This is a genomic window from Nitrosopumilus sp. Nsub (assembly GCF_001541925.1).
Lineage (GTDB): Archaea > Thermoproteota > Nitrososphaeria > Nitrososphaerales > Nitrosopumilaceae > Nitrosopumilus.
This window is the reverse complement of record NZ_LQMW01000002.1, coordinates 1-42,853: the sequence shown is the minus strand read 5'-3', so window position 1 is coordinate 42,853 and position 42,853 is coordinate 1. Positions and strand designations below refer to the sequence as shown.

General features: G+C 30.5%; 55 protein-coding genes. 26 read left to right on the top strand and 29 right to left on the bottom strand.

The features are described from left to right. Both AW732_RS00285 and AW732_RS08370 read right to left on the bottom strand, forming a co-directional pair. A partial coding sequence (locus AW732_RS00285) for a universal stress protein (protein ID WP_172790352.1) occupies nucleotides 1-238 on the bottom strand: 238 nt, incomplete at its 3' end. Nucleotides 239-305: 67 nt separating this feature from the next. Further along, the gene (locus AW732_RS08370) at nucleotides 306-470 is read right to left on the bottom strand and encodes a universal stress protein (protein ID WP_082697377.1); all 165 of its coding nucleotides are present in this window, start codon (nucleotides 468-470) and stop codon (nucleotides 306-308) included. 101 nt (nucleotides 471-571) lie between these two features. Here AW732_RS08370 and AW732_RS00280 point away from each other — a divergent pair, with 101 nt between their 5' ends. The 3 genes from AW732_RS00280 (at nucleotide 572) to AW732_RS00270 (ending at nucleotide 3,933) form a co-directional block, all read left to right on the top strand. Then, nucleotides 572-1,441 carry a cation diffusion facilitator family transporter gene (locus AW732_RS00280; protein ID WP_067956792.1) on the top strand — a complete coding sequence of 290 codons (870 nt, stop codon included), beginning with the start codon at nucleotides 572-574 and terminating at the stop codon, nucleotides 1,439-1,441. A 353-nt stretch (nucleotides 1,442-1,794) separates the two neighbouring features. Further along, nucleotides 1,795-3,468 carry a dihydroxy-acid dehydratase gene (gene ilvD, locus AW732_RS00275; protein ID WP_067956790.1) on the top strand — a complete coding sequence of 558 codons (1,674 nt, stop codon included), beginning with the start codon at nucleotides 1,795-1,797 and terminating at the stop codon, nucleotides 3,466-3,468. A 33-nt stretch (nucleotides 3,469-3,501) separates the two neighbouring features. Continuing rightward, the gene (locus AW732_RS00270) at nucleotides 3,502-3,933 is read left to right on the top strand and encodes a hypothetical protein (RefSeq protein WP_067956788.1); all 432 of its coding nucleotides are present in this window, start codon (nucleotides 3,502-3,504) and stop codon (nucleotides 3,931-3,933) included. A gap of 10 nt (nucleotides 3,934-3,943) precedes the next feature. Here the strand turns inward: AW732_RS00270 and AW732_RS00265 are convergent, their stop codons facing one another. Next, nucleotides 3,944-5,626, bottom strand: a complete 1,683-nt coding sequence (locus AW732_RS00265) for a helicase C-terminal domain-containing protein (protein WP_253805512.1) — start codon at nucleotides 5,624-5,626, stop codon at nucleotides 3,944-3,946. Between the two features lie 96 nt (nucleotides 5,627-5,722). Between AW732_RS00265 and AW732_RS00260 the strand changes: the two genes are divergently transcribed. The 3 genes from AW732_RS00260 to AW732_RS00250 all read left to right on the top strand — a co-directional run bounded on the left by AW732_RS00260 (nucleotide 5,723) and on the right by AW732_RS00250 (nucleotide 6,648). Then, complete coding sequence (locus AW732_RS00260; protein ID WP_067956786.1) at nucleotides 5,723-6,040, top strand: GIY-YIG nuclease family protein; 318 nt, start codon at nucleotides 5,723-5,725, stop codon at nucleotides 6,038-6,040. Nucleotides 6,041-6,161: 121 nt separating this feature from the next. Next, nucleotides 6,162-6,353 (top strand): hypothetical protein, encoded by a 192-nt coding sequence (locus AW732_RS00255; RefSeq protein WP_067956783.1) that lies wholly within the window; start codon nucleotides 6,162-6,164, stop codon nucleotides 6,351-6,353. A gap of 31 nt (nucleotides 6,354-6,384) precedes the next feature. Further along, nucleotides 6,385-6,648 (top strand): hypothetical protein, encoded by a 264-nt coding sequence (locus AW732_RS00250; RefSeq protein ID WP_067956780.1) that lies wholly within the window; start codon nucleotides 6,385-6,387, stop codon nucleotides 6,646-6,648. 4 nt (nucleotides 6,649-6,652) lie between these two features. On the opposite strand, the gene AW732_RS00245 is transcribed toward AW732_RS00250, so the two are convergent. After that, complete coding sequence (locus AW732_RS00245; RefSeq protein ID WP_348625405.1) at nucleotides 6,653-7,213, bottom strand: hypothetical protein; 561 nt, start codon at nucleotides 7,211-7,213, stop codon at nucleotides 6,653-6,655. A 432-nt stretch (nucleotides 7,214-7,645) separates the two neighbouring features. On the opposite strand from AW732_RS00245, the gene AW732_RS00240 reads away from it, so the two are divergent. The 3 genes from AW732_RS00240 (at nucleotide 7,646) to AW732_RS08625 (ending at nucleotide 8,707) form a co-directional block, all read left to right on the top strand. Beyond that, entirely contained in the window at nucleotides 7,646-7,828 is a 183-nt protein-coding gene (locus AW732_RS00240) for a hypothetical protein (RefSeq protein ID WP_253805513.1), read from the top strand. Nucleotides 7,829-7,865: 37 nt separating this feature from the next. Beyond that, on the top strand, nucleotides 7,866-8,459 hold the full coding sequence (locus AW732_RS00235; RefSeq protein ID WP_067956773.1) for a hypothetical protein: 594 nt from the start codon (nucleotides 7,866-7,868) through the stop codon (nucleotides 8,457-8,459). 101 nt (nucleotides 8,460-8,560) lie between these two features. Further along, nucleotides 8,561-8,707, top strand: a complete 147-nt coding sequence (locus AW732_RS08625; protein ID WP_172790351.1) for a hypothetical protein — start codon at nucleotides 8,561-8,563, stop codon at nucleotides 8,705-8,707. 48 nt (nucleotides 8,708-8,755) lie between these two features. On the opposite strand, the gene trpB is transcribed toward AW732_RS08625, so the two are convergent. Further along, complete coding sequence (trpB, locus tag AW732_RS00230) at nucleotides 8,756-9,958, bottom strand: tryptophan synthase subunit beta (RefSeq protein ID WP_172790350.1); 1,203 nt, start codon at nucleotides 9,956-9,958, stop codon at nucleotides 8,756-8,758. A 54-nt stretch (nucleotides 9,959-10,012) separates the two neighbouring features. Between trpB and AW732_RS00225 the strand changes: the two genes are divergently transcribed. Then, nucleotides 10,013-10,498 carry a hypothetical protein gene (locus AW732_RS00225; RefSeq protein ID WP_067956770.1) on the top strand — a complete coding sequence of 162 codons (486 nt, stop codon included), beginning with the start codon at nucleotides 10,013-10,015 and terminating at the stop codon, nucleotides 10,496-10,498. Here the strand turns inward: AW732_RS00225 and AW732_RS08480 are convergent. Beyond that, nucleotides 10,495-10,638 carry a hypothetical protein gene (locus tag AW732_RS08480; protein WP_156416033.1) on the bottom strand — a complete coding sequence of 48 codons (144 nt, stop codon included), beginning with the start codon at nucleotides 10,636-10,638 and terminating at the stop codon, nucleotides 10,495-10,497. The genes AW732_RS00225 and AW732_RS08480 overlap by 4 nt on opposite strands. A 644-nt stretch (nucleotides 10,639-11,282) precedes the next feature. On the opposite strand from AW732_RS08480, the gene AW732_RS00220 reads away from it, so the two are divergent. After that, nucleotides 11,283-11,624 carry a hypothetical protein gene (locus AW732_RS00220; protein ID WP_067956767.1) on the top strand — a complete coding sequence of 114 codons (342 nt, stop codon included), beginning with the start codon at nucleotides 11,283-11,285 and terminating at the stop codon, nucleotides 11,622-11,624. A 98-nt stretch (nucleotides 11,625-11,722) separates the two neighbouring features. Here the strand turns inward: AW732_RS00220 and AW732_RS00215 are convergent, their stop codons facing one another. Genes AW732_RS00215 through AW732_RS00200 form a run of 4 tightly spaced genes read right to left on the bottom strand, consistent with a single transcriptional unit; the run spans nucleotide 11,723 to nucleotide 15,471 of the window. Continuing rightward, nucleotides 11,723-12,499: an indole-3-glycerol-phosphate synthase gene (locus AW732_RS00215; RefSeq protein ID WP_067956765.1), complete on the bottom strand. Its 777-nt coding sequence runs from the start codon at nucleotides 12,497-12,499 to the stop codon at nucleotides 11,723-11,725. Then, nucleotides 12,492-13,538, bottom strand: coding sequence for an anthranilate phosphoribosyltransferase (gene trpD, locus AW732_RS00210; protein WP_067956762.1), 1,047 nt, complete (start codon nucleotides 13,536-13,538; stop codon nucleotides 12,492-12,494). The genes AW732_RS00215 and trpD overlap by 8 nt, the downstream gene beginning before the upstream one ends. After that, complete coding sequence (locus tag AW732_RS00205) at nucleotides 13,535-14,125, bottom strand: aminodeoxychorismate/anthranilate synthase component II (protein ID WP_067956759.1); 591 nt, start codon at nucleotides 14,123-14,125, stop codon at nucleotides 13,535-13,537. Before AW732_RS00205 ends, trpD begins: the two co-directional genes overlap by 4 nt. Next, nucleotides 14,122-15,471, bottom strand: a complete 1,350-nt coding sequence (locus tag AW732_RS00200) for an anthranilate synthase component I family protein (protein WP_067956757.1) — start codon at nucleotides 15,469-15,471, stop codon at nucleotides 14,122-14,124. The genes AW732_RS00205 and AW732_RS00200 overlap by 4 nt, the downstream gene beginning before the upstream one ends. 137 nt (nucleotides 15,472-15,608) lie before the next feature. On the opposite strand from AW732_RS00200, the gene AW732_RS00195 reads away from it, so the two are divergent. After that, nucleotides 15,609-15,794: a hypothetical protein gene (locus AW732_RS00195; protein ID WP_253805510.1), complete on the top strand. Its 186-nt coding sequence runs from the start codon at nucleotides 15,609-15,611 to the stop codon at nucleotides 15,792-15,794. 8 nt (nucleotides 15,795-15,802) lie between these two features. On the opposite strand, the gene AW732_RS00190 is transcribed toward AW732_RS00195, so the two are convergent. Continuing rightward, nucleotides 15,803-16,411, bottom strand: coding sequence for a hypothetical protein (locus AW732_RS00190; protein WP_067956751.1), 609 nt, complete (start codon nucleotides 16,409-16,411; stop codon nucleotides 15,803-15,805). Nucleotides 16,412-16,503: 92 nt separating this feature from the next. Between AW732_RS00190 and AW732_RS00185 the strand changes: the two genes are divergently transcribed. Further along, nucleotides 16,504-16,719, top strand: coding sequence for a hypothetical protein (locus tag AW732_RS00185; RefSeq protein ID WP_253805509.1), 216 nt, complete (start codon nucleotides 16,504-16,506; stop codon nucleotides 16,717-16,719). 88 nt (nucleotides 16,720-16,807) lie between these two features. Next, nucleotides 16,808-17,932, top strand: a complete 1,125-nt coding sequence (locus AW732_RS00180; RefSeq protein WP_067956748.1) for a hypothetical protein — start codon at nucleotides 16,808-16,810, stop codon at nucleotides 17,930-17,932. Here AW732_RS00180 and AW732_RS00175 read toward each other — a convergent pair. Continuing rightward, nucleotides 17,929-19,221 carry a hypothetical protein gene (locus tag AW732_RS00175; RefSeq protein ID WP_067956747.1) on the bottom strand — a complete coding sequence of 431 codons (1,293 nt, stop codon included), beginning with the start codon at nucleotides 19,219-19,221 and terminating at the stop codon, nucleotides 17,929-17,931. The two genes, AW732_RS00180 and AW732_RS00175, sit on opposite strands and share 4 nt — an antisense overlap. 232 nt (nucleotides 19,222-19,453) lie before the next feature. Between AW732_RS00175 and AW732_RS00170 the strand changes: the two genes are divergently transcribed. From AW732_RS00170 to AW732_RS00155, 4 genes are all read left to right on the top strand, one after another. Further along, the gene (locus AW732_RS00170) at nucleotides 19,454-20,374 is read left to right on the top strand and encodes a MoxR family ATPase (protein WP_348625406.1); all 921 of its coding nucleotides are present in this window, start codon (nucleotides 19,454-19,456) and stop codon (nucleotides 20,372-20,374) included. Nucleotides 20,375-20,376: 2 nt separating this feature from the next. Next, nucleotides 20,377-21,255: a DUF58 domain-containing protein gene (locus tag AW732_RS00165; RefSeq protein WP_067956741.1), complete on the top strand. Its 879-nt coding sequence runs from the start codon at nucleotides 20,377-20,379 to the stop codon at nucleotides 21,253-21,255. Beyond that, complete coding sequence (locus tag AW732_RS00160) at nucleotides 21,255-22,199, top strand: VWA domain-containing protein (RefSeq protein ID WP_172790349.1); 945 nt, start codon at nucleotides 21,255-21,257, stop codon at nucleotides 22,197-22,199. Before AW732_RS00165 ends, AW732_RS00160 begins: the two co-directional genes overlap by 1 nt. Nucleotides 22,200-22,479: 280 nt before the next feature. Next, nucleotides 22,480-22,896, top strand: a complete 417-nt coding sequence (locus AW732_RS00155) for a hypothetical protein (RefSeq protein WP_067956735.1) — start codon at nucleotides 22,480-22,482, stop codon at nucleotides 22,894-22,896. Here the strand turns inward: AW732_RS00155 and AW732_RS00150 are convergent. Then, nucleotides 22,893-23,420 (bottom strand): SHOCT domain-containing protein, encoded by a 528-nt coding sequence (locus tag AW732_RS00150; RefSeq protein WP_067956732.1) that lies wholly within the window; start codon nucleotides 23,418-23,420, stop codon nucleotides 22,893-22,895. The two genes, AW732_RS00155 and AW732_RS00150, sit on opposite strands and share 4 nt — an antisense overlap. Nucleotides 23,421-23,480: 60 nt before the next feature. Beyond that, a complete protein-coding gene (locus tag AW732_RS00145) occupies nucleotides 23,481-23,831 on the bottom strand; it encodes a hypothetical protein (RefSeq protein WP_067956729.1) in 351 nt (116 codons plus the stop codon). 70 nt (nucleotides 23,832-23,901) lie between these two features. On the opposite strand from AW732_RS00145, the gene AW732_RS00140 reads away from it, so the two are divergent. Continuing rightward, on the top strand, nucleotides 23,902-24,138 hold the full coding sequence (locus tag AW732_RS00140; protein WP_067956724.1) for a hypothetical protein: 237 nt from the start codon (nucleotides 23,902-23,904) through the stop codon (nucleotides 24,136-24,138). Nucleotides 24,139-24,600: 462 nt separating this feature from the next. On the opposite strand, the gene AW732_RS00135 is transcribed toward AW732_RS00140, so the two are convergent. After that, a complete protein-coding gene (locus AW732_RS00135) occupies nucleotides 24,601-25,080 on the bottom strand; it encodes a hypothetical protein (protein ID WP_067956722.1) in 480 nt (159 codons plus the stop codon). A gap of 316 nt (nucleotides 25,081-25,396) precedes the next feature. Further along, entirely contained in the window at nucleotides 25,397-25,894 is a 498-nt protein-coding gene (locus tag AW732_RS00130; protein WP_067956718.1) for a ferritin, read from the bottom strand. A 387-nt stretch (nucleotides 25,895-26,281) separates the two neighbouring features. On the opposite strand from AW732_RS00130, the gene AW732_RS00125 reads away from it, so the two are divergent. The 3 genes from AW732_RS00125 (at nucleotide 26,282) to AW732_RS00115 (ending at nucleotide 29,124) form a co-directional block, all read left to right on the top strand. Further along, nucleotides 26,282-26,602: a hypothetical protein gene (locus AW732_RS00125; protein WP_067956715.1), complete on the top strand. Its 321-nt coding sequence runs from the start codon at nucleotides 26,282-26,284 to the stop codon at nucleotides 26,600-26,602. A 65-nt stretch (nucleotides 26,603-26,667) separates the two neighbouring features. After that, on the top strand, nucleotides 26,668-27,468 hold the full coding sequence (trpA, locus tag AW732_RS00120; protein ID WP_067956712.1) for a tryptophan synthase subunit alpha: 801 nt from the start codon (nucleotides 26,668-26,670) through the stop codon (nucleotides 27,466-27,468). Between the two features lie 57 nt (nucleotides 27,469-27,525). Beyond that, nucleotides 27,526-29,124, top strand: a complete 1,599-nt coding sequence (locus tag AW732_RS00115) for a CTP synthase (protein ID WP_067956709.1) — start codon at nucleotides 27,526-27,528, stop codon at nucleotides 29,122-29,124. Nucleotides 29,125-29,179: 55 nt separating this feature from the next. On the opposite strand, the gene AW732_RS00110 is transcribed toward AW732_RS00115, so the two are convergent. The 4 genes from AW732_RS00110 to AW732_RS00095 all read right to left on the bottom strand — a co-directional run bounded on the left by AW732_RS00110 (nucleotide 29,180) and on the right by AW732_RS00095 (nucleotide 32,042). After that, nucleotides 29,180-29,491, bottom strand: a complete 312-nt coding sequence (locus AW732_RS00110) for a Fic family protein (RefSeq protein ID WP_082697375.1) — start codon at nucleotides 29,489-29,491, stop codon at nucleotides 29,180-29,182. After that, nucleotides 29,492-29,713, bottom strand: coding sequence for a hypothetical protein (locus AW732_RS00105; RefSeq protein ID WP_067956703.1), 222 nt, complete (start codon nucleotides 29,711-29,713; stop codon nucleotides 29,492-29,494). A gap of 231 nt (nucleotides 29,714-29,944) precedes the next feature. After that, complete coding sequence (locus AW732_RS00100; RefSeq protein WP_067956701.1) at nucleotides 29,945-31,663, bottom strand: hypothetical protein; 1,719 nt, start codon at nucleotides 31,661-31,663, stop codon at nucleotides 29,945-29,947. Then, on the bottom strand, nucleotides 31,656-32,042 hold the full coding sequence (locus AW732_RS00095; protein WP_156416031.1) for a hypothetical protein: 387 nt from the start codon (nucleotides 32,040-32,042) through the stop codon (nucleotides 31,656-31,658). Before AW732_RS00095 ends, AW732_RS00100 begins: the two co-directional genes overlap by 8 nt. 281 nt (nucleotides 32,043-32,323) lie before the next feature. Here AW732_RS00095 and AW732_RS00090 point away from each other — a divergent pair, with 281 nt between their 5' ends. After that, entirely contained in the window at nucleotides 32,324-32,923 is a 600-nt protein-coding gene (locus AW732_RS00090) for a helix-turn-helix domain-containing protein (RefSeq protein WP_067956695.1), read from the top strand. Nucleotides 32,924-33,251: 328 nt separating this feature from the next. On the opposite strand, the gene AW732_RS00085 is transcribed toward AW732_RS00090, so the two are convergent. Then, nucleotides 33,252-34,250: an NAD(+)/NADH kinase gene (locus AW732_RS00085; protein ID WP_067956692.1), complete on the bottom strand. Its 999-nt coding sequence runs from the start codon at nucleotides 34,248-34,250 to the stop codon at nucleotides 33,252-33,254. A gap of 40 nt (nucleotides 34,251-34,290) precedes the next feature. Then, complete coding sequence (locus tag AW732_RS00080) at nucleotides 34,291-35,163, bottom strand: PfkB family carbohydrate kinase (RefSeq protein ID WP_067956803.1); 873 nt, start codon at nucleotides 35,161-35,163, stop codon at nucleotides 34,291-34,293. A gap of 262 nt (nucleotides 35,164-35,425) precedes the next feature. On the opposite strand from AW732_RS00080, the gene AW732_RS00075 reads away from it, so the two are divergent. Beyond that, the gene (locus AW732_RS00075) at nucleotides 35,426-35,713 is read left to right on the top strand and encodes a 30S ribosomal protein S26e (RefSeq protein ID WP_067956689.1); all 288 of its coding nucleotides are present in this window, start codon (nucleotides 35,426-35,428) and stop codon (nucleotides 35,711-35,713) included. A gap of 81 nt (nucleotides 35,714-35,794) precedes the next feature. Here AW732_RS00075 and AW732_RS00070 read toward each other — a convergent pair whose 3' ends face one another. The 5 genes from AW732_RS00070 to AW732_RS00050 all read right to left on the bottom strand — a co-directional run bounded on the left by AW732_RS00070 (nucleotide 35,795) and on the right by AW732_RS00050 (nucleotide 40,387). Next, nucleotides 35,795-36,367 carry a CDP-alcohol phosphatidyltransferase family protein gene (locus tag AW732_RS00070; RefSeq protein WP_067956682.1) on the bottom strand — a complete coding sequence of 191 codons (573 nt, stop codon included), beginning with the start codon at nucleotides 36,365-36,367 and terminating at the stop codon, nucleotides 35,795-35,797. Between the two features lie 116 nt (nucleotides 36,368-36,483). Beyond that, nucleotides 36,484-36,933, bottom strand: a complete 450-nt coding sequence (locus tag AW732_RS08475) for a hypothetical protein (protein ID WP_067956680.1) — start codon at nucleotides 36,931-36,933, stop codon at nucleotides 36,484-36,486. Nucleotides 36,934-37,168: 235 nt separating this feature from the next. Beyond that, on the bottom strand, nucleotides 37,169-38,041 hold the full coding sequence (gene speB, locus AW732_RS00060; RefSeq protein WP_067956678.1) for an agmatinase: 873 nt from the start codon (nucleotides 38,039-38,041) through the stop codon (nucleotides 37,169-37,171). Nucleotides 38,042-38,046: 5 nt separating this feature from the next. Continuing rightward, on the bottom strand, nucleotides 38,047-39,915 hold the full coding sequence (locus tag AW732_RS00055) for a threonine--tRNA ligase (RefSeq protein ID WP_067956676.1): 1,869 nt from the start codon (nucleotides 39,913-39,915) through the stop codon (nucleotides 38,047-38,049). A 118-nt stretch (nucleotides 39,916-40,033) separates the two neighbouring features. Next, nucleotides 40,034-40,387, bottom strand: a complete 354-nt coding sequence (locus AW732_RS00050) for a hypothetical protein (RefSeq protein ID WP_253805507.1) — start codon at nucleotides 40,385-40,387, stop codon at nucleotides 40,034-40,036. Nucleotides 40,388-40,486: 99 nt separating this feature from the next. Here AW732_RS00050 and speY point away from each other — a divergent pair, with 99 nt between their 5' ends. Further along, a complete protein-coding gene (speY, locus tag AW732_RS00045) occupies nucleotides 40,487-41,557 on the top strand; it encodes a deoxyhypusine synthase (protein ID WP_067956799.1) in 1,071 nt (356 codons plus the stop codon). Here the strand turns inward: speY and AW732_RS00040 are convergent. Then, complete coding sequence (locus AW732_RS00040; protein ID WP_067956672.1) at nucleotides 41,554-41,766, bottom strand: hypothetical protein; 213 nt, start codon at nucleotides 41,764-41,766, stop codon at nucleotides 41,554-41,556. The two genes, speY and AW732_RS00040, sit on opposite strands and share 4 nt — an antisense overlap. A gap of 136 nt (nucleotides 41,767-41,902) precedes the next feature. On the opposite strand from AW732_RS00040, the gene AW732_RS00035 reads away from it, so the two are divergent. Further along, complete coding sequence (locus AW732_RS00035; protein ID WP_067956671.1) at nucleotides 41,903-42,190, top strand: 30S ribosomal protein S25; 288 nt, start codon at nucleotides 41,903-41,905, stop codon at nucleotides 42,188-42,190. On the opposite strand, the gene AW732_RS00030 is transcribed toward AW732_RS00035, so the two are convergent. Continuing rightward, nucleotides 42,172-42,522, bottom strand: a complete 351-nt coding sequence (locus tag AW732_RS00030) for a cyclophilin-like fold protein (RefSeq protein ID WP_067956795.1) — start codon at nucleotides 42,520-42,522, stop codon at nucleotides 42,172-42,174. The genes AW732_RS00035 and AW732_RS00030 overlap by 19 nt on opposite strands. Nucleotides 42,523-42,853: the final 331 nt, after the last annotated feature.

Sequence of the window (42,853 nt, the reverse complement as noted above, 5' to 3'; positions counted from 1 at the left end):
CTCTTACCAATAATATTGGGCATGGTGCAATTTCTGAGATTGCTCTTGCAATGCTTCCCAATGCTTGAATTTTAGTTAAACCTGTTAATCCATGACTTCCAATTATTATTAGATCATACTTACCTTTTTTAGAAAACTGAATGATTTTTTCGACTGTATTTCCCACTAAAATTCTGTATTCATCTGAAATGTTTTCATTTTTACATTTGTTTACCCTCACTGTGAGTGTTTTTTTCAAATCCCTTCTTATTCACAAAATATTTGGTGAGATCCTTTCTGATCTTTTTTATGATCAATTAAAATCCCTATGATTTTTGAAGGTGGTGGGTTTGAACCGCTTGGAACAACTGTGATGAATGAAATCTTTGCCCAAATTTTTCTGCCATTCTAATTGCTTTTGCAACTGCTTTTTTAGAAAATTTTGAACCATCAAATGGAACTAGAATTTTTTTAATATCGTCTTTTGACACAGTTTAGATTACAAATCATGCCTAATTAAAGAAATTTAGATTATCGTTTTTGAATATTATCACTTATTTTAGATAAATTTCATTAATCAAACAGGTAAAGATTGACTCGTACCAAAAAAATTCAGAAAAGACTTTCAATAGTGTTTATAGTTTCATTATCTACTTTTGGATTTCAAATTACTGGTGGTATTCTCAGTAACAGTCTTGCCCTAATTGCAGACTCTTTTCATCTTTTAATTGATTTTTCAGCAATTGCAATTGCACTTTTAGCATTTAAGATTGCACAAAGGCCCCATAACTTAAAAATGACTTTTGGTTTTCACAGAGCAGAGATTGTTGCAGCCTTTATCAACGGAATCTCTTTGTTAATCATGGCTGGATTCATTTTACATGAAGCATACGATAGAATTACAGCCCCCCAAGAAATTGAAACAAATTTTCTTTTAGTTTTTGCAAGTGTTGGTTTATTGGCAAATATTGTTATGGCATTAATACTCAAAGAAGACAGTCACACAAATCTTAATGTCAAAGGATCTTATCTTCATGTTTTAGGTGATCTTGTTTCTTCAGTTGGAGTTGTTGTAGGAACTTTGTTGATAATTTACTTTGATGCAATGGTTATTGATTCTATAATTAGTATTGGCATTGCAATATTGGTAGCTCATTCAGGAATACGACTAAGTAAAAAATGTCTCCATATCTTTATGGAGGGAACTCCTGAGAAAATTAATTTAGCAGACATTGAAAATGAATTAGAAAAATTAGATGAGATAATTAATGTGCATGATTTACACATTTGGACATTGACATCAAACATGCATGCAATGTCAGTTCATGTTAAAGTACGAGACTCTGCTGTTCATCACATAAATGAAATTTTAAAGAAAATCAATCAAATAATGCAAGAAAAATTTGGCATCACTCATTGTACAATTCAAATCGAAGATGATAATGATCTCATTAATCCGTAATTACCTTATTTTTACGTCTAAAACTGTAAGGGTCGATCTAATTTGATAGGATCTTTGAAAGATTAGATTATTTTACAGTAACTGAATCTTTTACCCAAGGATGAATCATGCAAAAATAAGAATACTGTCCCATCTCATCAAATCTATATGGAAAAGTATCTCCTGACATAATCAGGCCACTATCAAATAATCTGTCTGGGCCTGTTTTTTGACTAGATATTTTATCTCTAAAAGACTACTTTGTTTTTGAAACACTCAGAATTCCCAGTGTCCATAGGCACAACCTGATACTAAAACAAAACTATTGCAGTTTGAATAAAGTCTAAATTATACCAATTTAAAAAATTTCTAACATGGAAATATCTAGTAGAAATGTAGTTGAGGGTACTGCTAGATCACCACATAGAGCAATGTACAAGGCCATGGGATTAAACGATAATGATTTATCTAAACAATTCATAGGAGTATGTCATACAGGTAATGAAGCAACTCCTTGTAATATTCACCTGCCACAATTAGCTTTAGAAGCTAAGAGAGGAGTTGCAGATGGAGGCGCAACACCAAGAGAATTTTCAACAATTGCAGTTAGTGACGGAATTGCAATGGGACATGAAGGTATGAAGTCATCATTGGTATCTAGAGAGATTATTGCAGATTCAATTGAAGTAATGGTAAGAGCACATCAGTATGATGCTCTAGTGGGAATTGCAGGATGTGACAAAAGCTTACCTGGAACAATGATGGCAATGGCAAGATTAAACATCCCATCTGTGTTTGTTTATGGTGGAACAATTAAACCAGGAATGTTAGATGGAAAAGAGCTTACAGTTGTAGATGTTTATGAAGCTGTTGGAGCTTATGATGCAGGAAAGTTATCACTTGAAGATTTAAAGAATATTGAAAATGTAGCATGTCCCAATGCAGGATCTTGTGGAGGAATGTTTACAGCAAATACAATGGCATCAATTTCAGAAGCCATTGGTTTGGCATTGCCAGGAAGTGCCAGTCCGCCAGCAGAAGATGATAGACGAAACAAAATGGTCTATGAATCAGGAGTTGCATGTGCTAAACTATTGGAGATGAATATTAAACCTCGAGAAATCTTAACTTTTGAAGCATTTGAAAATGCAATAATGATGTTAAATTCTGTTGGAGGTTCAACAAATGGCATATTACATTTACTTGCACTTGCAAATGAAGTAAATATTGATTTGACATATGATGATTTTGAAAGAATTAGAAAGAAAACGCCGCATTTAGCAGATATGAAGCCTGGAGGAAATTATGTAATGGAATCATTAGATAGAATTGGAGGCATACCATTTGTATTAAAAAAATTATTAGATAAAGGATTACTAAATGAAAATTGCATTACTGCAACTGGTAAAACAATAAAAGAAAATCTTAACGCATTCAAATTACCAGAAGCAGAACAACACATTGTCAGATCAATTGAAAACCCACTTCACGAAGTAGGAACTGCAGTTGTTCTAAAAGGAACACTTGCACCAGAAGGAGCAGTAATTAAAACAGCAGGTGTTGAAATGACTAAATTTACAGGAACTGCCAAAGTATACGATAGAGAAGAACTAGCATTTGATTCAGTTTCCAAAGGAGAAATTGATGAAGGGGATGTAGTTGTAATAAGATATGAAGGGCCAAAAGGAGGTCCAGGAATGAGAGAAATGTTAGCAACAACTGCAGCATTAGTTGGTCAAGGATTAGGGAAAAAAGTAGCAATGGTAACTGACGGTAGATTTTCCGGAGGCACTCGTGGATTTATGGTTGGACATGTTGCACCTGAGGCATATGTTGGCGGTCCAATTGCACTAGTTAAAAATGGCGATAAAATTACAATAGATACAGAAACTAACATAATTGATCTTCATGTATCAAATGAAGAGTTAGAAAATAGGAAAAAAGACTGGAAAAAACCTGATGCAAATTACACTTCAGGTGCATTAGCAAAATTTGCAACACTTGTAGGTTCAGCTGCTAAAGGCGCTGTAACATATGCAAATCCCTAAAAAATAAAATACAAAGTATTTTTACTATAATTATTGAATGATTCAGATATTTATCAATGCAAACATGATAAAAAAATTATAAGAAAAATCAATTCAGAATATGCGATAAATGTTTGTGATAATTGTTTTGAGGAATTTAATGACATTAAGACTAGGCCATTGTTTTTGGCCAAACAAATTTTGATATCAAGTAATTTGATGATTGAAAAAATGCCTGAATTTCTTAATGATTCAGATAAATCGATGAAATTATGGCATGATTGTAATAATGACGTATTAGAACAATTAAACAAATTAAATCACCCAACAAACAATGATAATCAAAAAAAGAATGTAGTTAAAGATGAAACAGAATATAGTTTTGATGAAATTCTACATGAGACAGAATTAAATCAAAACGGACAAAATTTAGATGGAAAAAATCTTCATGATTTGTATAGACATTCTACAAAATTAATCAAATAATTTTTCTAAATTAATTTTCATCCATTCCTAAAACATCATAATATGCCTTGGGTATCATTTGTTGAGCCTTGAAAAAGACATTGTTTACTGCAGTATCCAAAACATATGTTTTTGCCCAATCTTTTTCGCTACGAATTGAACGTCCAAAACCTTGTAGTAATTTTGTTAATGTTTGAGAAGTATACCATAAAGGAAATTTGCTCATTTTTGCCTTTGTTCTTTTTTCAGTATAATTTGGATATGGAACTTTTGCTATTATTTGAAAACGAGATAAATCATCTTTAAGATCAACACCCTCCCACAAAGATGAAGATAACAATACGCCTGTAGGATCAGAAGAATGCTCAGAGATTACTTCATCTTGAGTTTTATCATCTTTATTTTTACTGTGACAGAGTCGAATTCTTTTGGTATTTTTTGGGGACAAATATCGAATAATTTTCTGACAACGAGGAATTGAAGATGTTAAAATCAAACCTCGTTCATTTGAATGTTCATCTAAAATCCGGTCAATTGTTTTGATAACTTCTAACTCATCTTCTTCAGTTGAACCATAACTTAATCTTCTAATATTTAGAAGATCAATTTTTCTGCTTTCTATGGGAAATGGAGATTTTGGAGTATCAACAAATGCAACATCATCTTTTTCTAATCCCATATTTTCACAAAATCCCAGTTTGTCAATTGTAGCAGACATGAAAATCTGATATTCAGTATCAAAAAATTGATTTGCAAATTTAGATACATCGATGGGTTTTACAGATATAGTTCTAAAATTTCCGTTAAGGTCCTTCACAGGATCATTTACTATGAAATTGTCTTTATCAGAAAGAATATCAATTTTAGCTTGTGCAGCTCTATCATAACGTCTTTCCAGGCCTGTAATTAACTCAAAATCAGGATTGTTTTGAAATACTGGGCTTTCTTTAATGTCTTTAATTTTTTTAGCATAAGAATATGCAATATCGTCAGTTAATTGTATCATTGAATCCAAATCAGTAAAATTGTATTTTTCAGGATTAAGATTACATTCATCTACCTGGCCTGCAAAAATATCAAACCCCACAAACTGAATAATTTGATCTTCAATTTTATGGGCCTCATCAAAAACAGTAACTTTTCTATCCAAATAATCTTCAAATAATTTTCTGTTAAATTTCATGATTGTGAAAAAAGCATGGTAATTCCACAAGGAGTGATTAGATACCAGTGCATCATATTTTTGCATATAGTAGTGGCAAGATAAAGAATCTGCAGTATTTTCTTCTACTTGTTTTATAGTGGGTTTAAAATCACAAACTTGAACAATTTCTTTGCCATTTTTATTTACTCGTTCTTGACATTGTCCTTTATCACAAGTTAGGCCCCAACGCATTGCACGCCTGTTATTTTCAACTTTTTCAGCAGACATTTGTTTAAGACACGGGAAATTTTGTTTTCCCTTTACAGGTTTTAAAAAAGGAATATCTTTGATGTATTGATCTTGCAAATGTTTTGATGCAGTAACAGTAAATGAACTATCAAAATAATTTGAGATAGTTGCGCCAACTAAAGATTTACCAACTCCTGTAGGGGCACAAAGAACAATTTTTTTGTATCCTGATTTTAAATTTGATTCAATTTCATCAAGAATTGTTTTTTGAATTTTTCTAGGAGTAAATTGATCGGGAAATTTTTCTATAAGAGACAGAATTAATCATCTCGGTTTTAGGTATTAAAAGCATGAAGGTTCTTATGATATACTAAATTTTTCATCAGCATTTTAATACCAATTGTAAATGGAGATGATATGGAATTACTTGATGATAAAATGAGAGTGTGGTTAGAAAGCGCAAAATTTGTTAAACCTGTTTCAGGAATTTATGTATTATACAATAGAAGTAAACAGCCAATTTTTGTTGGTCAGACAGGTAATTTAGAAAAAACATTTACAGAATTATTTGATACGGATTTTAATGAAAATGAATGTATGAAAAAGACAGCATTTTATCAAAGAGTTTTTACAGATAATCAAAAGGAAGAGCAAGTACAATTAATTGAAAAAATTAAAAATGAGACCGGAAATTACCCGCCATGTAATTCTGAAATAGAAATACAAACACAATAAAGAAATTATTTTAAAACAAAAATTAAATCGTTAAAACTAATTTTTGAAAGATAAAACATCAATTTAGATTATTATATAAAAATAATGAAACTGATAAAAACGATTATGGCGTATATCTGATATGCACCAATGTTACTATTGTGATCAAATATTTGATTCAAAAGAAGATTTGTATGAACATTCAGAAATTCACTCAGATAGTGAAAGAAACAACGAAATCAAAGATAGACAAAAAAAAATCAAATCAAAATTAGGCTCAAAAAAAAAATTACTGAAAAAAAATAGAGCAAGAGTCAGAATAAATCAAATTTAGATGAAGATATAAGAATTTAAAAATAAAAAACATGGATTGGGTGGAATTACTGTTGCAAAAATCATGTGACAGAACACTTCAAAAAGGCGAAGTGTTGCACAGTCTCTTTCATATGATTGAAGTAAATGAAAAAACATTACATCACATTGAAACAGATAAAAGAAATTTTGGTCCAGAGTTGGAAGAATTAAAACAAACTGAAATAAAAGATATAAATTTTCATCTGAAATATTATCGAAGTTTAGTAAATTACGTTAATTCAATTCCAGAAAGTAAAATGATTAAAAATCAATAATTTGTTATTCACGTAATTTATTAAAAATTTCATCATATTTTTTTTGTTCAGAAATATTTTTTCCATATTCTGTTTCTTCATCGTATTCATCTCGTTTTTTATTCAAATACAAATTTAATTTTTCAATTTCTGATGAGATCATTTTACCCGAATCCTCTTTAGCGAATTGTTTTCTCTGAGCATCATTTTGGCCTCTTGTAGGAAAATGCTTATTGTAAAATTCATTTTCAAATATTTTTTGATGTTGTCTTTTAATGATTTCAGCAAGATCAAAGTGACCTTGTTCATGTTTTAACAAGTCCTCATTAAATTCAGACATTCTAATCCAAGACAAAAGAGGATTAAATTCCACACTTAGTTGTATATTTTCAATTGAAAAAACTACTTTTTCACCTAGTTGTTCAGAATTTACAGTCCAAGTAAATCCATATTTTATAACACTGTGAGAATCCTCGTAAATACCAGGATTTGGTTCAGCCATAAAATTTGAGACATTTAACAGAGTCTCATCAGACCAATAAATTACTTCATGTTCAATCATACTAACAACTATTTGGATATCCAATAAATTATTTGATTTGAAAATAATTGAAAATTTATGCCTAAATTAAAAAATAGATAATTTTTTCAACCCATTTTGACCAAATAACACGACACATTTTATTTTATGAATTTGAAGAAATCTAAAGCAATAGATTCACGAGAACAGGGTTTGTGCGGGTTAAGTCAGAATGTAACTCCCAAAGAGTCGATGATAGTGGTTTAACTTGCCTGTTTTCATGATTCTAAACTATTAATTTTAGATACATTATAGAAAAACATGAATAAGAAATTTTATGCGTGGATGGGAATTTCATTAGCAGCTTCAGCAGTTGGATTATTTTTGCTATTTTCATAGTAATTTTGTGTTTTTTTTAAAAGAAATTTTTTAAATAAATATTATTAATTAGTACAAAAATATCAAAAATTGAAAATGACATTGTGTCCCACTTGTAAATTGTCAATGGAATCACATTCTACTTCAGAATTAATGGAATGTTGTATGAAACAAGTCGACGATGAATTAATAGATAATCAAAAAGGCATATGCCCAAATTGTAAACATGAAATTAAAAAACATTCAGATAAACAATTAGCAGAGTGTACTTTAGAATTTTTAAAATCGCCCAATGATCATTGAAGATAAGATTAAACAAGAGAGTGTAGCAGAATAAAACATGAATCAATTAACAAAAAAAATTATTGATGAATTTTCACCAATGTGGACAAATAAACAAGTATGGGAATTTGATCAAACTAATCCCGAGTTAACTTTCGATCTACTTTATGTAGAGCCTGGAAAATATGATGATAGTTTATGGAAATCAAAATCATCTCATCTAGATTCAGATGTTAGGGATGTAATTGTCAGAACATTTGAAAATTTACTAGATAATGACGAATTATGGATTGCAAACAAAGGCACAAAATCATTGAATAAAAATAACGTAGCATATCTAATGGCAGTAATTGTCGATACAATGATAGAAGAAGAAGTTTGTTTAAATTTTAGACTAGAAAAAGACTGTCTAGTTCTAGCCATAGATAGAGATGCAGACGTAATTGATTGTAAAGAATTTTTTGAAGAATTTTACCACTTGGCAACGGGTTTCAATTACGAAGCAGATACTGGAATTCCAGATGATGAAACTGAAGCAGAAATGTATCTAACAAGATTACAAGAAGAATTTGATGAAAAAATGAAGAATATTCTTGGAGATAATTATTTACAAGGAAACAATGATCCAGATACAATAAATGCAGAAGAATAAATAAAAACCAAAAATATGATCAGACATGGAAGATGAAAATTTACCTGTCCAATGTCATCCAATTATTAAATCAAAAAAGAAAAAATTAGAGGAAATAAAAAATGAAACAATGTAAATTATGTGGAAGTCCATTAGGAAAAGAACCAACTACAGAGGAATTAGAAAAACATTGGAAAAAGCACCATAATTGGCATTGGGAATCAAATAATAAAAAAACACCACAAGAAGCATTATTAAAAAATAATTGAATTAGGTATACTAATTTTCAATAATACAGATAAGTCAAAATAATAGTTTTAATTATTTTTAAGATTCAAGTATTTTTGGACTTCTTCAACGTCTTTGTCACCTCTACCTGAAAGAGTAACAACTACAGATTCAGAAGATTTGCCCTTTTTGGCAACTTTCATTGCTTCAGAAATTGCATGGGATGACTCCAGTGCGGGGATAATTCCTTCAGTTTGAGTTAGAGTCAAAAATGCATTTAGAACTTCTTTATCCGTTGCAGAGTGATATTTTACACGCTTTGTGTCTTTGTAGTATGCATGTTCGGGGCCAACACCAGGATAATCCAATCCTGCAGAAATACTGTGAGTTTCTGTAATTTGACCTTCACTGTCTTGAAGTAAATAAGTCATCATTCCATGTAAAACTCCTTTACTGCCAGCAGATAATGTTGCTGAGTGTAATTTTGATTTTAATCCCATTCCTGCTGCTTCAACACCAATAATTTCTGCACTTGTATCAACTAAAGGATAGAATGTTCCAATTGCGTTTGAACCACCACCAACACATGCAATAACAGTATCAGGTTCTTTGTTATTGATTTTTTTCATCTGAGATTTGATTTCATTTCCAATGACGCTTTGAAAATCTCTAACCATAACAGGGTATGGATGAGGGCCAACAGCAGAACCTAGTAGATAATATGTTGTTTCAACATTTGTAATCCAATCTCTAATTGCATCATTAATTGCATCTTTTAATGTCTTAGAACCAGATTTTACAGGATGAACTTTAGAACCTAACATATTCATTCTATACACATTTTGTTTTTGTCGGATTGTATCTTTGTATCCCATATACACTTCAGCTTTCATACCTAATGCAGCACAAGCCATTGCAGTTGCGACACCGTGTTGACCAGCACCAGTTTCTGCAATGATTCGTTTCTTGTTCATTTTTTTTGCTAAAAGTGCTTGACCTAAAGTATTGTTAATTTTATGAGCTCCACCATGCAAGAGATCCTCTCTTTTGAGATAGATTTTTGCACCTCCTAATTTTTCAGATAAATTTTTTGCATAGTATAATGGAGTAGGTCTTCCAGCATATACTTTCAAATAATAATCCAGTTCTTGTTTGAATTTTTTATCATTTTTGAATTTCAGATAATTTTCTTCCAATTCTTCTATCGCAGGAACAAGTGTTTCGGGGATATACTGACCACCAAATTCTCCAAATTTACCGTTTTTAGGATATTTCAATATTAAATCATTCATAAGTTTGGATTTCCGATATTAAATACTACTCATGCCCAATAGACTAGTGTTACAATGAGTTACTTATCTTCAAGAATTACTAGAGAAGAATTTATCAAAACCAGAGGAGCTGAAACCACTCAAAGTAATGCCAGAGTAGCCTTGAACATGTTTGATCATTTTTGTCTAGGCACATATGATAAATCAGGTGACCAAGTGGTTTTAGATTTAGAATCAATATGCAATAAAGATAGGAATTATGATAGAGTGTTCAATCTAGTCAATAGTTTCATTTTGTGGTTAGGTCAAGACCACCCAGAACTTAGAATCAATATGTGTAATAAAATAATGGAGAAACCAAAAAACCACGCTTCAAGTATAATCCGTTACGTATCATCAATTAGACAATTCTTAGAAGAATTTGGCCAAATAGAATTTTCTGATAAAGTATTACAACCAATTGTAGATGCTGAACAGGAATTAGATGAATCTCATTATCATGAAGTACAAAATGAACATCAACAAATAGATGAATCAGCTTTCAAAGAAATAAAAAATTAGATTTCTATTCTAGCTGCACCTGTTGATGATAAGAATTTTTTTGTTCCCTCATTAAGTAACTTAACAACCATGGCGATTTCATTTCCACTTACTTCAATAGATATCTGTTGTGCTATCTGAACTTTAATCGCATATGCCATTACTGTTATTTTGTAAGTAATAGCTATAAACTTTCAATTTGCAAATAATACTAGAGTAATACCGTTTTGGCAGGTTTTGAGCTACTTTAGCTCAATTTAGTCACAACATGTGAGCTCATTCTGGATTATAGTTCTCTAGAGTTGTTTGGGGGAATTCTTTGTTGAATTTCTCTCTATACTTTCTACGTCTTGTAATTCTCAACAAATTATCTTCAAAGGACATCGGGTTTGTTACGAACTGAGAACTTAAGATCTTTTGGTTATTTGTTAATAGACAATTTTATCTAATTCAAATTACAAATAGAAAATTTTTTATTGAATTTTAATTACAATGTTTTCTAGATTGATTCAACCTGAAAATAAGAAAAAAAGGAAACAGGTAACTCATTTTTGTAGATTATGTCGAAAGTATGACATAACAACTAGATTATCTCATCTGGAATTGTACCATAAGACAAGCAAGGAGATATCATCAAGCAAGAAATCTAATAAAGACATACTTGATGTATTATTCGTGGAGTGTAGAGCAGTTGGCTAACATATCATCAAAGATTACAGTTTGCTGCAAATCTTGAATGTAAAAAAGTCACGTCACGCTAGTTAATAGACAATTTTATCTAACTCCAATAATGATGGTTTTCTAGATGGTCAGTTTAGAATTAGATTTTCCAAAAGATTCCAAGGTTGACAGAGCCCTTATGGAAAAACTAATGGAAGATTTTCAAAAACTGTCTTTGAAAGTTGGAGAAATGTCATTTGATGACGTACCAACAAAAGAAGTCCGATACTTGATTGCAGTCTACATGGATTTTTACCAAAAGGCTAGCAACCTAACCACAGATGAAGAAGATACCATAGAGAAGACAGTAATTTACACCATGATTATGAAACTCAGAGAGGGAATAATGGCTATGGTTTCTTTAGTTACAAGTAAGTTGGTAGGAAAATTAGACAAAGAGATAGAGGAATTAAAGAAAACAAAATAACAAAAAAACTCACTCCGCCCTAAAATCACATATGACAATGTAATGCTCGTTTTTTAAAATAGAATTAATTTTGTGAAAACCTAACTTTAGTCAAGTTTTCAATATGAATTCACCAATTTTCTTACCTGTTCTACAATATTGTCACTTTTCATTATACTTGAACCTATCAAAAATGCATCAGCTCCACACTTTTTTAAGTATTGAATATCATTGGGCGTATTAATTCCACTTTCAGACAAAATTATTCTGGATTTTTCATATCCAGACAACACTAGTTCTGTAGTTTTAAGATCAATATCTAGAGTATCTAAATTTCTATTATTGATTCCAATTATATCTGCATCAGTTTTTAATGCATTTTGAAATTCTTCTTTAGTATGAACTTCTAGCAAAACGTTCAAACCTTGCTTATGTCCATATGCAATAAAATCATCAATATCATTAAGAAATTTTTGATCAAAAAGGGATTGAATTACCAACATGTAATCAGCTCCAATTTTTTTTGCAGCGTCAATTTGAACGTGATCAATCATAATATCTTTCATCAATAATGGGACATCGACTGATTTTCTTACTTGAATAAAATAATCAGGTGAACCATTAAACAAATGAGGCTGAGTTAAAACAGATAATGCTTTTGAACCGCCTTCAATCATTTGTTTGGCAATAGTGCTAGGATTGCCAATTGTTCTAATTTTTCCTAATGAAGGTGATGAAAATTTTACTTCAGTTAGTAAAGTTGCATGATGATTCGATTTAATGATTTGTTGAAAATCTTGATCAGATTTTTGTAAATTAACATCAACGTCATAAACTCCATCGTCAATTGCCAGTTGGGAATTGTTCACTAATTTTTTTAAAATATTTTCAGCCATCAGTAATCTCCTTTAATTTTTCAATGTCGCCTATTTCACGCACAAATTTCTCCAATAAATTCATGGCTTTTCCGTTTTCAAGTGTGTTTAATGCAAGTTCTATGCCTTCTTCAAAACTTTCTACAACATTTCCAACCAATAAACCGCCAGCAGCATTTAATGCAGTAGTTTCAATCATCGATTGATTAGCACTGTTATTCAAAACACCGACAAATGATTTAACGGCATCTTCTTTTGTTTGAATTTTAATATCGTTTAACGAAGATTTATGCAATCCAAGAAATTCAGGATCAATTGAATTTACAGTAACGACATTATTTTTTAAAATACATACAGAGTTTGTAGAACTAGTGGAAAACTCATCCATTCCATCATTTGATCTAACTGTCATTATATTTTCTACTCCTTTTCTTTTTAGAATTTGAGGTAATCGAGTAAGAAATTCATTTGAAAAGACACCTACTAATTGATTTTTTACATTTGCAGGATTAGATAACGGACCAAGTAAATTAAATGCAGTTCTAGTTCCTAGTTGTTTTCTAGCTGGCGAAACATTTTTCATTGCAGGATGAAATTTTTGTGCAAACATAAAACATATTTGATACTTTTCAAGAATTTTTGCAACCGTTGAAGGTTCAGCATTTAGATCATATCCAAAATATTCAAAAATATCGGCACTTCCAGAAATCCCTGAACTGGATCTATTTCCATGTTTTGCAACAATTCCGCCAGCAGCAGCAACCACAAAAGATGCAGTAGTAGAAATATTGAAAGTTTGTAAATTATCCCCGCCAGTTCCACACATGTCAATGATGGTTCCTTTGTTCTCAGGCGTGATTTTTAGGGATAATTCTTGCATTTTATCAAGCATTCCCAATAATTCATCATCAGTTTCACCTTTTTGGGATAAATTAGATAAAAAATTCATGTTTTGATCATCAGTAGTTTTTCCAGATAATACTTCAGACATTATTTCATTCATCTGATCATATGTAAGATCAATTTTTTGTTCTAATTTGGAAATATATTCTGAAATCATTTTTCTTTTACCTGTCTGATAAAATTACCTAGAATTTTTTTACCGTCTTCAGTCATAATAGATTCCGGATGAAATTGAACTCCTTGAATTAAAAATTCTTTATGTTTTATTGCCATTATCTCCCCATCATCATTTGCAGTTGCTGTAACTTCTAAAACATCAGGAATTATTGTTTTATCGCCAACTAAACTATGATATCTTGTAGCTCTGAAAGGATTTTTCACATCTTTGAATAATTCTGAATCAGTATGTTTAACTTGACTTGTTTTTCCATGTCTAACACAACCTGCATTAGTTACTTTTCCACCAAATGCATCAATGATTCCTTGATGACCAAGACATACGCCAAGGATAGGAGTTGTTGGACCGATATCTTTGATGACATCACTACATATTCCAAAGTATTTTTTATCTTCAGGAGTTCCAGGGCCAGGAGAAATAATTATGCCGTCATAATTAGAGTTTTGAATTTGGGAAATAGTTATTTTGTCATTTCTAAATACATCACACGCAACTCCCAATTCGCCCAGATATTGGGCAATATTGTAAACAAATGAATCATAATTATCAATGATTAAAAATTTCATTTTGAGGCCTCCTTTAATGCTTGAAGCATTGCACCTGCTTTGTGTTCTGTTTCTTTAAATTCATTTTCTGCAATAGAATCAGATACTATGCCTGCACCAGATTGTACAAATCCTTTGTTGTCCTTAATGAATATACTTCGTATTGCAATTGCAAAATCACAACATCCATTGTATGAGAAATAACCTACTGCACCTGCATAAGGGCCTCGCTCCTCACTTTCTAATTCATCAATTATCTGCATTGCTCTTACTTTTGGTGCACCTGATACAGTTCCAGCAGGAAATACTGCCTGAAATGCATCAAACATATCATTTTTGGAGTCCAAATTGCCAACTACATGACTTACAATATGTTGTACGTGACTAAATCGTTTGATTTGCATTAAGGATTCTGGATGGACTGAACCAAATTTACAGACTCTTCCAATATCATTACGTCCCAAATCAACAAGCATTGTATGTTCTGCTAATTCCTTTTCATCATGAATTAATTCTTCAGATAATGCTTGATTTTTTTCTTCATTATCTGTAATTTTTCTAGTTCCTGCAATTGGAAAAGTTTCTACCTTATCACCAGTTATTCGAACTAACATTTCAGGAGAGGCACCGATAATTGTTTTTGAATCTTGTTTTAGATGATACATGTAAGGAGAGGGATTTAATTTTCGTAATGTTTTGTATAATGTCAAATTATCTCCATTTGATTCAAATTCAAATTTACGTGATAATACAACTTGGAAAATATCACCATCATGAATGTATTGTTTTGCTTTGTTAACAATCTTGGAAAATTTTTCTTTATCCATATTGGGAGTCACATCACCAGAATAAAATTCATCAAAAGTATCCTCACTTACAATTAATTCATCAAATCTATTTTCATCATGGTAAAAATAAAATAATTTTTTTTCAACATTGTCATATAACAAACCATCATCATAAATTCCAAATTCCATGATAGGAACACTAGGGTCAATTTTATTTGAAATATTTTCTACTAATTTAATGGAATCATAATTTACAACTCCTACAGCACCACCAAGATAACGATATTTTTGATCATCAGATTTACCAAGTAGTTTTTTTAATTCAGTGAATGGATCACTTGTTTCTATTGTAGTTGTGTGATTGTTTTCAATTATCTCTACTTTATCATAATATCCCTTAAAGATAATCTTAGGATCAAAACCCATCACAGATGTTTCAGCTAAAACTTCAGGTCCTGATAATGACTCAAAGAGAAATGAATGAGAATAATTGCGTGAGATTTTATTATAAATTTGGAATTGATTTTCAGATAAATCTAGAGGTATTATTTTTGCTTGAGCATTTCCAAAGGTGTCCACCCATAAACAAATTTTTCACTGTTTAATATTTAAAGATAATTTTTGTCAATTCAAAGAAACATTTTCAAATCTTTTAGGCATAAATTAATTACGGTATAGTACGGTACCTTTATAGCATAGTTGATCGCATATAGAATATGATGAAAATGCAAAGTAGAACAATTTTAGAAAAAATTAACAATAATCATGAAATTCAATCTTCTGTTACAATAGTGGAGTGTTATGTTTGTGGCAAAGGTTTGGCAGATGGTCATAGTATTTCAGCTAAAACACTTTCAAACGGAATAGTGTTATTTTGTGACGTTCATTATTCAATGCAATAAAAAATTTTTTAAATTTTCAAACATCCTTGTTTTGGGATTTTATTGTTTAAAATTCGTTGTAAGACAATTCTTTCGTTTGATCCTCTAAATTTCATTAATGTTTCATTTGATTCATCTAAAAATTCTTTAATTTGTTTAAAGCATAATTTCAATTCTTTTTTCAAGTCAATATTTTCAGTATTTTCTATAGTTAGTAAAAGAGAAGAAGATAATTCTAGCATGTTAGTTACTCCTTTTATGAATAAATCATAATCTTTTAAAATCAATTTATTTAATTTTTGGGAATTAAGGTCCTTTGAAATTTCAATAAAAATTTTTTTACTGTCTAGTTTTTTTAGAGACTTTGCAATCAAAGATTCATTTGTAAAGATAATATCATTTATGAATCCAACATGATCTGCAGTATCGATGAATTCTATTTTTGTAAAAGTTATTTCAGTTTTATATCCTTGTTTTTTTAAATAACCAAGTTCTTCCATTTTTTTTAAAACTAAAGAAAATTTATTTCTGGGATATCTTTTTCTTTTTTCATCAACACATTTTTCCCACATATCAGTAAGATATGCAGTATCGCCATTCATTGAATCAAGAATGGCATTAATTGCAATATCTTTCATAAATTAATTGAAAAATAGCCCTATTTACGGTTTAATTGAACTTTTTTGTGCCTAAAGAATTAAAATATTATTCTAAAAATTAATTAAATTAATTGACAGATGTTGGAGATATGGACACACCAAAAGAGATAAACTCTGTATTTTGGGATAATGAGAAAAAATCCTGGGAATACAAAATTGTTCCAGTTGAAGAATATCATGGTTGGACAGAGTGTCAATATTGTAACAAACCAATGTCACATAACATCAAAACTGAAGGTGAATTCAAAGTCGTATATGTCAAATGTGGTTGTACAAGAACAAATTAGCTATTTTTGACATAGATGGCGTATTTGAATAGCCATATTCTATTGATGTACCAATTGGATATTAATAATTTCAAAATAACCCATAAGCATGAAAAAAATCTTAATTTTTACAATTTTTTTGACTTTTATTGCATTTTCAACATATCAGATTACATTTGCTGAAATTGAAGATGGAGAGCAAGCAGCAAAAGACGCAGCAAATTCTCTAAAAAGAGGAGAAGAAAATACAATAGAATCAGAATACAATACAAACAATGATTTTGAGAAAAAGGAAATTAAGAAAAAACTTAGTAAATTAAAGAAATTTCTTCCAACTGAAGAAGAATTAGATAAAATCACATTAAGAACAGTTTGGAGATACGTAGATAAACAATCAGACAAAAACGAGGAATTTGAAATTGAAAGAATTCAAGCCTTAATTAGAGATATTGGAAGAGTTTATGATCCTGTTGTAAATAAATACAAAGTTGCAACAATTCAAATTGAAATTATAAAATTCAATGATGATGAAAAAGTTAAGGATTTTTGGATGATTGATAAAAAATCGGACTTGGGAAATCTATACGATAACGCATATCTAATCGGAACACCTAGTGATGGAACAGAGTGCATTTTCAACTATTCAAATGTTGGAGCAATGACCATTTGTAAAACAGATGAATTTATCATTCAAAGTATAATTTTTGATAAATATCAAGAACATTACACATATTCAAAGCCACAAACAGGAATTAAGAAATTAACAATTAATCAAGATGAGATGACAACACAAGTTGTAGAAAACATACTTAAAAAAATTAAAAAAAGTGAAATAATTGAATTCAAAAATGAATTGTATAAAATTCTAGAATCAAATATAGAAATCAAACAAAAACAACAATTGGATGCAATTAAACAAAATGAAAAAAATAACGAAGTTAATAAAAAAAATAAATTGTTAGATGTTGAAAAAGACAAAAAATATGGAATTCAAAATTTTTCATGTTTAAAAGATGAATTTGGGTTGATTACAATTTCAGGACAATACAACAATGATCAAATTAAAAAAGATAAAGTGAATATGGAAATTTTATTTTTAGATTATGATGAAAAAGTTATTTTTAAAAATACAGCTCAATTGTTGGAAATTGACGAATTTGAAACTAAAAGATTCTTAGGAAATTTAAAAATAGATGAGAGATTTTCAACATGTACTATTAAAACCCGTAATTAAGAAATTAATTTTTTGAATGTCTCTAATGCATCACTAAACTCTTTTTGAGTAGAATGATGTCTAACAAATTCAACTTGACCACACAATTGAAGCCATTTTTGAATTTGTGGGTAGTTGGACACCTCAGATTTTTTTAGATTGTGCATCATTTCACTTTGGGTCATATCTAGATTGATTCCCAATTTATTAGAATAATAATACCTAATTGCCTGACTGAATTTTTCAAACGCATATTTGGTCATATTTTCATCAAATAACATCTTAGAGGATTGAATCATATCTAGAGTATTTTCAACATAATTAACTGAAGGAGTTACGGCAATAATTTCTTGTGGACGTTTACTAGCAGATTTTTTATACATAAAGTATCCAAAGATAGCAGATCCTAAAATAATTGGAATCAAAATCATCAAATTATAGTCATAATTTTTAGGTAATTCAAATGCAGTTTGTGATTGTTCAATAGTATCAATTACGTGTCTTGTATTTTCAAATTTAGTATTAACAAATTGGAAATCATCAAACAAATTAGAAGAAATTGAAGTTGTCAAATCAGGAGATTGTGTAATTGATATGTCTAATTGACGAGAAGAAATTGATTCATAAACATTAGAGGTTTCTTTTGTCAGTTGTCTTACCATGTCTTCTTTCATGGCTTGTGAATCAGGAGCAACATAATTTGGAAGTAATTCTCTCAAATCAATACTTTCTTTTCCTTCATTTGCCATTTGAGAAGCCTTTAGTCGAACATCATCATATTTTGTTGGAGAAAATGCTTCGTTAGGGATTGATTCCAAATCATTTAAGTCATATCCACGTTCAACTAAAAAATTTTCTAAATTCGAATCAACATAATAATCACGAGAAATTCCGGAAGAAAGATATTTTTGTTTTTTTACAGGATCAAGTAAGGCTTCTGCAAGTTCAACATAACCATCAGAATATCTATCCAGATATTTTATCATATGAAAAAAATTATCTTTATTGATTTGTCTTTGTTCAATTAACATCTTATTAAGAATTTGACCTTCTTCAGAATCAATTGTAATTAATCTATCGCCAATAGTGTAACCACTTCCAGTAATAAAATCCTCAAAGTCTTCTGTTTCAGTGGCAATTGTTATGGATTTTTTATTATTTTGAACATCAAATTGGGCAACATCATTATTTTGATCATCTTTAATTGATTCTGGCAGAGGAGGGTTAACAATAGCTGTTTGCCCTTCTATGATCCAATCAATTTCAACTTCAACAGGTTCAGCAAAAACAGGACTAATTGATAAAAACAACGATACAAATAACAAAATCCAGAAAGGGCGCAATATTTGATTTTTATATCAATAAAAGAGTAAAATAAAAATTGGTACAATCATCGAATATACCATATACTATTAATCAAGATTTTAGAAATGAGAACTAATGAATTTTATCAGTAATAATGAAAAATTTGCAACATCAGATAAAAAAATTCAAGAATTAACAGAAATTTCACAAAAGTACTCAAAAATCATTTCAGATATTATGTTGGAGACACAAAAAAACATCATAGGTCAGGAAGACATAATCAAAAAAATTCTAATTTCAATAATTTCAAATGGTCATGTATTACTTGAAAGTGTTCCAGGATTAGCTAAAACACTAATGATTAAAACAATGGCAGATATCTTTAGTGTAAATAATGTCAGAATACAATTTACGCCAGATTTGCTACCTGCAGATATTTTAGGAACAAAAATTTACAAAAATAATTCAAACTCATTTGAAATTCAAAAAGGCCCTATTTTTCATAATTTTGTATTAGCTGATGAAATAAATCGAGCACCGCCAAAAGTTCAATCAGCATTATTAGAATCAATGCAAGAAAGACAAGTAAGTATACACGGTGAAACTTTTCAATTAGAAAAACCATTTTTAGTCCTAGCAACACAGAACCCGATTGAAAACGAAGGCACATACAAACTTCCAGAGGCACAAGTCGATAGATTTGCATTAAAAATTTTAATTAATTATCCAACAAAGGAGGAAGAAATCAAAATTATCGAAAGAAATACGATGGAATCTGAAAAAAAATCTGAACCCATTTTAAAATCAAACGAAATATTGCAAATGCAAGAATTTAATTCAAAAATTTATGCAGACGATATAATTTTAAAATATGTAGCTAACATAGTTGACGCAACAAGAAATCCGGACAATTATGAATTAGATTTACAAAATACAATTGAATTTGGTGCATCACCAAGAGCTTCAATTTGGTTAATTAAAACAGCAAAAGCTAATGCAATGATTAACGGAAGAGGATATGTCATACCTGAAGATGTCAAAGAAGTTGCTCATGACGTATTACGTCATAGATTAATTTTGACATTTGAAGCAGAAGCAGATGAAATAAACACCGATAAAGTAATTGACATAATTCTAGACAAAGTACCATCACCATAAAAATGAGCAAAATTTCAGATTTACTTAGACAGATTAAAAATTTAGAAATCCAAACCAAGGATCTTGTAGAAGGGGTCGAATCTGGTGCCTATAATTCAAAATTTAGAGGTGGAGGGATAGAATTTTCAGAAGTTAGAGAGTATATTCCAGGCGATGATGTTAAAAGAATAGATTGGAACGTTTCAGCTAGGCACAATTCGCTATATGTTAAAGAATTTGTTGAAGAAAATGAATTGAATATTTACCTGATTTTAGATTTATCTGCTAGCACTAATTTTGGATTTAAAAAATCAAAACTTGATTTGAGTTTTGAGGTTGCAGCATCACTAATGTTTCTAGCATTAAAAAATAATGATAGATTAGGATTAGGCATATTTACAAATCAATTAGAAAAATTCATTCCTTCAAAAAAAGGCAAGCGTCAATTACTTAGAATAATTAAAGAGTTGATTGAATATGAACCAAAAAATAAAGATACGGATATTTTAAAATCATTATCCACATTAAAAAATAAATTAAAACGAAAAAGTGTCATATACATAATTTCAGATTTCCTTTCAGATAATTATGAAAAACCATTAAAATTTTTGAAATTACATCACGAAGTAATATTGATAAATATTTCAGATGTTAAAGAAAGAGAAATACCAAACATAGGTTATGCATACATTGAAGATGCAGAGACTGGGGAACAATTACTTGTAAACACATCAAGTAAAAGCTTTCAAAAACAGTATTCAGAAATAATGAAACAAAAAATTGAAGAGAATCAAAACAGCATGAAAAAAATTGGAATCGATATGATTAATTTGACTGATCAAGAATCATTTGACATCACAATAAACCGATATTTTAGAAACAAATGGAGAATGAAGAACTAATGGAATTCGGATTCATTAATGCATTATTTCTTTTTTTAATAATTCCAGTTTTAGTTTTTATTTATTACAAATACAATTCAAATAAAAAAGAATCAATTTTAAAATTCAGCACATTAAAAATTATTAAACAAACAAACACCAAAAATAATGTATTTAGAAAACACATTCCATTTGTACTAATTTTAGTTGTATTGTCATTGATAATAATTGCATTAGCTAATCCTCAAATTGTGACCATGGGAAATGAAAAAGGAGTCAATTTAGGCATAGTTTTAGATGGATCTGAGAGCATGGCTGCTTCAGATTATGAGCCTACAAGATTAGAAGCAGCAAAAAAGGCCATAACATCACTCATTACAAAAACTAGTAAAACAAACAATATTGGAGTAGTGCTCTTTGAAACTGGAGCAGGAACAATCTCATACCTAACACCAGTTAAAGAAAAAACACTAAACTCCATATCTTCCATACAACAAGGAACAGGCGCAACCGCGATTGGAGATGGATTATCATTAGGCGTAGATATGGTATCATCGATTTTAGATAAAAAAAGAGTGATTATTCTTCTCAGTGACGGAATACACAATTCAGGGTTAGTAACACCAGAACAAGCTACACAATATGCAGTTTTAAACAATGTACAAGTTCACACTATTGGAATTGGTTCAGAGAACCCTGTTTATCTTAGGGATGACATTTACGGCGAACCCCAGTATGCAGAATTAGACGAACAAACACTTCAAGAAATAGCAAGCAATACGGGAGGAAGTTATTTCAAATCATTAGATGAACAAACTTTAAACAAAATATTTTTGGAATTAAATACAAATCTAGAATATGAAACAGAATTATCTACAATCAGAGATTGGTTCATTGGTTCGGCGATTATTATTCTTTTAATAGATATTTACATCATTTATGGAAGATTCAGAATAGCAGCATAGAAAATAGTTTCAATTTTAAAAAATAACGATCAAATTAATGTGAAAAAATTAAACACTCATGTAATTTTTTTTAAATTTAATTTTTAACAAAAAGATAGTTCTATGAGTAACAGAGTCAGAGACATCTTGCGGCGTTAGCTGGATGAGCCCAATGCTCACATAAACTAGTTAATGCATTACAGAGTCTCCAAAATAAAGGAGACTGACTTTTTTTTTCAAAGAAGAATAGAAACAGGCACAAAAATGAAAACTAATTAATTAATTTTACAGACAATTGAATATGCCATTAGATAAGATTAAAGAAATTGAAGAGTATGCAGAGACTCACAAATCATCAGTCTTACACATTCAAGATAATCCAGTTGCATGTATTTTGGAGGAAAATTCTGAAAATAAATTAAAATTAAAATCAATGCAAAGTGAATTTGAAATCAAGGCAAGTTTAAGGGGATTTCTAAACAAACATGATGAGATAGGATTAATCATGGGGTGTAAATTTAAACTTCAGATAAATCAAGAATTGTTTGAATATACGATATACCCGACAATGGATTTTATCGATTCAATAATTTTTAATGAAATGATATTCATTATTGATAATGAAATGAATCAGATTTTTTCTTGTAAAATTTTAACTGATCAATTTGTTAAAACAAAATCAGAATTTGAAAAATTTAAAAAATTATCAAAAAATTAAATGGTAGAAAGTAGTTTCTTTTTTTTCTCTTGGAATTCTTTTGCAGTAATTACTCCTGCATCCTTTAATTTTGCCAAACTTTCTAAGAGTTCTAAATTTTCTTTTTTGGATGATTTTAGAGATTTACTAACATTAACTGTTTTTTGAATTTTTGATTTTGCAGTAGTCTTTAATTTAGAACTCAAAACATGGCGTTTATCAGAAATTTTTTCACTGATTTTAAACCCTTTTCGTTTAGCTTGTTCAACAATTTCTTGAGATTTTTGTTTAGTTACATCATCAATCAATTTATGTTTTTTAGCCATTTGGCTAATTTCCTGAGTCTTTTTTTTAGCTAAACGTGTTTGATATTTTAGATCTTTTAAAATTTCAGTTTTAGTTTTTTGTTCAAATCTTCGAGTATATTCTTGAATAACCAGTATGGGGAATGGAGAATACTCTACATCCGAATAATAGCGAATAATTGTATCGTCAGATAATTTCTTCAGATATTCTTTAAAAGATTGTTCTGATTTTAATGCCATATTTTGATTTCAATTAATCATCATAAAAAGATTATAGAAATAGGACAAAATAGGGGTTATCTAACTTGACCAAATAGGCTGTGTTTTTAACCATTTTATCAAATCAGTGTACAAACTGCTTTTTTGCATGTTTAAAACACCGATCTCCAAATTTGTAGAAGACTTTACGGTTTTAGAATAATTTTCAAATTTTGCAAAAATTACTTTGTCTAAAAACATTTCATTGTTCATTTCTTTTTTTGCTAATTCTTCGGATTCAGTCATTGCAAAGCTTGCAAATAATACCCCGTCCACCCAATAGGCATTAGCAGATTCCAATGAGGACATCATGCCAATAAGATCATCAAGGCTAAGTTGGATCATGTCCCGAACATAGATTTTATCGTATGGTTTATGAACAAATTCTGTCATGAAGTTATCTATTTTTAGAGATTAATGAATATTTGTAAATTTTATAACAGTAATTTTCTAAACAAGACATATGTCCGAATCAACAAACAAATCAACAGATCATGAGTTATTTGTAACAGAATTCCCCAAAGGAAATTTTGGAATTGTAGATTATTTACAAGGTCGTGTACATTTTGCATTGATGGACCAAATGAAATTAATGCATAAATCAGGAATGAGTCAAGAACAAATCAAAGAAGCAATTTTAAAAACAGTGTCAGAGATTGTGGAAAATTTTGAACCAAAAAAAGAATCAGAAAGTTCTTGATTCCAATTTAGTAGATTCCATCATCAAGACTTTATGACATTTACAATAACAATTTGTATGAGGTAAATCATTATCATTTCTATATTTACATTCTTTAGTATGTTCAATAATCAATTTTTACACCCCAGAGCAAATCTTTAAAATCAAATCTGTAAAATAAATCTACTAAAATAAATGAATTAATTCAGAAGAAGATAACTAAATTATGATAATTATTTCTAATTGTAGAAATAGCATATCAAAAGTAGTTTATCACTCTTCTGAAATTAACCATGAGGAGCCTATGGCATCTTCCCAATTGGTTGAGTCATTGTTATCATTCATAGTTAGACTAATTCAAATTTGCATTTAAAAGAGATGAATGATTAATCAGTAGGAATGTTATGAATGATTTGATAGTGATTCTTTATATGGATTTAAGACAATTGTAAAAGATTGTCCATAAGTAATGAATGAGAGATTTTATGTTTCATTATTTTTTTTGTTATGGGCAGTTCTTTCAAAATAATACTCTTGTTTTTTCAAATCCTTTTGAGAAATAATTCTACATTTTCTCATTGGGACAAGTCGAGATATTTGTTCATACGTAGTCATATCTCGAACATCTGCAGCATATGCAATTTGGAGTAAAGGCGGTTTTTCTTCAATCATAGGTTTTGCTTGCTCATAACCGCCACTTTGAATCATACCGGTACGAAATAGACCAATATGTTCAGAACTTTTAGAAATTTGTGGATCTTCATAACAACATATTGAAAATTCACCATTTTCCTTTTCAATGATTGTCAATCGAGTAAACTTGTCACTCCATTCTTCTATCTCTTGTGCAATAGTTGTTGCTTCTTTTTTGTCTTCAAAAACAGTAGAAACAACCAATCTATCTTTTTCATAAGCCCAGGATATGCCGTAAAAATTTTCATGCCAATCAATTTCAAAGGACATGAAATTGATCAAAAAAATCTCAAATTAATGCTTTGCATTGAAAATTATTTAAAATGAATAAAAGTGAATAAGCCTAAAGCAAAATCCCGTTTGGTTTCCTTTAGAGCATTACACTCATGGGGTAATGGCAGGCTTATCCCTAATGATTTATCTAAGAAGTTATCATAATTAAGTATAATTTTTTTTATGTAATTTTTACAGATCAATATGAAAAAATCATAATTCATGATAGAATAATTACAACTTTTAATCTGAATTTCATAGACAAGTTAAACTAAAAAATTATAGAAAAATTTTCAATTAGATAGAATCAAAATTATTTCTGAGATAATTTCTGTAAATGTTTATCAATTTCATGCAGGGCAAGTTTATCTCTGCCTATGACATCAAATTTTTGAAGAATAGATTCAAACAAATCTTCTTCTTCTATTTGTTCACGCACAAACCATTCTAAAAAGATACTAGTTCGATGATCATTTTCATTTTGAGCAACACCATAAATTTTATCAATAGATTTTGTAACTTTTTGTTCATTTGCTAATGAATTTTTAATCACCTGTTCAAGAGATTTCACATTTTGAGATGGTTTTGAGACAGATGGAATTACTGTGTTAATTTTGAGATCATTTAGATATTGAATAATTTTAAGCATATGTTCTCTTTCTTCAGAAGAATGGTTTTGGAAAAATGAAGAAGCACCCTCATAACCATTTACTTTACACCACGATGACAAGTACAAATAATAATTTGAAGCATTTGCTTCCATAGCTATTTGATCATGAAGTAAATTCAATATTTTTTTAGAAACTTTCATACAACATCTAAAATTTTATTGAATTTAAATAATTCGAAAAGAAAATAAAAAAATAAAATTAGTTTATAGAATAGACATGGAAATAATTGAAATTGCAGTGCCTGCATTGATTATTTCAGCAGTAGGGATTATGGTAGGAACAAGAATTTGGATGATGTTTAGAAAATAATTAAAATGCAAATTACCCCTAGGGTTTTTAAGAAAAACATCTAAAATACAAGATAAATTCAACCCTTGTGAGATTAATTGGATAATGCAAAAATTGCCTTAATAGCAGGATTTGTTACAGTAGTGACATTATCTATTGTATTACTATTTGTGTAATATTTCTACAAACTAATTTTGGGATTCCAGTACATTTGTTTACTAGTAATCATTTGAAGAATTATGAGAAAAACGTTAGGAGATTACAATATTGAAAAATCCTCATCTGCAGATGTAAATAACATCAATTGGTCACAAAAAAAAATTAATGATGATAAAAAACCTAAAAAGAAAAAAATTGTGAAAAAAACTCAAATTCCGCCAGGAACAAATATCATTTACAAAAGAAACGAAGAGGATAAAACAACATCCAAAAAAATAATAAAAATTACTAGAGAACAAAGTTCTGAAAAATCAAAAGAAATTACAGGTAAAAGATTTGAAAACAAAGCATCATCCTTAGGACAAGTAAAAGAAAGATCATATAAAAGGCCTGGAAGATAAAATCTAAAAATCATGTTGGAGTTGAAACAGTTTTAATTAATAAAAAACAGATAGGATTAAAGAAAATGTCAAGAATTAAAGAAAAATTTGAAGAGTTAGAAAAACGAAATGAAAAAGCATTGATTTCATATATCATGTTAGGATTTCCAAATGAAAAAGCAACAATGTCTACGATACGAGGATTAGTAAAAGGAGGAGTAGATATTATAGAAATTGGGTTTCCATTTTCAGATCCTTTAGCTGATGGCCCAGTAATTCAAAATGCAAGTACAGTATCACTTCAAAACGGAACAAATGTTTCAAAATTTTTCAATGTTGTAAAAAAAATTCGAAAAGAAACGGATATTCCACTTGTATTGATGACATATACCAATATTTTGCATCGAATGGGGTATGATAAATTCATCAAAGATGCAAAAAAAGCAGGAATAGATGGATTCATTCTTCCAGATATGTCATTTGAAGAATCAAAAGAATACATACATGCTGCAAAAGATAAAGCCGATACAATATTTTTAATTTCACCAAACACAACTAAGACAAGGATTGAAAAAATTTCTAAAATTTCAACAGGATTTTTGTATCTTGTGGCTGTATTTGGAACCACCGGAGTAAAAACAAGTATCAAAAATTATACATTAAATGCAATCAAAAATGTGAAAAAACAAACAAAAGGTAAAATTCCTGTAGGTATTGGATTTGGAGTATCAACTCCTGAAGATGTAAGAAGATACATCAAAGCTGGAGCAGATGCAGTGATTGTAGGAAGTGCATATTTGAAATTAATTGAGAAAACAAAACCAGTAGAACTTGAATCAAAGATTGTCGCATTTACAAAAAGTCTAAAAAAACAAACAGTCATTTAATGATTTGTCAATAGGGCCATACAAAACATACAAAAACTAGATGTTTATTTCAATAATGTGCAGACGAAGTTTATTTTTGTCACAGGAGGAGTTATGTCTGGCCTTGGAAAAGGTGTAACAACTTCATCGATTGCAAAATTATTACAATTATCAAACCAAAAAGTTTCATGTATCAAAATAGATCCCTATCTAAATTATGATGCAGGAACTATGAATCCTGTAGCACATGGAGAAGTATTCGTTACTGATGATGGGGGAGAATGTGATATGGATATTGGAAATTATGAAAGATTTCTTAATCAAGATATTTCAAAAGATCACAACATTACCACTGCCCAAGTATATTCTTCAGTAATAGAGGCAGAACGTAAAGGAGAATATCTCGGAGCATGTGTACAAATTATTCCTCACATCACAGATGAAATTAAAAACAGAATCAAAAAAGTTGCTGAAGATGAAAAATTAGACTTTCTAATTGTAGAATGTGGAGGAACAGTTGGAGATATTGAATCCCTGCCATTTTTGGAAGCATTAAGACAGATGAGGGTGGAAGAAGGTCCACAGGGGGTGATTTTTGTTCATGTTACATTAGCACCATCATTGGATGTAGTTGGAGAACAGAAAACAAAACCAACACAGCATAGTATTCAGGAATTAAGAAGAATAGGTATTCAAGCAGACTTTTTGGCAGTAAGATGTACAAAACAATTAGAAGAAAAAACTAAGAAAAAAATTGCAATGTTTACCAACGTTACGCCAAATGACGTATTGTCATGCCATGATGCAAAATCAATTTTTGAAGTTCCTCAAATGCTCCATGATCAAGGAATAATGGACTCGATATTTACTAAATTTGGAATTGTAGGAATGGCCAACCTCTCATCAAATTGGGACAAATGGAATAAAATTGCAGAAAACATGGTAAATCATGAGGAACAAAAAGTCAAAATTGCAATGGTTGGAAAATATGTTACTTTAGCAGATAGTTATGTTAGTGTTAATCATGCATTAAAACATGCAGGAGCAGAGATAGGAAAATCTGTAGAAATTGGGTTAATTGATTCTGAATCAATTACAGATTACAATCAACTATCAGATTATGATGGAATTTTAGTTCCGGGAGGATTTGGAACAAGAGGTTCTGAAGGAATTATTCAAACTGCAAATTATGCAAGGGAGAAAAACATACCATATCTTGGAATTTGTTTTGGATTCCAACTAGCAGCAGTTGCATTTGGACGAAATGTGTTAAAATTAGAAGATAGTAATTCAACTGAAATTAACCCAGATACACAAAACCCAATTGTGGATTTACTCCCAGAACAAAAAGATGTCTCAAACATGGGTGGGTCATTAAGGTTAGGTGCAAACGATGTCCAAATTAAAGAGGGAACAAATGCACAGAAAATTTACAATTCCAACGTAATTAGTAAGCGCCACAGGCACAGATATGAGATAAATAAACAATACATTCCAGAATTTGAGAAAAATGGACTAGTATTTTCAGCTGATAGTGATGATGGAAAAAGAATGGAGATGCTCGAGATTCCATCTCACAAATTTTACTTGGGAGTTCAATTTCATCCAGAATTTAACAGTAGACCCGGATATCCAGAAAATGCATTCATGTCATTTGTCAAAGCAGCATCTCAATGAATTTAAAAAATTAAACATATTATTTCAATTACGAACAAATCCTATCACAGTTATTTTACAAATATTGTTTGTTTGCTTTTATGTAATATTTCATAAACCATTTTAAAAAATGAATCTCATCTTTTTTCAATTGTGATTTCTCAAGTGATTTAAAATATGCTCTTCTCTCACTGTTTTTAATTAATAATAATGGGCAGTCATAATGCCACAAAATATAATTCATTATCAATCTTGAAATCCTACCATTGTCATCCCCAAAAGGATGAATTGAAGCGAATTTGTAATGTGCAAGTGCAGATAGCATTACAGGATTTGTGTTATCGTATTTTTTTAGCCAAGAAAAGAATTCTTGTAATCTTTTTGTAATTTACAGATATTGTTTTTGTATTTTCATCCCATTCTTTTTTGTAAAATTCAAACAAATTTTTTTTTCAATTTCATTAACATTTTCAGGAATTACTAATCCAAGATATTGTTCTTTTTGTCTATTTCCTGTAGAGTGTTTCAAATATAGATATTTTTTACCGTTTTTCTCTTGTGTTATTGTGGATACAATGGCTTTAGTGCCAATTGTTTTTTTAATAATCATATTCTATTTTATAAAAATACAGTGGGGAATTAAGCATAATTGAAATGAGAACATCATTCAAGTTTTGCAGCAAATTAGAACATACAATACACATTGCAGTCAGTAGGCACCAAGATTTTTCTTGCAACAATAATTAGGCAAAAATGACATTTGATGATATATTATCGGTAAAAAAATTGGAATAAAACAAGAAAAACATGGAAAGTATCACTCTATTATTTGTCATTCAAATCACATAGAAACCCAATTCCAATCAGCATTGTGATCAAGTGCAATTAATGCATAGATTATTGCCATTGCAGCATCTGGTGGATGATTATACTCAAGTTTTGCATTTTGTCGTGTGTCAATTCCTGAAATGTTTACCTTGGAAATTGAGGATAATTCAGATACCAACCAACTAGTTTGATATTCATAGTTATAGTGGAATGGAATTACAAATTTTCCAGGATTCTCAAATAGATTAATCAATTTAGATATTCCCCAAGTTTTATCCAAAGAGTACTTTTCTGATTTGTCACCATGCTCATCAATTATTCCAACATCATGTCGGATTCCTTGAGACAAATCACTAACAGAACGACAGCCAACAAAAGTGGAACTACCAATTCCTACAATATGTTCTCCATTGGTTTGGCCAATACCGCCATCTTGAATTAATTTGATTTGAGTTGCACCATAACCCAAATCGCCAACTCCTGTATCGCACAGGGAATTATGAAATAGTTTGTTGATATTTTCTGCTTGGATAATTTGGTGTTCTGCATTACGTTGGTCTAAATGTGCCAGTTGAATCAAACCCTTTTCTTGCCATTTTATCAAAATAACAATTACTGTGTGACCATTTTTTGCACTTCCAAAGTCAACGCCCATGCTAATTTTAATTTTATTTCCATATTGTTCCTTGAGTGATTTGATTTGTACTGGAGTTAGTAATTGTATGTCACGACCATTTTTCATACATGCACGAACCATTTCAGGAGTAATGGGATTTGTTGCAGATTTGTAAAAATTCCCCATAACATGTTCCTCAAATTTATCAAATGGCAGATGTTCTTTTTGGTATTCGATGGAGAATTTTGCATCAATTTTGTATTTTTCAATAGCATCTTTTTTCGTTAACGGAATTGTTGGAAATATTGTTTGAGGAATGTGATAACCAGGATAGGCAGAATTTTCAGGTTTTTGTGCAACCCAAGTTCCTTTTAATACGTCATTCAGATATTGCCCATGAATCAAGCCATTTTCATCAAATTGCAAGGCATCACGCCAATAATCATTATCATAAACCCATTCACATTGGTTAGTTTTTAGCCATTCATTGTGATATGCCGAGCCTACAGGCCCACCAATCCCAAATAGTTTTAATTTTCCACGAGTCTGCATCATGGTTTGAGTAATTTTACCAATCTGCTCAATTGGTTGGTATTGAGCCTCATCTAGAATTATCAAATCCAGAGATTTTCCCTCTACATGGACATAGTCATTATGTGAAATTATGAAATAAATGGTACTGCCATTTTTTAGTGATACCTCATCATTATTTCCAAGTTTGGATCGTGGAAATTGAGAGAGTATTGGACTTTGCTCAATCATCTCATGTTGAAACCTTTGATGAAGAAATCCATTTTTATTAATTCTGTCAAATGAGGCATAACAACATTGTGAATGATTATTTGTAGTTGCCCAATACATGAGAAAATCACCGACACATGTGGATTTGAATATCTGTCTCCCTCCAATTACAAATATTTGAGATGAGTTATCTTTGTAGATATCTGTCCAAAAGGGGGCTGCAAGAAAAGTTTGTTCTCGTCCGTTAATTTTAGGTTTGACTGTTTTTTTCCACTCAAAAATATCCATCCCAGATAAATTAGGTAAATTTTTTTCACTGACTTTTTTATTTTTACGAATAAATCTTTTTGCTGCTTCTTTGTGAGAATTAGTCATTCTCTTTTGTTCCCTCAACATAAATTATTTCAGAAAATGATAGCGCGTTTGAAACCTTTTCCTTTAAATCAAAAACATCCAAAACCATTTGCTTGACCTGTTCTAAACGTTTCATTAATAAAGAATATTTCTTCAAATTATTATTATTTAGTTTAATTTTTGAAATGGTTAGTTCTAGTTGGTCCTCTTCTGATAATAACCTGTCTAACCGCAAATCGTAAAAATATATGGCTCTTGTACGATTCGCTTTAAAATGTTCTGCAAGATCTTTATCGGCAATTTTTTCTACATGTTCCATAAATTTAGCATAGTGTCTTCGTACTGTCTTTATGTCATAACCGGTTATTTTTGCAGCAGGTAACGGATCGATGCCATTCATAAAATGACCATAAAGTGTTTTCTTTATCTTAATCGAGTCTAATGTACTGGGCCTGGCCATAACAAATACTTTTATATTTTAAATATATAAATATGATCTTTCATAATATATAAACTATATACTATATGGTATATATGCAATAATTATAAAATATTACATATTTTAGGCAATAATTAAAGAGATAATCACTTCATTGAGAAATATTGATGGCTTTTTTGTATAAAATAACCATATTTGGTCAGAATATAAAATCTTATTAATTCAAAAAAATAACAAACAGTATGCAAACAATATCGATATTCAGAGACGCCAAAATTGTAAATTCTGCAAAAAACGGAAACACATTATCTGGAATTGCAAAGGAAACAGGAATTCCATTTCAAACAGTTAGAAGAATTGTACATGCCTTGGCAGATTTAGAAGTAATTCGTTTACTCAAAATTGGTAAAGTAGTCACTGTAAGGGTAAACAAAGATCATTTACTAATAAATTCAATGAATGCGGTTACTCAATGGATAAGAAATATTGTAGATGACCCACATGATTTTGTAGCAGAAATTTGTCAAAAAAATAAAATCAATTATGCATTTGTAGGTACAAGTAAGGCAAAATATGTAAAAAATCAAATGCAAAACAAAGTCCAGATTGCAATTTTAAAAAAAGATTTTATCAGAGGAAAAAAAATTATAGATAAAAAGTTTGCAAACATGGGAATTAAAATCACAACTCAAAAAGATAAGGTAAATGTCAATGACATTGTGGTTAGTATAGATTGTTTTCCTGTAGAGAAAATTACATTGGATAAAAAATTTCAAACAAATACAATGATTAGGATATCTAGTACAATCACAGAATCTAATTGTATGCGACGTAAAAAATAGATTCTGGAATTTTTTCAGGATACAAAATCTGGAAAGTATTGATGAAAAATTTTGAAAGTAGAACAGTTGGAATAATTATTTGATTTGAAAAAAACAATCATAATTTTTGAATAATTCTTTAAAAAAATCTAAAAATATAACAAAGAAAACGCAAAAAGTTCAATAAAAAAAACATATAGAAAAAATAAAAAATATGCTTAAAAAAACCAATTAAAACCAGTTAACTGCAAATATAGAAAATATGTTAAAAATTTAAATTTTTATAAATAATAACGATGAAAAATATTGATTTTCTATGACTAAATTAGATGGATTTTATCCATATTATTTACTTTATTTTAGAAATCTCATAAATTTTTTGACGAGCATCACGAATTGATACTTTCTTTTTTACATATCCTTTTTTGAGTAAATGACTTAATGCCAATCTAACTGTTCTATCAGGAAGTAGTGTTTTGTTTGCCAAGTCCTTTTGGGTCAATTCGCCCTCATACTCTAATGTTTTAAGCAATAATTTGGAGCTAGGAGGCATACTCAATAGTTCTTCGGCCAAATGAACTTTTTTTGCTAGTGCAGAAATTCCGGTTGTATCTTTTTTTAATCTAATAATTTTTGCAGGAGGAATGAATTTAGAACATTCAACAGTCTTTTTTACTTTGTACCTGTCTAATCCGTCCAAGACAACTTCGCAATGCAGTCTTGCAGATATGTCATCAATTTCTATAAAGCTTGAATTGGATACAATTAACGGTCTTCTTGTTACGTCAAGAGAATTGACTGAAATAATTTCAAAAACAGCAGAATCCTGAAATAATACAGGTCCACCAACAGACATAGAGTATGCCGAAGATCCAATCGGGGTGGAAACAATAATTCCATCACCATTGTCATGCCATACCTCATCACCGTTTACTCTCAAAGTATGCTCCATCAACATTGCACTTTTAGATGAGAATACTGCAACGTCATTTAAAACAGGATAAACATTTTTTCCATCAATTTTAACTCCGAGTCTTGGAACCTCTTCAATACTGAAATTTTCTCTTTTTAAAATTTCAACATATGATGAAAATTCTCTTAATTCAATTTGTGCTAAAAATCCACTTGATTCGCCCTCATTGATCCCCAATACGGGAGATGTTGCATCAAAAGTTTTATGAAAATAATTTCTGACTCCCTTATCCCCGCCTAATACAATAATGTAATCGGCAGGTTTGTTTTTAGATTTTGTAATGGTAAATGAATCAATATTGGCACTGTTTAGTATTTTTTTAATAGTTTTAGAAGCCGATTCTGAAGTTCCAGAACCATAGATTCCAATTTGCATTAGTCTACAAACCTCAAATGAATAATAAAAGAATAATGTATCATAAATCTCTAAAATCTACTAAATTATAAAAATAAGAAGCATTATTTTCGACAGCCCCCTTTTTAGGAATTTTTTGCAATCCTACATTGTTAGACTCTAGTGCAGCCTGTGCAGAACCTGCTGCAAAACAAAATGCCCACAAAAAGTCCTTTTCCTTAATCATCGTACAAGCAAATGTTGAGCAAAATATATCTCCGATTCCAGTTGTATCATGAACTTGCTTGTTTGGCAATTTTAAAGAGTAAATTCTATTTTTTTTCAAAATGGACACATCAGTTTTGTTTGTCAAAATTACATGTTCAATTCCTTTTTTTTGTAATGCAAGCATCATTTCATCATGTGAACCGCCAACAATGTTTTGACCTTCTTCGGGATTGATTTTGATTGCATTTACATTTGTTAAATCAAGATCAGTTTTTTTGAGGAAAACATTATTTTCAGAATCTTTTTGTCTCAAAAATCCCTGAGGATCGACAAATAAGAAATTGGAATTTTCTTTAATTTTTTTAAAGACATCTTGAGAAATTTCATGAAATATGGGACTGACAATATGAGCATCCGCATCAGTGTCAGAATACTCTATAGGTTCACATTCATTTGCAATTTTTAGAGTTCTATCACTGCCAGTTATGGAAATAGAAAATTTTGTAGTATTTTTGCTAGAATCAGGATTTATCAAATTAATTTTATTTTCAAGCAAATATTGTTTGGGAAAGTCAGAGCCATATTTTGTGAAGAGATCAACATCAAATTTGAATTCGCGTGCCATTATTCCACAGTAAGATGCAGCACCACCAATTTGTTCATAGGAATGTCCTCCAATGGAAATGGTGTCTAATGCACAATGTGAATAAATTGCTAATTTTTTCATTTCACTAGAATTTAATTCCAATAGATTTAGTTTTTTGCATTAATTTTCTCTAGACATTCAGAACACAAAATTTGTCCTTTAGATAGATGCAATTTTACTCCAGATTTGAAGCAAATATGACATAATCCTTCCAAATTAATCAAAAATTCTTAGTCAAGCTTGCATTAAAGCATAAATGAAATTTTTTCATTGTTTAGGCATAAAATAGTAGTTTTTTTCAAAATAGCCACAAGATTATAAGTAGGCTAAATGGCTGAATTTTATGCCACTTAAACGTGCAAGTCGAGGTCGAACAAAAGGAGGAAAAGGATCTTCAGGAACAGTTCAATGTACAAACTGCGGACAAACAGTTCCAAAAGACAAGGCCAAAAAAGTCACTTCTAAACTAAATCTTGTCGAACATACATTGGCAAAGGAATTACGTGCACAAGGTGCATACATTGCATCACCAACAGTATTGAAACATTATTGTATTTCATGTGCAATTCACTTTAAAATTCTAAAAATTAGATCAGAAGATAATAGAAGAAAACGCGGTAAACTACGATAAAATTATTCTTCACCATACCATCATCTTTGGTTAATTATTGCAGACTCGTACTGAGGCCTATAATTCACCAAATGAAATTGATTATTCTTTGATGTTTTTAGTTGTAAAGATCATTCTTTGAATTAATGTGATTCCTGCAATTATTACTACGATTATTACAGCATAATCCATAAAACCAATAATTCCAACTATTGCAATTACTAACAGTCTTTCAGCTCTTTCACCAATTCCAATTCCCTGAAGTTTGATGTCAATCAAATCAGATTTTGCTCTAGCATAACTAACTAGTAAAGATAAAGTGATTGCAAGTAATACAAGATAAGGTTCAGCATAGCCGCCGACCAAAATTCCTAAAAATATTGCAACTTCAGAAATTTTATCAAACATTGAATCAAGATACTCACCTTTTTTCGAAGTTTTACCAGTAATGCGAGCAACTTGACCATCCACCATATCAAAGAAGCCAGAAACAAGTAACAAAATTCCGCCAATAATTAAACCAAATTCAATTCCCATTCCATAAACTACAGCAGAAGATAATGCAACAATTAGACCCACAACAGTCCAGAAATTTGGAGACAGACCAGTTGCAGCAAACCCTTTGCCCATTTTTTCAAGAGCAGGACGCAAGGTCTCACGTAAATTATTTAACACAAATTAAACCCAAAATACCATCTAATAAATTAGATTCCACTAGCAGAGCCATTCTAATGACCAAATTAAGCAAAAAGTTTAAGAATTTTTTTTAATTAGTCTTCATTACTTATCAATTATTGTTTATTCTTTCCTAGTTTATCAAAACCATCTTTATCATATCCTTTTTCGTTGAATTTTGTTCCAGTTGTTTTGTGATATCCATCTTTGTTGAATCCGGCAGTATTAAACAAGGTATGAGTTACCAAGTGAGTGCCATCTTTCTTAAAATTATTTTTATCATATCCATTTTTATCATATCCTTGTCTATCGTATCCCTTTTTATCAAAACCATCTTTATCATATCCATCTTTATCATATGCTGTTCCAGTTGCTTCATAATTTCCATCTTTATTTAATCCAGATGTATTGGCCAAAGTTCCAGTTGCTATGTGAATGCCGTCTTTATCAAAACCATCTTTATCATACCCATTTCTACTGAAACCATCTTTATCATATCCCTCTATGTTGAATTTTGTTCCAGTTGCTTTGTGATATCCATCTTTGTCAAATTCATCTTTGCCCATAACAAAATTTCACAAATTGGATTTAGTTAATGTATCTAATAACAAAATAATTTGAAAATGTCAAAGATCTAGTCATGTTTACTGTTAATAATAACATAATTTACGCAAAAAACGGTAAAAGCAGAGGGGGCATTTTCAAACATCACCTCATAAAGTCAATATGTTCAATTGAGATTAAATTCCCCGTCATGGATTTGGACAATTATGAAATGACAATAATTATTTGAAAAATGAATTATTGTTGAGCCACATTTATGGCAATCATAGTAGAGATAATTTTTGCAGCCAATGATGCGGTGGCACCATTATCATGGTAAGGGTTTAATTCCACAATATCCACTCCAGTTACTTTTGTTTCTTCAAAAGAATTAATCATGTCAAATAATTCTCTAGATGTTATTCCCACAGCTTCAGGATTTCCAACACCTGGAGCATATGCAGGATCTAAAACATCAAGATCAAAACTAGAATAAACAGTATCAAAAGTAGATATGTAATCTTTTACTAATGTTGGTCCTTTGCCATCCCTGATTTCTCTATCTGATACAGTCTTGATTTTATTTTCTGTAAGAAATTCCAACTCTTCTTTTACAAATGCTCTAGCACCAACATGTAAAATATTTTCAGCACCTCTTTCTTCAACAATTCGTCTCAAGTATGACGCATGACTTAATTGGATATCTGCAAATTCATCACGCAAATCATAGTGTGCATCAAAAACAACATAACCAGTTTCTTTTGGAAAACTAGTGTACGTCCCATAAGTAATTGAGTGTTCACCGCCCAAAATGAAAAGTTGTTTTTGTTTAGAAACAAGTTCGGTAGTAATTTTTTTCAGCATATCAATCATTTCAGATGCAACCACAGTATGGCGAGTATTGCCTAGGTCTTCAATATTTACAGTTTCTAAATCAACGCCAAGTTCAGGATGAAAAATTTCAATGTTGTTAAAAGAATCGCGAATTGCATCAGCCCCGAACCTGCAACCCGGTTTGTAAGAATGAGTGGCGTCAAAAGGAACTCCAAAAATTGTGGCAATCGGTTCACCGCCTTCATCAGAACCAGTGATTAACGGATTCTTATTCATGTATAAATCAAGAAAACTCATAGTGTCTACACCATAAGATTTGGACGTTTGGAAATATGTTTTGGGAAATTCAAACCAGTAAATGGTTTATCTTTTGTTTGTTCTTTTATTTCAGTAATGAATTCCTCAAAAGACAATTCTCTTACAGCGCCAGTGGTTCTGTCTCTAATACTTAGATTTTCAGAATTTGCTTCTTTTTCTCCAATTACAAGAATGTAGCGAATCCATTCCTTTTCAGCTTCACGAATTCTTTTGCCAATACTTTCATTTCGATCATCTATGTCAACTCTTACAGAGTTTTCAGAAATTCTATCAGTCAATTTTTCACAAAAATCATAAAATTCTTCTTTTAGCGGAATTATCCTAACTTGTGTGGGAGACAGCCACAATGGTAATTGTGGTTTTCGTCCTTCATGTGAATCAGTAGCAGCTTTTTCTAATAATGCATAGATGATTCTTTCAATTGCACCGCTTGGTGAATTGTGTAAAATGATTGGATGTTTTTTGTTATTATTTTCATCAACAAATTCAATTCCATACCTGTTGCCATTTTCAACATCAATTTGATCTGTAGAAAGAGCAGATGCTTTTCCAAGATTATCAATGAAATTAAATTCCCATTTTAAAACAAAATAAAAGAATTTTTCAGTCCACATTTCAACTAATACGGGCTTTCCATTCTTTTTTACTAATTCTTCAATTGTAGACTTGTTCTCATTATAGAAATCCTCAGTAAATCTAATTGCCATGTCATAATCAGAATTTTCTATTCCAAGATTTTCAAGAACACTTTGAGATAAATCAAATCGAACTTTAATTTCATCAATTGCTTGTGTCATATTGCCACAAAATGCATGGCAATCAGGCATGGTGAATGCTCTAAGTCGCCTTAAACCAACTAGTTCGCCAGACTGTTCTCGTCTGAAACTATACCTTGTAAGTTCATAAAGTTTGTAGGGTAAATTTTTGAAAGACATTTGAAAATGATTTGCCATAAGAAATTGACCAAAACAAGCTGCAAATCGAAGAAATAATTTTTTCCCATCAGAATCAATATTGTATTGTCGTGCAGGAAAACGATTGAAATAACTAACCATGCTTGGATGCTCAGAATCATACATAATTGGAGTTTCTACCTCATATCCGCCGTATTGTTTTACTCTGTCAGTTACATATCGTTCAATGAGGGATTTGATTAACCGACCATTTGGAAAAAATCTCATGTTGCCAGAATCAGATGCAGTTTCATAATCGGCAATTCCCATTTTTTTCATCAATGCCACATGTGGTGGAGGTTGATCAACATGACGCTGTTTTGCAGCTTCATACTTTGCCAAAATTTCTAGTTTGGGATGTTTTGAAAAATCAAAATCAGCAATATTTGACATTGTTCCATCAGGAGACATTATTTTCCAAATAGAGCGAATTTTAGACTCACCTTCTAATGCTTCAGAAGTTAATTCAGAATCAGATTTTACTGTTGTAGAATCTTTTGTTACAACTTTGGAACTTTCAGCTAGTGGATGTCCTTTCACTTGTAACTTGTATGATTTTGTCCATCCAAATGGAGAATGAGAGACATCCAAATCAGAAGCTAAAGATTCCATTTCTTTTAGTAAAGAAATTGCCACAGAAGGTTTTGCAAGATTTGAACTTAGATGGGCATAAGGATATAACAATAATTTTTTAGAGCCAATTTTTTGCATAGAATCTTTAATTTGAGATATGGCATTTTGTGCAACACTAGAATCATCACCATCCTCAATGGCAACAAAAACAACTACTAATTCTTCTAGTCTTTGAGTTTCAGGATTTTCAATATCTTCTGCGCTTTTAATCTCCTTTTTTGTAGGAGTATATTCTATGCTATCACAGTGTAATTGCAAAATTCGCATGAATGAAATTATTCATACTCAGTTTAAAATCGTTAGTATTTACTAAAAATTCAACATTGAATGCTAAATTAAACATAAACAATGTAATAATAAATCATATTGGAAGAATAACAAAAAACTAATCAGATATTTTTTGGCGGATTGATATGACAGATCTCAATACTAATCCAGATAATCCCAAATTTGTTGTGAGAAATGTAAATGCTCTGGACAAGGCATCCTCACCAAGAAAACCCTCATCATAAATCATTTCAATTGTTCCCTTGTTTGTTTTAACAAACGAAGTAATCAAAGAATAATTGCCCAATTTTTCATCTTTTTTTTCCAAGTACAGCCGTAATTCAATATCTGATATTTCAAATTCATCTTGAATGAAATTACCGTTTTGGAGTAAAAATTTAACCTCATCAGGATTTTTATCTACTCTGCTGGGATCATACAAGTCAATTATATCCATATAATCAGTAATCAAATTGTCAGTAGATAAGTAAATTTATTTTGAAATAATGCATCAATTTTGATTTCAGTCATAGCACAAGTATTATTTACAGTCAAAGAAAACCAAGTTAAAATGGATCCGCATCAATTTCATGGAAAAGATATTCCACATATCAAATTAGATCCAAAAATGAACATCGAAGAGTTGGTGGAAGTGTTTGCAAATTCAGGCTTTAATGGTAGACAGTTAGGAGAAGCAGCAAAACTATATGCAAAAATGATTGAAGAAGATGCAACTATTTGTCTTACAATATCAGGTGCAATGACGCCAGTAGGTTTTGGTGGAATTGTTAAAACATTGATTGAAAGAGGGTTTGTAGATTGGATAGTTACTACGGGGGCTAATGTGTATCACGAAGATCATTTTGCATTAGGATTGCCAGTAAAACAAGGAAGTTTTGATGTTGATGACATGAAACTATATGAAAATGAAATTGTACGAATTAGAGATGTGTACATTAAATTTGAAGAAACATTAGAAGCTGAAGATCAAACAATTCAAAAAATGTTTGAAAAGGATTTTCAAGACAAATCATTTACTACAGCAGAGTTTTGTAATTTATTGGGTAAAAAAAGTAAAGAAAGTGCAAAGTATCCAGAAAAAAGTTTCATTACGACAGCATATGAATACGATGTTCCAGTATACATTTCAACAATGAAAGATTCGTCATTGGCACTGAATTTAGCAGTACACAGATTAGAAGATAAAAAATTTGATCTGGATTTTGTCAGAGAAATTATTGAACAAGCAGCAATTGTATATGATTCAAAAAAATCGGGAATTTTGGAATTGGGGGGAGGAGTTCCAAAAAATACTGCTCAGCAAACAGGCCCACTTTTAGATCAAATTTTAAGAAGAAATGACGGAGGACAAGAATACATCATACAAATCACAGATGCACGTCCTGACACTGGCGGATTATCCGGAGCAACATTACAAGAAGGTAAAAGCTGGGGAAAAATTCAAGATTCGCACGAAGGAATAATCACAGTTTATGCAGATGCAACAATTGCATTTCCAATTTTAGCACTCTATGTTCTCAGTAATCAAAAAGAGCGAAAACCAAAAAGACTCTACAAAAAAATCGGCCAATTATATGATAATCTAAGTAAAGATTATTTCAATAGTCCCAATAGAAATTAAAATTTGTTAAATCGAGCACGTTCAAGTTCACGATCATCTTTGGATTCTTTTTTCCATTCTTTGTAATGGTCTTTACATAAGATGGTTTTTTTGCCCTTTGAATTCACTCGCAAGCCTGCATTTTCAACTTTTGTAGTGTTTAATGAACGAGATCCATCCTGATCACATCCTTCAACATTGCATTTAGCTCCTTTTGCAACAATGCCCATGATTTAGTATAATCATGATGTTATTTATATTTGAAAATTTTTGACAGAAATTTCATTTGTTTTAAAAATATCGTCCCATTACAACTCAAAATGAATCGATTAATCGTTTATAATAGGAATATTTTTTTCTAAAACCATGGCTGCAGGAAATAAACCAAGTGGTTCTAGAGATTCCAAGAAAGGTAAGAAAGACAAAGGTGAAGGAGGCCCTAAAAAAGCAGAAATCACAGTTATGTTAAATGAACAACAAGCCATGAAAGTAATTCAAAATGCAAAAGTTGTTACAGTTCAAGATCTAGCAAGACAAACTGGCGTTAAAATATCAGCTGCAAATGCTTTCTTAAAACAATCAACTGCAAAAGGTACTGTTAAAAAAGTAGGCGGATATGCAGGACATCATTTGTATCAAGTTGTCTCTTCATAGAGACGCAAAACATCTCCAGATTTAACATTCTTCAAGACATTATCAGTATCAGTGAATTTACCAATAGGGGTCATTTTTTTGGCAGATTTGACATTTCCAACATAAAAACAAAAACTGCCAGTAGATGGTAAAAATGCAACATCTCCTTTGACAAATTCTGTTCTTGCTCTTTCGATTCCAGAATCAACATCAGTTTCAAAATAAACAATACTTTGACCTAACAAATGGGAGTTTCCTTCCAAAGGCAAGGATCTCATAATTGTTCCAACAGTTCGTGGAGAAAGATGTCTCTTTAGATCACAAGACAACTTTACTTTGCCATTTATTTCCAAGATCAACTGTTTTCGTGAGACTGAAGACATACTCAATTTGATCTTAAATTAATCAGATTATTACATGTTAACATTTGTTTTGTTACCATGTCTGATTTTTGTTTAAGGCGGTTTTTGGCTAAAATTACGTCTTTTTTGTATGGGTGATACTGACATGAGTCATTGTTCTTCTTTTCCGCAATGAATGCACATCTTCTTTGATAGTATCTCAAAATAGGAGTAATTGTGAACAAATCCTTCCTTGCAACTCATAGACCATTAGATGTTTCAAAAGGTGTAATCAGGATGTTGATCAATTTTGTTGGCGATCAGTGTTGAGAATTTGCAGACA

Excerpts from the sequence above, each read along its gene's own strand:
- ilvD (WP_067956790.1), top strand. The coding sequence starts at position 1,795 with ATGGAAATATCTAGTAGAAATGTAGTTGAGGGTACTGCTAGATCACCA.
- AW732_RS00260 (WP_067956786.1), top strand. The coding sequence starts at position 5,723 with ATGGAATTACTTGATGATAAAATGAGAGTGTGGTTAGAAAGCGCAAAA.
- AW732_RS00255 (WP_067956783.1), top strand. The coding sequence starts at position 6,162 with ATGCACCAATGTTACTATTGTGATCAAATATTTGATTCAAAAGAAGAT.
- AW732_RS00250 (WP_067956780.1), top strand. The coding sequence starts at position 6,385 with ATGGATTGGGTGGAATTACTGTTGCAAAAATCATGTGACAGAACACTT.
- AW732_RS00235 (WP_067956773.1), top strand. The coding sequence starts at position 7,866 with ATGAATCAATTAACAAAAAAAATTATTGATGAATTTTCACCAATGTGG.
- AW732_RS08625 (WP_172790351.1), top strand. The coding sequence starts at position 8,561 with ATGAAACAATGTAAATTATGTGGAAGTCCATTAGGAAAAGAACCAACT.
- trpB (WP_172790350.1), bottom strand. The coding sequence starts at position 9,958 with ATGAATGATTTAATATTGAAATATCCTAAAAACGGTAAATTTGGAGAA.
- AW732_RS00225 (WP_067956770.1), top strand. The coding sequence starts at position 10,013 with ATGAGTTACTTATCTTCAAGAATTACTAGAGAAGAATTTATCAAAACC.
- AW732_RS08480 (WP_156416033.1), bottom strand. The coding sequence starts at position 10,638 with ATGGCATATGCGATTAAAGTTCAGATAGCACAACAGATATCTATTGAA.
- AW732_RS00220 (WP_067956767.1), top strand. The coding sequence starts at position 11,283 with ATGGTCAGTTTAGAATTAGATTTTCCAAAAGATTCCAAGGTTGACAGA.
- AW732_RS00215 (WP_067956765.1), bottom strand. The coding sequence starts at position 12,499 with ATGGCTGAAAATATTTTAAAAAAATTAGTGAACAATTCCCAACTGGCA.
- trpD (WP_067956762.1), bottom strand. The coding sequence starts at position 13,538 with ATGATTTCAGAATATATTTCCAAATTAGAACAAAAAATTGATCTTACA.
- AW732_RS00205 (WP_067956759.1), bottom strand. The coding sequence starts at position 14,125 with ATGAAATTTTTAATCATTGATAATTATGATTCATTTGTTTACAATATT.
- AW732_RS00195 (WP_253805510.1), top strand. The coding sequence starts at position 15,609 with ATGATGAAAATGCAAAGTAGAACAATTTTAGAAAAAATTAACAATAAT.
- AW732_RS00190 (WP_067956751.1), bottom strand. The coding sequence starts at position 16,411 with ATGAAAGATATTGCAATTAATGCCATTCTTGATTCAATGAATGGCGAT.
- AW732_RS00180 (WP_067956748.1), top strand. The coding sequence starts at position 16,808 with ATGAAAAAAATCTTAATTTTTACAATTTTTTTGACTTTTATTGCATTT.
- AW732_RS00170 (WP_348625406.1), top strand. The coding sequence starts at position 19,454 with ATGTTGGAGACACAAAAAAACATCATAGGTCAGGAAGACATAATCAAA.
- AW732_RS00165 (WP_067956741.1), top strand. The coding sequence starts at position 20,377 with ATGAGCAAAATTTCAGATTTACTTAGACAGATTAAAAATTTAGAAATC.
- AW732_RS00160 (WP_172790349.1), top strand. The coding sequence starts at position 21,255 with ATGGAATTCGGATTCATTAATGCATTATTTCTTTTTTTAATAATTCCA.
- AW732_RS00155 (WP_067956735.1), top strand. The coding sequence starts at position 22,480 with ATGCCATTAGATAAGATTAAAGAAATTGAAGAGTATGCAGAGACTCAC.
- AW732_RS00150 (WP_067956732.1), bottom strand. The coding sequence starts at position 23,420 with ATGGCATTAAAATCAGAACAATCTTTTAAAGAATATCTGAAGAAATTA.
- AW732_RS00145 (WP_067956729.1), bottom strand. The coding sequence starts at position 23,831 with ATGACAGAATTTGTTCATAAACCATACGATAAAATCTATGTTCGGGAC.
- AW732_RS00140 (WP_067956724.1), top strand. The coding sequence starts at position 23,902 with ATGTCCGAATCAACAAACAAATCAACAGATCATGAGTTATTTGTAACA.
- AW732_RS00135 (WP_067956722.1), bottom strand. The coding sequence starts at position 25,080 with ATGTCCTTTGAAATTGATTGGCATGAAAATTTTTACGGCATATCCTGG.
- AW732_RS00130 (WP_067956718.1), bottom strand. The coding sequence starts at position 25,894 with ATGAAAGTTTCTAAAAAAATATTGAATTTACTTCATGATCAAATAGCT.
- AW732_RS00125 (WP_067956715.1), top strand. The coding sequence starts at position 26,282 with ATGAGAAAAACGTTAGGAGATTACAATATTGAAAAATCCTCATCTGCA.
- trpA (WP_067956712.1), top strand. The coding sequence starts at position 26,668 with ATGTCAAGAATTAAAGAAAAATTTGAAGAGTTAGAAAAACGAAATGAA.
- AW732_RS00105 (WP_067956703.1), bottom strand. The coding sequence starts at position 29,713 with ATGATTATTAAAAAAACAATTGGCACTAAAGCCATTGTATCCACAATA.
- AW732_RS00100 (WP_067956701.1), bottom strand. The coding sequence starts at position 31,663 with ATGACTAATTCTCACAAAGAAGCAGCAAAAAGATTTATTCGTAAAAAT.
- AW732_RS00095 (WP_156416031.1), bottom strand. The coding sequence starts at position 32,042 with ATGAATGGCATCGATCCGTTACCTGCTGCAAAAATAACCGGTTATGAC.
- AW732_RS00090 (WP_067956695.1), top strand. The coding sequence starts at position 32,324 with ATGCAAACAATATCGATATTCAGAGACGCCAAAATTGTAAATTCTGCA.
- AW732_RS00085 (WP_067956692.1), bottom strand. The coding sequence starts at position 34,250 with ATGCAAATTGGAATCTATGGTTCTGGAACTTCAGAATCGGCTTCTAAA.
- AW732_RS00080 (WP_067956803.1), bottom strand. The coding sequence starts at position 35,163 with ATGAAAAAATTAGCAATTTATTCACATTGTGCATTAGACACCATTTCC.
- AW732_RS00075 (WP_067956689.1), top strand. The coding sequence starts at position 35,426 with ATGCCACTTAAACGTGCAAGTCGAGGTCGAACAAAAGGAGGAAAAGGA.
- AW732_RS08475 (WP_067956680.1), bottom strand. The coding sequence starts at position 36,933 with ATGGGCAAAGATGAATTTGACAAAGATGGATATCACAAAGCAACTGGA.
- speB (WP_067956678.1), bottom strand. The coding sequence starts at position 38,041 with ATGAGTTTTCTTGATTTATACATGAATAAGAATCCGTTAATCACTGGT.
- AW732_RS00055 (WP_067956676.1), bottom strand. The coding sequence starts at position 39,915 with ATGCGAATTTTGCAATTACACTGTGATAGCATAGAATATACTCCTACA.
- speY (WP_067956799.1), top strand. The coding sequence starts at position 40,487 with ATGGATCCGCATCAATTTCATGGAAAAGATATTCCACATATCAAATTA.
- AW732_RS00040 (WP_067956672.1), bottom strand. The coding sequence starts at position 41,766 with ATGGGCATTGTTGCAAAAGGAGCTAAATGCAATGTTGAAGGATGTGAT.
- AW732_RS00035 (WP_067956671.1), top strand. The coding sequence starts at position 41,903 with ATGGCTGCAGGAAATAAACCAAGTGGTTCTAGAGATTCCAAGAAAGGT.